We start from the raw sequence: 57,260 nt of genomic DNA, 5'->3' as shown, positions 1-57,260 counted from the left end.
AACCCGCCAGTACGGCGCGGTGCAGGAGCCGGTGCACATCCTGATGAAAGTCGAGACTCACAACCACCCGACCGCGATTGCTCCGTTCCCGGGCGCAGCCACCGGTTCCGGCGGCGAGATTCGCGACGAAGGTGCAACCGGTCGTGGCGCCAAGCCAAAGGCCGGCCTCACTGGCTTCACCGTATCCAACCTGCAGATCCCGGGCTTCGAACAGCCGTGGGAAGTGCCGTACGGCAAGCCTGAGCGCATCGTCACCGCGCTGGACATCATGATCGAAGGCCCGCTGGGCGGCGCTGCGTTCAACAACGAATTCGGGCGTCCGGCCCTGACCGGTTACTTCCGTACCTTCGAACAATCCATCACCACCCCGCGTGGCGATGAAGTGCGCGGTTACCACAAGCCGATCATGTTGGCCGGCGGCATGGGCAACATCCGCGCCGAACACGTACAGAAAGGCGAGATTCTGGTCGGCTCCAAGCTGATCGTCCTCGGCGGCCCGGCCATGTTGATCGGCCTGGGCGGCGGCGCCGCTTCCTCCATGGCCACCGGCACCAGCTCCGCAGACCTGGACTTCGCGTCCGTACAGCGTGAAAACCCTGAAATGGAACGCCGTTGCCAGGAAGTCATCGACCGTTGCTGGCAGTTGGGTGACAAGAACCCGATCAGCTTCATCCACGACGTGGGCGCGGGCGGTTTGTCCAACGCCTTCCCGGAACTGGTCAACGATGGCGACCGTGGCGGCCGCTTCGAACTGCGCGACATTCCAAACGACGAGCCGGGCATGGCCCCGCACGAAATCTGGAGCAACGAATCCCAGGAACGCTATGTGTTGGCGGTGGGTCCTGCGGACTTCGAACGCTTCCAGGCGATCTGCGAACGCGAGCGCTGCCCGTTTGCCGTGGTCGGCGAAGCCACTGCCGAGCCGCAACTGACGGTCACCGACAGCCACTTCGGCAACAGCCCGGTAGACATGCCGCTGGAAGTGCTGCTGGGCAAGGCCCCACGCATGCACCGTTCGGCCGTGCGTGAAAACGAACTGGGCGACGATTTCGATCCGTCCACCCTGGCCATCGCCGACTGCGTGGAGCGCGTCCTGCACCACCCGGCCGTTGCCAGCAAAAGCTTCCTGATCACCATTGGCGACCGCACCATTACCGGTCTGGTTGCCCGTGATCAAATGGTCGGCCCGTGGCAGGTTCCGGTGGCAGACGTTGCCGTCACCGCCACCAGCTTCGACGTCTACACCGGTGAAGCCATGGCCATGGGCGAGCGCACTCCGCTGGCGCTGCTGGACGCTCCGGCGTCGGGCCGCATGGCTATTGGCGAAACCCTGACCAACATCGCCGCGTCGCGCATCGCCAAGATCTCCGACATCAAGCTGTCTGCCAACTGGATGTCCGCTGCCGGCCACCCGGGTGAAGATGCGCGCCTGTACGACACCGTGAAAGCAGTCGGCATGGAGCTGTGCCCTGAGCTGGGCATCACCATTCCGGTGGGCAAGGACTCCATGTCCATGGCCACCCGCTGGAACGATGAAGGCGTGGACAAGAGCGTTACCTCGCCGCTGTCGCTGATCGTTACCGGCTTTGCGCCAGTGACCGACATTCGCCAGACCCTGACCCCGCAACTGCGCATGGACAAGGGCACCACCGACCTGATCCTGATCGACCTCGGTCGCGGCCAGAACCGCATGGGCGCCTCGATCCTCGCCCAGGTGCACGGCAAGCTCGGCAAGCAGGCTCCGGACGTCGACGACGCCGAAGACCTGAAAGCCTTCTTCGCGGTGATCCAGGGCCTGAACGCCGACGGTCACCTGTTGGCGTACCACGACCGTTCCGACGGTGGTTTGCTGACCAGCGCCGTGGAAATGGCCTTCGCCGGTCACTGCGGCCTGAGCCTGAACCTCGATGGCCTGGCGGAAACCTCTGCCGACATCACCGCGATCCTGTTCAACGAAGAACTGGGCGCCGTGATCCAGGTTCGCCAGGACGCAACGCCAGACGTACTCGCACAATTCAGCGCCGCTGGCCTGGGCGACTGCGTGGCCGTAGTGGGCCAGCCGATCAACAACGGTGAAATCAACATCGTCTTCAACGGCGAAACCGTGTTTGAAGGCCAGCGCCGCCTGCTGCAACGCCAGTGGGCCGAGACCAGCTACCAGATCCAGCGCCTGCGTGACAACGCCGACTGCGCCGAGCAGGAATTCGACGTGATCCTGGAAGAAGACAACCCGGGCCTGAGCACCAAGCTCAGCTTCGACGTCAACCAGGACATCGCCGCGCCTTACATCAAGAAAGGCATCCGCCCACAAGTGGCCGTATTGCGTGAGCAGGGCGTCAACGGTCAGGTGGAAATGGCGGCAGCGTTCGATCGTGCCGGCTTCAATGCGATCGACGTGCACATGAGCGACATCCTCGCCGGTCGCGTTGACCTCAATGAGTTCAAAGGCCTGGTTGCCTGCGGCGGTTTCTCCTACGGCGACGTATTGGGTGCCGGTGAAGGCTGGGCCAAATCGGCCCTGTTCAACAGCCGTGCCCGCGACGCGTTCCAGGGCTTCTTCGAGCGTAACGACAGCTTCACCCTGGGTGTGTGCAACGGTTGCCAGATGATGTCCAACCTCAGCGAACTGATCCCGGGCAGCGAGTTCTGGCCGCACTTCGTGCGTAACCGTTCCGAGCAGTTCGAAGCCCGTGTGGCGATGGTGCAGGTGCAGGAATCCAACTCGATCTTCCTGCAGGGCATGGCCGGTTCGCGTATGCCGATCGCCATTGCCCATGGTGAAGGCCATGCCGAGTTCTCCAGCGAAGAAGCACTGCTGGAAGCCGACCTGTCCGGTACCGTGGCCCTGCGTTTCGTCGACAACCACGGCAAGGTCACCGAAGGCTACCCGGCCAACCCGAACGGCTCGCCGCGCGGGATCACCGGCCTCACCAGCCGCGACGGTCGCGTCACCATCATGATGCCGCACCCGGAGCGTGTGTTCCGCGCCGTGCAGAACTCGTGGCGCCCGGAAGAGTGGAACGAAGACGGCGCGTGGATGCGCATGTTCCGTAACGCTCGTGTGTGGGTGAACTAAGACGGTGTACAAGCTCGCCTTCTTTGTGCCCGACAGCCATGTGGAGACGGTGAAAACCGCCGTCTTCGCAGCCGGCGGCGGGCGCATCGGCCACTACGACAACTGCGCCTGGCAGGTACTGGGGCAGGGCCAATTCCGCGCGATGGACGGCAGCCAGCCGTTTATCGGGCAGGTGGGCCAGGTTGAAGTGGTTGAGGAATGGAAGGTTGAGCTGGTGGTGGCGGATGAGTTGATCGTGGCTGTGGTGGCTGCGTTGAAACTGAGCCATCCGTACGAGACACCGGCGTATGAAGTGTGGCAGTTGGCGGATTTTTGATTCGTCGGCTGCAAAACAAGAAACCCGCTGGGCCAGTTTGGTCAGCGGGTTTTTTGTTGGCTGTGAGGGCCTCATCGCGGGCAAGCCCGGCTCCCATATTTGACTGCATTGCTGGCCAACGCCTCTCAGGATCTGGCCTCCGTGCAAGCGCTGACAGTTCATCTGGCGTTTGAAGTCGACGGTTCCCACCGTGATGTGGCGCTGGGGATTTGTCGGGTGCAGGAGGGGATTCAAATGATGGTGGATCGGATGCTGGACTTGTATGAGTTGCCTGAACAGGCGGACCCAGCTTAGAAACGTTTCTTCCCTATAGGCAATCACCCTGTGGTGAGCGGGCTTGCCCCGCGCTGGGCTGCGCAGCGGCCCTAAAACCTGCCACAGGGTTCTATCTGAAAAAATGCGGCGTTCTTATTGGGGCTGCTGCGCAGCCCAGCGCGGGGCAAGCCCGCTCACCACAAGCAAGCTCGCTCACCACAAGCAAGCCCGCTCACCACAAGCAAGCTCGCTCACCACAATTTTGCTAGGCGCCGGTTACGGCTTCGCGGCCGCTGACCAGCCGTTCCAGTGCCTCACCCAACCCCGACGCCTTGTCACCAATCAGCAAGTGCCACACACCGCTCTCAAGCTGGCTCACGCCCTGGCAACCCAGTGCCGTCAGTTGGGACTCGGACAGCACCGAACCATCCCCCAATTCCACCCGCAACCGCGTCATCGCCACCGCGTCCAGTTGCAGCACATTGGCCCGACCGCCCAGCGCGCTCAGCCATTTCTCGGCCTCGTGCACATTCACCGGTACGCTCCTCTCAACAGGCGCAACCACCGCCGCAGGCGCCGCCACATACGAAGGCATCGCCAACCGAATCTCATCGGCAATGCTGTCCGCCATCGGCCCGACCACCACCTGCAGGCTCCCGCCATTACCCGGCCGAACCACAGCCATGGCGCCCAGCGCTTTCAAATCGGCATCCACCGCCTTGTTGCGATCCACCATGTCCAACCGCAGGCGCGTCGTGCAGGCACCCACGCTCAGCAGATTCTCCGCACCACCCAGCGCCCGAATGTAAGCCCCGGCCCGCTGGTTATCGGTCATGGCCTCGGCCTGTGCGACCTGAATATCCTCACGCCCCGGCGTCTTCAAGTTGAACCGGCGAATGCAGTAATTGAACACGCTGTAGTAGATCACCGCGTACGCCAGCCCAACCGGGAATACCAGCCAGCCGTTGGTTGACTTGCCCCAACCCAGCACCATGTCGATAAACCCGCCGGAGAAGGTAAAACCCAGGTGGATGTTGAGCATGTTGGTGATCGCCATCGACAACCCGGTCAACAGCGCATGCACCAGGTACAGGAACGGCGCGAGGAACATGAACGCGAACTCGATCGGTTCGGTCACGCCGGTGAGGAACGAGGTCAGTGCCATCGACAGGAAAATCCCGCCCATGATCTTGCGCCGTTCCGGCAGTGCATTGCGGTACATCGCCAGGCACGCCGCCGGCAGGCCGAACAGCATGACCGGGAACATGCCGGTCATGAACTGGCCGCCTTTGGGGTCGCCTGCGAAGTAGCGGGTCAGGTCGCCGGTCACCACCGCGCCTGTCGTCGGGTCGGTAAAGGTACCGAACACAAACCACGCCATGTTGTTGAGGATGTGGTGCAAGCCGGTGACGATCAGCAGACGGTTGAACACGCCGAACACGAACGCACCGAAGCTGCCGCTTTCCATCAGCAGCACGCCGAAGCTGTTGATGCCTTGCTGCACCGGTGGCCAGATCAAACCAAAGATCACCCCCAGCGCCACTGCCGAAAACCCGGTGACGATCGGCACAAACCGTCGCCCCCCAAAGAACGCCAGGTACTCCGGCAGCTTGATGTCCTTGAAGCGGTTATACAGCGCGCCGGCCATCAAGCCGCTGGCGATGCCCGCGAGCATGCCCATGTTGATGCTGGCGTCCATCACCTTGAGGGTGGAGACCATCACCAGGTAACCAATGGCCCCCGCCAGGCCCGCCGTGCCGTTGTTGTCGCGGGCAAAACCCACGGCAATCCCGATGGCGAAGATCAGCGCCAGGTTGGCGAAGATCGCCTGCCCGGCGTCGTGCATCACCGCGATGTTCAGCAAGTCGGTGTCGCCCAGTCGCAGCAGGAGGCCGGCGATCGGCAAAATCGCGATCGGCAGCATCAGCGCACGGCCCAGGCGTTGCAGCCCTTCGATAAAATATTGGTACACGGCGTGTCTCCCTATTCTTGTTGTTTTCAGCTCAGCGGCCAGTGGTGTTGACAGGCTTGGCGAACGGCTTTGGCGCTGCTCAGGTTAAGCAGGCTTTGGCTCAGTTGCCGGCATTGGGCTGCGTCCAGGTGGCGGACACGGTCCTTGATTTCTCCGATTTGCGGCGGGCTGACGGACAGCTCGCTGATGCCCAGGCCGATCAGCACCGGCGTGGCCAGCGGGTCGGACGCAAGCGCACCGCACACACCCACCCAGCGGCCATGTTTGGCGGCGCCGGTGCAGGTCTGGGCGATCAGCCGCAGCAGCGCCGGGTGCAGGGCGTCGACCCGGGCGGCGAGGCCGGCGTGGTCGCGGTCCATGGCCAGGGTGTACTGGGACAGGTCGTTGGTGCCAATGGACAAGAAGTCCGCGTGCTCGGCCAGTTGTTCGGCCATCAGCGCGGCGGCGGGCACTTCGATCATCACCCCCAGCTCCGGGCGTTGGGTCAGTTCCAGCTCGGCGCACAGCTCATCGAGGCGCTGGCGGATCTGTAGCAGTTCGTCGACTTCGCTGACCATCGGCAGCAGGATCCGGCAACGCTCCAACGGGCTTACCTGGAGGAGGGCGCGCAGTTGCTGGTCCAGCAGTTCCGGGCGCACCTGGGCCATGCGAATGCCCCGCAGGCCCAGCACCGGATTGGTCTCGAACGGCAGCGGCAGGTAGTCGAGCTGCTTGTCGCCGCCCACATCGATGGTGCGGATGATTACGGACTTGTCGCCCATGGCATCCAGCACGGCTTGATAGGCCTGACGTTGCTCTTGCTCGTCGGGCGCAGTGCGGCGGTCGACGAAGAGGAATTCAGTGCGCAGCAGGCCGACGCCATCGGCGCCGTTCTCAAAGGCCAGTTGGGCTTCGGCGCTGGAGGCAACGTTCGCGGCCACTTCAATCCGCACGCCATCTTGAGTGCTGGCGGTGCCTTGAGCGTTGGCCTGTTGCTGCTGGCGCCGCAGTTTTTGTGCGTCGCGCAACTGGTGAACCTGGGCATGGCGCGCGTCATCCGGCGTCAGTTCCAGCCGGCCATTGGCGGCATCCAGCACCACACGCTGGCCTTGAGGGACATCAAGCAATTCAGTGCCCAGCGCAACCACACACGGCAAGCCTTTACCCCGCGCCAGAATCGCCACGTGAGAGGTTGCACCGCCTTCAGCCATGCAGATACCCGCCGCGTGTTGTTGGCTCAGTTGCAGCAGATCCGAGGGGGTCAATTCATGGGCCGAGACGATCGCGTCGGCCGGTAATTCGAAATGCCAGGCCTCGCCCAACAGCGCCCGCAGCACGCGTTGTTGCAAGTCCCGCAGGTCGTTGGCACGTTCGGCGAACAGCGGTTTGCCGAGGGCCAGCAGCACCGCGCACTGGGCCTGGATCGCGTCGCGCCAGGCGTGAGTGGCAGCGCTGCCATGTTCGATGGCGGCGGTGGCGGCCTCCAGCAGCGTCGGGTCTTCGAGCAGCGCCAGGTGGGCAGCGAAGATTTCTTCTTCCTCCACATCCTTGCGCTGGCGGGCCTGGTCCAGGGTGTGGCGGATTTCACCGCGCACGTGTTCCAGGGCGGTGTCCAGGTGCTGCAGTTGCTCATCCGGGACGTTATTGCCCAAGTCTGCCGGCAGCTCGATTCCGTTCAGACGGAACAGCGGGCCGCAGACCAGGCCGGGCGCGGCGCAGACGCCTTGCAGTACACCGGCTTCGGTATTTGCACGGCGCGGGGCAATGACCACTGGCGCGTGATGTTCTTCGCCAACTGCCACCGACAGCGCGGCGACCAGTGCTTGCAGCGCCGCTTCACAATCCTTGCCCCGGCAGGTGACCTGCACCTCGTCCTGCTCGCCAATCCCGAGGCCCATCAAGCCGATCAGGCTGTCGCACGAGGCCGACTTGCCGGCGAAATGCAGCTGCGACTGGCTGCTGAATGCCTGCGCCGTCTTGCGCACCAAGGCAGCAGGGCGCGCATGCAGGCCGCCACGGTGGGTGATGCGAATCGTCGCGCTGGCTTCAGTGACCGACTCATCAATCACTTTCGCCGCCCCGGCCAACCGCGCAACCACGTGCAGCAGCGGCTCGCCGACCTTTACCGTCTTCAAGGTGATCGGCCGCAGCTCAAACAACTCGCTGTTGGTCAGGATGATCAGGCTGACCAGGCTTTTGCACTGGCGCGCGATCAGGTCCAGGTCAAACTGCACCAGCGCCTGGCCCTTGCTGACCCGCGCGCCTGGCTTGACCAGCAGCGCAAACCCTTCGCCATTCAGTTCCACCGTGTCGATGCCCAGGTGCATCAGCAACTCAGCGCCGTTATCCGCGCGAATGGTCAGCGCATGCCCGGTGCGGGCGACATGGATGATCACCCCATCGCACGGCGCATGCAGGCAATCGTTGAGCGGGTCGATGGCAATGCCGTCGCCCATGGCGCCACTGGCGAACACTTCGTCGGGAACGTTGCCCAGGATCAGCACCGGCCCGCTGAGGGGGGCGCTGAGGGTGAGGTCTTTATTGTTGTTGGACATGGGCACGGTACTCATCAGGAAAACGCTGCAATCAACTCAGTGGGTACGGGTCACTTTGCTCAAGTGACGCGGTTGGTCCGGGTCCATGCCTCGGGCCTCTGCCAAACCGGCGGCCATCACATAGAAGCTCTGGATCGCCAGGATCGGGTCCAATGCCGGGTGTTCGGCGCGGCTCAGGGTCAGGTCGCGTTCGGCGATGTCGTCGGGGGCGGCCAGCAGCACGCGGGCACCGCGCTGGCGCATGTCGGCGGCCAGGCTCAGCAGGCCGGCTTGTTCAGCACCGCGCGGGGCAAAGACCAGCAGCGGGTAGTTGTCATCGATCAGGGCCATCGGCCCGTGGCGCACTTCGGCGCTGCTGAAGGCTTCGGCCTGGATCGCCGAGGTTTCCTTGAGCTTGAGCGCGGCTTCCTGGGCGATGGCAAAGCCGGCACCACGGCCGATCACCATCAGTTGCTGGCAGTCGCGCAGGGCGTTGATGGCCACGCTCCAGTCTTGTTTGGCGGCTTCACGCAAACCGTCGGGCAAGGCCTTGCAGGCCTGGAGCAACTCGTCTTCCTGGTTCCAGTGGCCGATCAATTGGGCGCTGGCACTCAGGGTGGCAATAAAGCTTTTGGTGGCGGCAACGCTGCGTTCCGGCCCGGCGCACAGCGGCACGTGGAATTCGCAGGCGGCTTCCAGCGGTGAGTCTTCGGCGTTGACCATCGAGATGCTCAAGGCGCCACGTTTGCGCAACAGGCGCAGGCTGTTGACCAGGTCCGGGCTTTGCCCCGACTGGGAGAAGCCGAACGCCACTTGCCCGCTGACCTTGAGCGGCGATTGCAGCATGGTCACCACCGACATCGGCAACGACGCCACCGGAATCCCCAGGTGCTGCATGGTCAGGTAGGCGAAGTAGCTGGCGGCGTGGTCCGAGCTGCCGCGGGCGATGGTCATCGCCACTTGCGGCGGCTGGCGTCGCAGACGGCCGGCGACTTCCACCAGCAGCGGGTCCAGGCGTTGCAGTTGAGCCTCGACGGCCTCACAGGAGGCCAGGGCCTCTTCAAGCATTTTTGAAGTCAATGGTTTCTCCTTCGACCATTACGTCGGTGAGGTTCAGGGAGCGGTCCAGGCGCACGCAGTCGGCAAAGCTGCCGGGTTGCAGGCGACCGCGTTCTTCGAGGCCCAGGTAGTCCGCAGGAAATTGCGACAGGCGTTGTGAGGCTTCGCTGATCGGCAGGCCGATCTTCACCAGGTTGCGCAGCGCCTGGTCCATGGTCAGGGTGCTGCCGGCCAGCGTTCCATCGGCCAGGCGTACGCCGCCCAGGCACTTGGTCACGGTGTGGCTGCCCAGCTTGTATTCACCGTCAGGCATGCCGGCGGCGGCGGTGGAGTCGGTGACGCAGTACAGGCACGGGATCGAACGCAGGGCCACGCGCATGGCGCCGGGGTGCACGTGCAACAGGTCGGGAATCAGTTCGGCGTATTGGGCGTGGGCCAGCGCCGCGCCGACGATGCCGGGCTCGCGGTGATGCAGCGGGCTCATGGCGTTGTACAAGTGGGTGAAGCTGGTGGCGCCGGCGGCGAGGGCGGCGACGCCTTCCTCGTAGCTGCCCAGGGTGTGACCGATCTGCATGCGCACGCCGCGTTCGCTGAGGGCGCGGATCAGGCCGTCGTGGCCGGCGATTTCCGGGGCAATCGTGATCACCCGGATCGGCGCCAGGCGCAGGTATTCTTCGACTTCAGCCATCAAGGCGGTGTGGGCGAAGTTCGGTTGTGCGCCGAGTTTTCCCGGATTGATGTAGGGGCCTTCCAGATGCACGCCGAGCACACGGGCGGTGCCGGTCGGGCGGCTTTCGCAGTAAGTGCCGATTTCGCCGAGCACGCGGGAAATTTCGTCCACCGGCGCGGTCATGGTGGTGGCCAGCAGGGAGGTGGTACCAAATCGTACGTGGGTGCGGGTAATGGTCTGAAAGGCGTCGCTGCCTTCCATGATGTCTTTGCCGCCACCGCCGTGTACGTGCAGGTCGATAAAGCCTGGCAGCAGGTACGGCAGGTCGTTGTCAGCCGGGTCGCACGGGCTGCCTTCAATGGCAGTCACCTTGCCGTGCTGGTGCACCAGGCGGCCGCGAATCCAGCCGCTGGGCGTGAGGATGTTGTCTTCGGACATGGGCAGTTCTCTAAATTCGCAGTTCAGCGGAATAGTCGTGGCGGCGCAGTTCTGCGACGAAGTCGTAGTAGTCGTTGCGGCAGTAGGTGTCGGTGATTTCTATTGGCGTGTTGTCGGCGGTGTAGCCCACCCGGGTCATCAGCAGCATGGCGGTGCCGGGGGCGATGCCCACCAGGGCCGCGAACTCGTCCGAGGCGTTGATTGCCTGGATGTGTTGCAGGGCGCGCACGATGGGTTTGCCGATGCTTTCCAGGTATTCGTAGAGCGAATTGCCGATGGCCTGCGGGTGCGGGAGGACGGAGGCGGGCATGGCGGTCATTTCAATCGCCATCACCGTGTCGTCGGCCTTACGTAAACGCTTGAGGCGCGCGACCTTGTCGCTGGGCGACAGGCCCAGGCGGATCAATTCTTCATGGGTGGGCGGGGTGATCTCGCGCTCCAGCCACTGGGAAGTCGGCACAAACCCCTTGAGCCGGAGCATTTCGCTGAAGCCCGAGAGGCGCGACAGCGGCTGTTCCAGGCGTGGCGTGATAAAGGTTCCGGAGCCTTGGCTGCGACGGATCAGGCCTTGTTCGAACAGCACTTCCAGCGCCTTGCGGGCTGTGACTCGGGAAATGCTCAGTTGCTCGCTGAGGGCACGTTCCGAAGGCAATGCCTGCTCGGATTTCCATTGGCCGGCATGAATCGCGGCTTCCAGGTTGCGGGCCAGTTGCAGGTACAGCGGCGTCGATTGTTTGTCGTCGGGGCGCAGGGTCAGGATGGGGTTCATCGTGTCGGTTTCCGATGCGGTTATTGGAGTGTTGTCGCCCGGTAGTGATCGAAAGCTAATACCACTTAAATACCATGTCAATGCAGCGAAAACGGTGCAGACGAGTGTTTGCGGGCGCTTTAATAGTGCGCCAGATCAAGTGGTATTAGAGAGGTCTTTTTCATGGACGAAGGTTACAGCCCCCGGTGAGGGCGCCGTGACCGAAATGGTATTCACCCCGGAGGGGCTGACACGCGTTGAATTTTTTTTGAATAAATTTGGTATTACTACAAATTCTGCCTTTCAGAAGTCGATACGCGCGGGGCAACGGATGATGGACCGCGGCAAAAGCCACCCGGCACCGAAGGTGCGACGCCGGATGGTAGCTGGCTGAATAGTGCTCTCAGCGTGTTGTAGCAGGCTCAGTTGGGGAGTTTGATGGTAAGCACGTCCCTATCACGTTCTGATTGGGTATACAGCCAGCCACCGTCCGGACTTATTTCGAGAGTGCCTCGGCCGATATCGTTCGCGCCAATGTAGTGAATGTCGCCGCTGTTTATACGCAGGTCCAGAATAAAGCTGCCCAAAAGGTCATAGAGGTACAAACGCTCGGCGTTGGGGCTGATAGCGATCTCCTCCATTGAAAGATGCCCATGCTCTATTCTCTTTTCAACGGTGTTAGTTACCGTGGTGATCACTGCAACCCAGGACGTGAAGTCACCTACCCAAGGATTTTTTGCTCCGATAGCCGCGTACACTTTTTTTCCGTCAATACTGACGGCCATGCTGGTGGAGTAGCCTTCTAACGGAATGCTCTTTTCGATTTCATGGCGTGAGGTGTTAATCACCAAAACTACACTACCGTCCTCGTAAAGATCAGCGGAGTCGGCGACAGCATAGGCGTAACCATTTGCGTTAAAGGTAATAGCACGCACGAAACCGGGTGTGTCCAGGTTCTTGAGTACTTTGTTATGCTCGATATCAACGACGTTGATACCCGTGTCGGACGTGACATAGGCAATGTTTCCCGCAGGATTGATAGCGATCAGGAAAGGATGGGGGTGTGAGAGGGAGAGCGTCTTCTCAATAGTATTTGAGTGGGTATTGATCACGGCTACCGTAGAAATGTTGCCATTGCACACATACACGTGTTTACCATCCTGGCTGGCAGCTATGCCAAGAGGGCGCTCGAAGCCTTCAATTTCTTTAATGACCTCTTTTTTCTCAGTGTCGATTACAGATACATCTCCCTGGAAAGCGACTGCGTAGAAGTGCTTCCCGTCAGGACTGAATGTACCTGCGTAATAATCGCCGTCGATAGGGATGACTTGCTGTTGAACAACGATCTGAGCCCAGACTTTACTTCCCTGATACTCGGCAACCAGTGAGTGCGAGCCCACAGCAGCAGCGGTGTCGCATTGTGTGCCCTTTAACGTGAACCTGCCTTCACTATCGGCTTTAAAGCCATGTTGGCCGAACGTGCCGTCTGCATAGTGAAAACCTTTGGGTAAGGTGATGTTGATTGTGGCGTCTTTTGCGTGAGGGTGATGTATTTTTAACTTGATATCTTTCAGCGGTTTTCCGGGAGTGGCGTTATAGCGAACAACTTGATGAAAGTGCCCCTTCGGATCTTGGGGGTCTATAAAGCGCAGGTCGGTATTGGACATGGGATAACTCCTGTAATGGATGGTGAATGCCCCCGTATTAGGGACGTTCCATTCAGGTGTTTCTACTGTCAAACTTCACAGTTCTTGAGACGATATAGGAATAGAGTTATTAACTAAAACGTATAAACATCAAGGACGAATCTCGATCATCGTGCCGTCTTTCACCAGGTTCCAGACCTCGCGCATGTCGACATTGCGCATGCCGATGCAGCCGTCGGTCCAGTCCAGGGTGTGGAACAGCTCTTCGGGGTAGTCCTCGGCGTCGGGGGTGCCGTGGATCATGATCATGCTGCCGGGTTTTACCCCTTCGCGGCGGGCGCGGGCGGAGTCGCTGATGTTGGGGTAGGAAATGTGCATGGCCAGGTTGAAACGGTCGCTGGTCTTGCGCCAGTCGATCCAGTAGAAGCCTTCCGGGGTTCGACGGTCGCCTTCCATCAGCTTGGTGCCCTTGGGGTTTTTGCCCAGGGAAATTCGATAGGTCTTGAGGGGCTTGCCGTCGTTGATCAGTTGCAACTGATGGGCGGACTTGAGCACCAGGATTTTCTCGACGGGTTTGCCGCCCAGGATCAGTTGGGTGGAGGCTGGCGACAGCGTGGCAAACGACAGGCAGATCAGAGCAAGCAACCAACGCATTAAAACGGTATCCCCTGAGAAGACTACGTGCCGCCTGGAGTTGTTATTTGGCCAATTGGGTCAGTGGCGGCACCGACTCGCTGCGCACCGGATACGACTGTTGCCGGCGGTCAGCAAAAAAGCATTCTAAGGTACGCCCGACCGTGCGGAAAGCCAGCTCTGACCAAGGGATGTCGGCTTCATCGAATAATCGCACTTCGAGGCTTTCGGGGCCTGCGGCAAAGTCCAGGTCGATCAGCTCGGCGCGGTAGAAGATGTGCACCTGACTGATGTGCGGCACGTCGATCAGGGTATAGATGCTCAGGTTGCGCACCCGGGCGCAGGCTTCTTCCAGGGTTTCGCGCATGGCGGCCTGCTCGACGGTCTCGCCGTTCTCCATGAAGCCGGCGGGCAGGGTCCAGAAGCCCAGGCGCGGCTCGATGGCGCGGCGGCACAGCAACACTTGATCGCCCCATACCGGCACGGTGCCCGCGACGATATTGGGGTTCTGATAGTGAATGGTCTGACAGTGATCGCAGACATAACGCAGGCGTGCGTCGCCTTCGGGAATGCGCTGGGTGACCGGTTTACCGCACTGGCTGCAGAAGTTCATGCTGGGGTTCCTGGAGAGTGCGCCTATCTTGGCGTGACCGGGTATGGGCTGCAAGTTGTCGTTTAGCGACATGGCCAGGGTTTTGGGGTTGGGCGTGCGCAAGGTTTGGTGCATGATGCAAGGTAGCCAACAGACCGAGATGACTCATGCTGGACGAGCTACTTCGCCGGGTAAGCAATCATACGCCCCACACGCTGGAGACCGACGGTCGTTTCCCGGAAGCGGCGGTACTGGTGCCGATCACCCGCAGTGACGAACCCGAGCTGATCCTGACCTTGCGCGCCAGCGGGTTGTCCACCCATGGCGGCGAAGTGGCGTTCCCTGGCGGGCGCCGCGACCCCGACGATCCCGACCTGATATTCACCGCGCTACGTGAAGCCGAAGAAGAAATCGGCCTGCCGCCAGGGCTGGTGGAAGTCATCGGCCCGTTGAGCCCGCTGATTTCCCTGCACGGTATCCGTGTCACGCCTTATGTAGGCGTTATTCCTGATTACGTTGAATACTTGGCGAATGACGCCGAGATCGCGGCTGTTTTCAGCGTGCCCCTGGAGTTTTTTCGCCAGGACCCGCGCGAACATACCCACCGTATCGATTACCAGGGCCGCAGTTGGTACGTGCCCAGTTATCGGTTTGGCGAATACAAGATCTGGGGCCTGACGGCGATCATGATTGTCGAGTTGATCAATCTGCTCTATGACGATGCCGACATCAGCCTGCATCGACCGCCGAAAAGCTTCATCAATACCTAAGAGCCAGATGGCCATCGTTTCCGCCGTGAGGAACCACCTATGAAATACCGCCTGGGCGACGCCCGAGTCGAAACCCATCCCGACAGCTGGGTGGCCCCCAATGCCACGCTGGTGGGCAAGGTCAAGCTGGAGGAGGGCGCCAATGTCTGGTTCAACGCGGTGTTGCGCGGCGACAACGAGCTGATCCTGATCGGCAAGAACAGCAACGTGCAGGACGGCAGCGTGATGCACACCGACATGGGCTACCCGCTGACACTGGGCACCGGCGTGACCATTGGCCATAACGCCATGCTGCATGGCTGCACCGTCGACGATTACAGCCTGATCGGCATCAATGCGGTCATCCTCAACGGGGCGAAGATCGGCAAGCACTGCATCATCGGCGCCAATTCGCTGATTGGCGAAGGCAAGGAAATTCCCGACGGTTCGCTGGTGATGGGCTCGCCGGGCAAGGTGGTGCGGGAACTGACTGACGTGCAGAAGAAGATGCTTGAGGCCAGCGCTGCGCACTATGTGCATAACGCCCGGCGTTATGCGCGTGACCTGGTTGAGCAGGAAGAATGAACCCGGTGGAACGCCCCGTCGCCTCGCCCTGCGTGAGCATTTGTGCGCTGGATGACGACGATATTTGCACCGGTTGCCAGCGTACGGTGGATGAAATAACCCGCTGGAGCCGCATGGACAACGCCGAGCGCCGGGTGGTGCTGGGGTTGTGCCATGAGCGGGCGAAGGCGAGTGGGCTGGTGTGGATGATTCCGGGGAAGTCTAACGCTTGACCCTGTGGTGAGGGGGCTTGTCCCCCGTTGGGCTGCGAAGCGGCCCCAGTATAGCCACCGCATTTCTTCAGGCAGAACTTCATGGCAGGTTTTGGGGCTGCAACGCAGCCCAACGGGGGACAAGCCCCCTCGCCACAGGCTTTCATTGTGCAGTACCCTGTGCCCCTTGTTCACAGGTCCCTCGCCCCATGTTCTTCCTGATTGCCTACATCAGCAGTGTCGTGCTGATCAACTTTGCCTTTTCCACCGCCCCGCACCTGGACGTCATCTGGTCTGCCTGGGGCGGCTTGGTGTTTGTATTGCGGGACATGGTGCAAACCCGCTTCGGCCATGGCGCGATCATCGCCATGCTCGCGGCGCTCGTGCTGTCCTACATCACGTCCGATCCATCCATCGCCCTGGCCAGCGCCACGGCGTTTGCGGTGTCGGAGTGCATCGACTGGCTGGTGTTCAGCATCACCAAGCGTCCGCTCCACGATCGCCTGTGGATAAGTTCGGCGCTGAGCATTCCCCTCGATACCTTCATCTTCTTCGGTCTGATCGGCGCGCTGACGCCTGCGGTGGCGGGCACTGCGCTGGTCTCGAAATTCGCCGGCGTTACCGTGGTATGGCTGGCCATGGCCTGGCGTTTGCGCCGGCAGCGCGTCGCCAACTGAAGCCAATCTTTACAGTTCATGTAAAATGCCGGCCTTTCTCCACCATGATCCGCTCCCCTGAGGACCTGAGATGACCCGAATCGGAACTCCATTGTCGCCAACCGCGACCCGCGTAATGCTGTGTGGCTGCGGTGAGCTGGGCAAGGAAGTGGTAATCGAACTGCAACGCCTGGGCGTTGAAGTGATTGCCGTGGATCGCTACGCCAACGCGCCGGCCATGCAGGTTGCGCACCGTAGCCACGTGATCAATATGCTCGATGGCGCCGCCCTGCGTGCCGTGATCGAAGCCGAAAAGCCGCACTTCATCGTGCCGGAAATCGAAGCGATCGCCACCGCGACCCTGGTTGAGCTGGAAGCCGAAGGCTTCACCGTGATCCCGACCGCTCGCGCGACGCTGCTGACCATGAACCGTGAAGGCATCCGTCGCCTGGCCGCCGAAGAGCTGGACCTGCCGACCTCGCCGTACCACTTCGCCGACACCTTCGAGGACTACAGCAAGGCTGTCCAGGACCTGGGCTTCCCATGCGTGGTCAAGCCGGTGATGAGTTCGTCGGGCAAGGGTCAGAGCCTGCTGCGCAGCGCGGATGACGTGCAGAAAGCCTGGGATTACGCCCAGGAAGGCGGCCGTGCCGGCAAGGGCCGCGTGATCATCGAAGGCTTTATCGACTTCGATTACGAAATCACCCTGTTGACCGTGCGCCACATCGGCGGCACCACCTTCTGCGCACCCGTCGGCCACCGTCAGGAGAAGGGCGACTACCAGGAATCCTGGCAGCCACAGGCCATGAGCCCGATTGCCCTGGCCGAATCCGAGCGTGTTGCCAAAGCGGTGACCGAGGCCTTGGGTGGTCGTGGTCTGTTTGGCGTTGAGCTGTTTATCAAAGGCGATCAAGTGTGGTTCAGCGAAGTCTCGCCACGCCCGCATGACACCGGCCTGGTGACCCTGATTTCCCAGGACTTGTCGCAGTTTGCCCTGCATGCACGGGCAATTCTCGGCCTGCCGATCCCGTTGATCCGTCAGTTCGGACCGTCGGCCTCGGCGGTGATCCTGGTGGAAGGGCAATCGACCCAGACCGCGTTTGCCAACCTGGGTGCAGCCTTGAGCGAGCCGGATACGGCGTTGCGTCTGTTTGGCAAGCCGGAAGTGAACGGTCAGCGCCGCATGGGCGTGGCACTGGCACGGGATGAGTCGATTGAGGCTGCCCGGGCTAAAGCCACTCGTGCGTCGAAGGCAGTTGTTGTAGAGCTGTAACCGAGGCGCGCTCTTCGCGAGCATGCCCGGCTCCCACAGTTTGATTTGTGAATACAGTCAAATGTGGGAGGGGGCTTGCTCCCGAAAGCGGCCTATCAGGCGACCTTGTTCAAATCGTTATGGCGCGTCTCTTTCAGGCACAACACAGCAATCAAGCTGATGACCGCTGCCGCCGACACATACCCGCCGACATAACTCAAACCGCCCATCGCCACCAGCTTGGTCGCGAAGAACGGTGCCGCCGATGCACCCACGATCCCACCCAGGTTATACGCCGCCGAAGCGCCGGTATAACGCACGCGGGTCGGGAACAGTTCCGGCAACATCGCGCCCATCGGGGCAAACGTTACGCCCATCAAAAACAGCTCCAGCGCCAGGAACAGTGCCACGGCCCAGGTTGAACCGTGGGTCAGCAACGGTTCCATGGTGAAGCCGGAGAGGATGGTCAGGATCGCCCCCACAATCAGCACCGGCTTACGCCCGTAACGGTCGCTTGCCCACGCCGCCAGTGGCGTCGCCGCACCCATGAACAGCACCGCGAAGCACAGCAACCCGAGGAAGGTTTCACGGCTGTAGCCCAGCGTGGACACGCCGTAGCTCAGGGAAAACGCCGTGGTGATGTAGAACAGCGCATAACACACCACCATCGACGCGGCGCCCAGCAGCACCGGCAGCCAGTGCTGGCTGAACAGTTCCACCAGCGGCACCTTCACCGGCGCTTCTTTGGCCACGGCATTCGCGAACACCGGCGTTTCATGCAGTTTGAGCCGCGCATACAGGCCCACCATCACCAGTGCCGCGCTGAGGATGAACGGAATGCGCCAGCCCCAGCTACGGAACTGCTCGTCGCTCAGGCTCATGGCCAGGATCAGGAACAGCCCGTTGGCTGCCAGAAAGCCGATCGACGGACCCAGTTGCGGGAACATGCCGAACCAGGCGCGTTTGCCCTTCGGTGCGTTCTCGGTGGCCAGCAATGCTGCGCCGCCCCATTCGCCGCCTAGCCCGAGGCCTTGGCCAAAACGCAGCACGCAGAGCAGGATCGGCGCCCACGCCCCGATGCTGTCGTATCCGGGCAGCAAGCCGATCAGGGTGGTGCACACGCCCATCAGCAGCAGGGACGCAACCAGTGTGGACTTGCGGCCGATCCGGTCGCCAAAGTGGCCGAACAGCGCCGAACCCAGCGGCCGTGCGATAAACGCGATACCGAAGGTCAGGAACGAAGCCAGCATCTGCGCCGTGCCGGAAGTTTGCGGGAAGAACACCGGGCCGATCACCAGCGCCGCGGCGGTCGCGTAGATATAGAAGTCGTAGAACTCGATGGCGGTGCCGATGATGCTCGCGGTGGCGACCCGGGCCGTCGAATTGGTCGGGGCAGCGGTCGCCGCCTCGTTATAGGTGGTGCTCATGGAGGTATCCCTGACGGTCATTGCGCGTTTGGACGCGGATTATTATTGGTCGAACACCCATGGATCAGGGGTGTGCGCGGGGCGGCTCGGGATGGGAGCAAACACCGGTCAGACACGGTAAAGCGGTGCCTGGACACGCTCAGTGCGGGTAGCACGCGGTCGGGCGGGGCTTGGGTAAGCCGCCCCGATTATAGGAAGGGGTTTGCGGATCCAACAAGGGGCTTAAGCGGCGACCGGCACCGTGCTGGTGTGCCAGATCAGCACCTTGGCCACGCGGTTGTCCTCGGTTTCGAGGATTTCCAGGCGATAGCGGCCGATTTTCAGGCACACGGCGCAATCCGGGATGGTCTCCAGCGCTTCGGTCACCAGGCCGTTGAGGGTCTTGGGACCGTCGCTGGGCAGGTGCCAGCCGAGGGTTTTGTTCAAGTCACGGATCGAGGCGGCGCCGTCGATCACGTAGCGACCATCCAGTTGCGGCTGGATGTGGGGGTTATCGAGGTGGTGCTCGCTTTCGAACTCACCGACGATTTCTTCAAGAATGTCTTCCAGGGTCACGATGCCCAGCACTTCGCCGTACTCATCCACCACCATGCCCAGGCGGCGCTGTTGCTTGTGGAAGTTCAGCAGTTGCAACTGCAGCGGTGTGCTTTCCGGGACGAAGTAGGGCTCGTGGCAGGCGGCCAGCAGTGCTTCCTTGGTCAGGCTGGCGTCGGGCAGCAGGTGGCGAATCTGCCGCGTGTTGAGCACGGCTTCGACCTGGTTGATATCGCTGTGGAATACCGGCAACCGGGTGCGCGTGGAAACCCGCAGTTGCTCGATGATTTCCTCGACCGGATCATCCAGGTTGATGCCATCCACTTCGCTGCGGGGCACCAGGATGTCGTTGACGGTGATGTTGTCCAGCGCATGGATGCCTGGCATGCCGGGCGCGCGGTTATTGGGGGCTTCGGCTTCCGGCTCGTCGTCCTGGTCCGGCTGTGGCTCGTCGCTCTTCTTGACCACGCCGGCCTTTCGGGCGAATGGGCGCAGCAGCATCAGGCTGACGCCGTTGAGCAGCCAGGCCAGCGGGTAAAGGATTTTCAGCGGCACGCTCAGCAGGGTGTTGCCAAAGCCGAGGATGGTTTGCGGGTGGCGAGTGGCCAGGGCGCGGGGCAGATAATCGGCCAGCACCAACAGGACGGCACTGGAGATGATCCAGCCGAGCCAAGGGCCGTTTTCCGCCCAGGCGTAGATCGCCAGCAACGTGCAGAGAATCACCACCACCGCACGGCACAGGGTGTTGCACAGGATCAGGCTGTTACGCGGGAAGTTCAGGCGGGCGGCGGCTTTGTCACCCTGGCGGGTGCCGGGGCGCAGGGCCAGCAAATGTTGCTGGGCGGCTTCGATGGCGGTAAACAGCGCCGACCATAAAACCAGCAAGGCTACTACCGCAAGCATCGGCCCCAGGGGCAAGTTGTCCATGTCGGCTGCCCGTCAGATATGCAGGATGTATTCGCGAACCAGCTTGCTGCCGAAATAGGCCAGCATCAGCAGGCAGAAACCGGCCAGGGTCCAGCGGATCGCCTTGTGCCCGCGCCAGCCGAGGCGGTTGCGGCCCCACAGCAGCACGCTGAACACCACCCAGGCCAGGCACGCCAGCAGGGTTTTGTGCACCAGGTGCTGGGCGAACAGGTTTTCGACGAACAGCCAGCCGGAGATCAGTGACAGCGACAACAGCGTCCAGCCGGCCCAGAGGAAGCCAAACAACAGGCTTTCCATGGTTTGCAACGGCGGGAAGTTCTTGATCAGCCCGGACGGGTGCTTGTGCTTGAGCTGGTGGTCTTGCAACAGCAGCAGCAAGGCCTGGAACACCGCGATGGTGAACATGCCGTAGGCGAGGATCGACAGCAGGATGTGGGCGAGGATGCCCGGCTCTTCATCAATGACCTGTACGGTGCCGGTCGGGGTGAATTGCGCCAGCAGCACCGTCAGCATGCCGAGGGGGAACAACAGCACCAGCAGGTTCTCCACCGGGATCCGGTAGCAGGCCATCAGGGTCAGCGCGATCACGGCGGCGGCGATCAGGCTGGCGGCGCTGAAGAAATCCAGGCCCAGGCCCACCGGCGTCATCAAATGCGTGAACAGGCTGGCGGCGTGAGCCAGCAGGGCGAGAACGCCAAGGCCTACCAACAGGCGTTTGTCGGCCTTGGCGCCTTGGGCCAGACGAGTGCCCTGATAGAGGGTCGCAGCGGCATACAAGATGGCGGCGGCGAGGCTGGGTAGCAAACTGGGTGACAAGGGGAGCATAAATCCTGTTAAGCAGGCCCGAAAGGCGCTGAGTTTGGCATACACCTGCGTAACACGAAAGACTCTCAGGCCAGACAGCGGGTGTGCATGGCGGCAGTCTTCGCTATAATCCGCGACCTGCCCACGCCGCAGGCTCGCCGAGCGCTGTTTTTAATAGCGATTTACCACAGCCTGGGCCGCCATTACCTCGGTCTACCAATGCATTTCGATGAATAGGGCCTGAAAGGATCGCGCATGTTTGAAAATCTGACTGACCGTCTCTCGCAGACGCTGCGCCATGTCACCGGCAAGGCCAAGCTGACCGAGGACAATATTAAAGACACCCTGCGTGAAGTGCGCATGGCGTTGCTGGAAGCCGACGTCGCCCTGCCGGTGGTGAAGGACTTCGTCAACTCGGTCAAAGAGCGCGCGGTGGGCACCGAAGTGTCCCGCAGCCTGACCCCGGGCCAGGCGTTTGTGAAGATCGTCCAGGCCGAACTCGAAAGCCTGATGGGCGCGGCCAACGAAGACTTGAACCTCAGCGCCGTACCGCCGGCCGTGGTGCTGATGGCCGGCCTGCAAGGTGCGGGCAAGACCACCACCGCCGGCAAACTGGCGCGCTTCCTTAAAGAGCGCAAGAAGAAGTCGGTGATGGTGGTGTCTGCGGACGTTTACCGTCCGGCCGCGATTAAACAGCTGGAAATGCTGGCAGGCGAAGTGGGCGTGACCTTCTTCCCGTCCGACCTGAGCCAGAAGCCGGTCGACATTGCCCAGGCCGCTATTAAAGAAGCCAAGCTTAAATTCATCGACGTGGTCATCGTCGATACCGCCGGTCGCCTGCACATCGATGAAGAGATGATGGGCGAGATCAAGGCGCTGCATGCCGCGATCAACCCGGTAGAAACCCTGTTCGTGGTCGACGCCATGACCGGCCAGGATGCGGCCAACACCGCCAAGGCTTTTGGTGATGCGCTGCCGCTGACCGGTGTGATCCTGACCAAGGTCGACGGCGACGCCCGTGGCGGCGCCGCGTTGTCGGTCCGCGCTATCACTGGCAAGCCGATCAAGTTCATCGGTATGGGCGAGAAGAGCGAAGCGCTCGAGCCGTTCCATCCTGAGCGGATCGCCTCGCGTATCCTCGGCATGGGTGACGTACTCAGCCTGATCGAGCAAGCCGAAGCGACCCTCGACAAGGACAAGGCCGATAAACTGGCCAAGAAGCTGAAGAAGGGCAAGGGCTTCGACCTCGAAGACTTCCGCGACCAGCTGCAACAGATGAAGAACATGGGCGGCCTCGGCGGCTTGATGGACAAGCTGCCGAACATCGGTGGCGTGAACCTGGCGCAAATGGGCAACGCCCAGGGCGCGGCAGAGAAGCAATTCAAGCAGATGGAAGCCATCATCAATTCCATGACCCCGGCCGAGCGCCGCGACCCTGAGCTGATCAGCGGTTCGCGCAAGCGTCGGATCGCCATGGGTTCCGGCACTCAGGTGCAGGACATCGGTCGCTTGATCAAGCAGCACAAGCAGATGCAGAAGATGATGAAGAAATTCTCCGCAAAAGGCGGAATGGCCAAGATGATGCGCGGCATGGGCGGTATGTTGCCCGGCGGCGGCATGCCGAAGATGTAAAGAATTCGAGCAAAAGCCCGCTTTTGCTCCGACCCACAGGGATGTGGGATCTCCAGCAAACCCGCCGTTGGCGGGAGCTGACTTGCCGTTTTAACCGACGGCTCTATAGCAGATCTGAATGGCACGCTGATAGGCGCCAGAAAAAGACATTTGCAAAAGTCCGGATATTCCTTAGAATATGCGGCCTTTCGGGCACCTATGCCCGCTGTGCATTTAGATTTGCAGCACCGACTACAGGAACGATGTTCACATGCTAACAATCCGTCTTGCCCTTGGCGGCTCCAAAAAGCGCCCGTTTTACCACTTGACCGTAACTGACAGCCGCAACCCACGTGACGGCTCTCACAAGGAACAAGTTGGCTTCTTCAACCCGATCGCTCGTGGTCAAGAAGTCCGTCTGTCCGTGAACCAAGAGCGCGTAGCCTACTGGCTGAGCGTTGGTGCACAACCTTCTGAGCGCGTTGCTCAGTTGTTGAAGGATGCATCTAAGGCTGCGGCCTGAGCAATATGAACGCGACGCCAGCGGTTGCTGATGATTTGATCGTTATCGGCAAGATTTATTCTGTTCATGGCGTTCGCGGCGAAGTGAAGGTGTATTCCTTTACTGATCCGACTGAAAACCTGTTGCAGTACAAGACCTGGACGCTCAAGCGCGAAGGTAGTGTGAAACAGGTAGAGCTGGTCAGTGGACGCGGGAGCGACAAGTTCCTGGTCGCAAAGCTCAAGGGTCTTGATGATCGTGAAGAAGCTCGTCTTCTGGCCGGTTATGAGATCTGCGTGCCGCGCAACCTGTTCCCTGAATTGACCGACGGCGAGTACTACTGGTACCAGCTGGAAGGTCTGAAGGTTATTGATCAACTCGGGCAACTGCTCGGGAAAATCGATCATCTTCTGGAAACCGGCGCCAATGATGTAATGGTGGTCAAGCCTTGCGCTGGCAGCCTGGATGATCGCGAACGCCTGTTGCCCTATACCGAGCAATGCGTGTTGGCCGTCGACCTGGCCGCGGGCGAGATGAAGGTGGAATGGGACGCGGACTTCTAACGTGGCTAACCTGCGCGTTGAAGTGATCAGTTTGTTTCCCGAGATGTTTTCCGCCATCAGCGAGTACGGCATCACCAGTCGGGCGGTGAAACAGGGGCTCTTGCAGCTCACCTGTTGGAACCCGCGAGACTACACGACGGATCGACATCACACTGTGGACGATCGCCCATTTGGCGGTGGCCCGGGCATGGTGATGAAGATCAAGCCCCTGGAAGATGCGTTGGTTCAGGCCAAGGCAGCCGCCGGGGAGAAGGCGAAGGTAATTTACCTGTCCCCTCAAGGCCGTCAGCTGAATCAGTCGGCGGTACGCGAGTTGGCGAATCTGGAAGCATTAATCCTGATTGCCGGTCGCTATGAAGGCATTGACGAGCGTTTTATTGATGCTCATGTCGATGAAGAGTGGTCGATTGGGGACTATGTCCTGTCTGGCGGCGAGCTGCCGGCGATGGTCCTGATAGATGCGGTTACACGACTGCTGCCTGGAGCTTTAGGGCATGCGGACTCCGCGGAGGAAGATTCCTTCACGGATGGTTTGCTGGATTGCCCGCACTACACCCGACCGGAGGTGTATGCGGATCAGCGTGTTCCCGACGTATTGCTAAGTGGCAATCACGCACACATCCGGCGTTGGCGTTTACAGCAGTCCCTCGGGCGGACCTATGAACGACGCGCCGATCTTCTGGAAAGCCGCTCGCTTTCTGGAGAAGAGAAGAAGCTGCTCGAGGAATACATCCTCGCGCGGGACGATAGTTAACAACGTATCGATGGTAGGTCCGACGACTTACCTTAGGAGCACAGCATGACTAACAAAATCATCCTTGCACTCGAAGCAGAGCAGATGACCAAAGAGATCCCTACCTTTGCCCCGGGCGACACCATTGTCGTTCAGGTGAAAGTGAAGGAAGGCGACCGTTCGCGTCTGCAAGCGTTCGAAGGCGTGGTAATTGCCAAGCGTAACCGTGGTGTGAACAGTGCTTTCACTGTTCGTAAAATCTCCAACGGTGTTGGCGTAGAGCGTACTTTCCAGACCTACAGCCCGCAAATCGACAGCATGGCCGTTAAACGTCGCGGTGACGTACGTAAAGCCAAGCTGTACTACCTGCGTGACCTGTCCGGTAAAGCAGCTCGCATCAAGGAAAAACTGGCTTAAGTCCAGCTTCCCGATGCAGAAAAAAGCAGCCTACGGGCTGCTTTTTTGTGCCCGCGATTTGAGTGGTCGCGATAGGATCTATCGACACCACCGTTTTCAGCCTGAGTTCTCATGCCTGCCATTGATCACCCCCAGATAGACCGCTTCCTCGACGCCCTCTGGCTGGAAAAAGGCCTGTCGGACAACACCCGTCAGGCGTACCGCAGCGACCTGGCGTTGTTCAATGGCTGGCTGCAGGAGAAAAACCTGGAGCTGCTCAACGCCGGTCGCGAGTTGATCCTCGACCACCTGTCCTGGCGCCTGGAGCAAAACTACAAACCCCGCTCCACTGCGCGGTTTCTTTCCGGCGTACGTGGCTTTTATCGCTATCTGCTGCGGGAGAAGCTGATTGCTATCGACCCAACCCTGCAAATCGATATGCCGCAACTGGGCCGGCCATTGCCCAAATCCCTGTCGGAAGCCGACGTGGAGGCTCTACTCGCTGCCCCAGACCTGAGCGAAGCCATCGGCCAGCGCGACCGCGCCATGCTGGAAGTGCTGTATGCCTGCGGCCTGCGTGTCACCGAGCTGATCAGCCTGACCCTCGAACAGGTCAACCTGCGCCAGGGCGTGTTGCGGGTGATGGGCAAGGGCAGCAAGGAGCGCCTGGTACCCATGGGCGAAGAGGCAATCGTGTGGATAGAGCGCTACATGCGCGACGCCCGCAGCGAGCTGCTCAACGGCCGCCCCAGCGATGTGTTGTTCCCCAGCCAGCGCGGCGAGCAAATGACCCGCCAGACCTTCTGGCATCGCATCAAGCACCAGGCCAAGGTCGCGGGCATCGGCAAGTCGCTGTCGCCCCACACGCTGCGCCATGCCTTCGCTACGCATTTGCTCAACCACGGCGCGGATTTGCGCGTGGTCCAAATGCTCCTGGGGCACAGCGACTTATCCACCACCCAGATCTACACCCATGTCGCGCGGGCACGTTTGCAGGACATGCACGCCAAGCATCATCCCCGCGGATGAAAATCACGCCGGAAAAAGCCCAATTTCCCCGCGACTGGCTGCCCTGCGGCCCAACTGTGGTAGGCTTTGCCGGTTCGCAAAGGGGACGGCCCAAACCCGTGTTTGAAGATCGGTGTTCCTGCTCCCGTCCCTGCATCTGCCTTCAGGAGTTCCCATGCGCTTGACCCAGATTTTTGCCATCGCAGCCATTGCGTTGGTCTCAACCTTTGCCGTCGCCGACGACGCCGCCGAGAAGACTATCCGCAAGAGCCTGGAAGCCCTCCAGCTCGACACTCCGATTGAAAGCATCAACGCCAGCCCGATGGCCGGCCTGTATGAAGTCAAGCTCAAGGGCAGCCGCGTCCTGTACGCCAGCGCCGATGGCCAGTACATCGTCCAGGGCTACCTGTTCCAGCTGAAGGACGGCAAGCCGGTGAACCTCACCGAAAAAGCCGAACGGTTGGGCGTGTCCAAGCTGATCAACGGCATTCCAGTGGCTGAAACCGTGGTGTACCCAGCCATTGGCGAGACCAAGACCCACATCACTGTGTTCACCGACACCACTTGCCCGTACTGCCACAAGCTGCACGCCGAAGTGCCTGAGCTGAACAAGCTCGGCGTTGAAGTGCGCTACGTGGCGTTCCCGCGCCAGGGCCTGGGTTCGCCGGGTGACGAGCAGTTGCAAGCCGTCTGGTGCTCGGCCGACAAGAAAGCCGCCATGGACAAGATGGTCGATGGCAAGGAAATCAAGGCCGCCAAGTGCGCCAACCCGGTTTCCAAGCAGTTCGCCCTCGGCCAGTCGATTGGTGTGAACGGCACGCCGGCCATCGTTTTGGCTGACGGTCAGGTGATTCCGGGCTACCAGCCTGCGCCGCAAGTTGCCAAACTGGCACTGAACGCAAAGTAAGCATTATCGTCGAGCCTTTGACGATCATGACTGGCCGACCATTCGGCGGGTCATTAATAGAGAGCCGCAGTTGTGCGGCTGTTTTCACGGCCGACCTAGAGTCGGCCGTTTCATGGGGAGTTCTTCAGTGAAACCGGTCAAAGTAGGCATCTGTGGGTTAGGGACCGTCGGTGGCGGCACCTTCAACGTACTTCAGCGTAACGCTGAAGAAATTTCCCGCCGTGCAGGGCGTGGGATTGAAGTGGCACAAATTGCCACGCGTACGCCAAAGCCTCAGTTCCAGACGACCGGTATTGCGATTACCAACGATGTCTTCGAAGTTGCCACCAACCCTGAAATCGATATCGTCATCGAGCTGGTGGGCGGCTACACCGTGGCCCGCGAACTGGTGCTCAAGGCCATCGAAAACGGCAAGCACGTGGTCACCGCCAACAAGGCGCTGATCGCCGTGCACGGTAACGAAATCTTCGCCAAGGCCCGCGAGAAGGGCGTGATCGTGGCGTTCGAAGCGGCCGTGGCCGGTGGCATCCCGGTGATCAAGGCGATCCGTGAAGGCCTGTCCGCCAACCGTATCAACTGGGTCGCCGGCATCATCAACGGCACCGGTAACTTCATCCTCACCGAAATGCGCGAGAAGGGCCGTACCTTCGAAGACGTGCTGGCTGAAGCCCAGGCGCTGGGTTACGCCGAAGCCGATCCGACCTTCGACGTGGAAGGCATCGACGCGGCCCACAAGCTGACCATCCTGGCGTCCATCGCCTTTGGTATCCCGCTGCAGTTCGACAAGGCCTACACCGAAGGCATCACCCAGCTGACCACCGCCGACGTGAACTACGCCGAAGCCCTGGGCTACCGCATCAAGCACCTCGGTGTGGCGCGCAGCACCCCGGCCGGCATCGAGCTGCGTGTGCACCCGACGCTGATCCCGGCCGACCGTCTGATCGCCAACGTCAATGGCGTGATGAACGCCGTGATGGTCAACGGTGACGCTGCCGGTTCCACCCTGTTCTACGGCGCCGGTGCCGGCATGGAGCCTACAGCCTCCTCGGTGATCGCCGACCTGGTGGACGTGGTTCGCGCCATGACCAGCGACCCGGAAAACCGCGTACCGCACCTGGCCTTCCAGCCGGATTCGCTGTCGGCCCACCCGATCCTGCCGATCGAAGCCTGCGAAAGTGCCTACTACCTGCGCATCCAGGCCAAGGATCACCCGGGCGTGCTCGCGCAGGTGGCCAGCATCCTGTCGGAGCGCGGCATCAACATTGAATCGATCATGCAGAAGGAAGTCGAAGAACAAGACGGCCTGGTGCCCATGATCCTGCTGACCCACCGCGTGCTGGAACAGCACATCAACGATGCCATCGCCGCGCTTGAAGCGTTGCAGGGTGTGGTTGGGCCGGTGGTGCGGATTCGCGTCGAACACCTGAACTAATCGTTTTGCGCCAAGGGCCCCACGCGTTCGGCGGCCCTTGTTCAAGCATGCTCTAGAGGAGCCAGTCATGCGTTACATCAGCACCCGCGGCCAGGCACCGGCCCTGAATTTCGAAGACGTTTTGCTGGCCGGTCTGGCCACTGACGGCGGCCTGTATGTGCCGGAAAACCTGCCACGCTTCACCCAGGAAGAAATCGCTTCGTGGGCCGGCCTGCCGTACCACGAGTTGGCGTTCCGGGTCATGCGCCCGTTCGTCACCGGCAGCATCCCGGATGCGGATTTCAAGAAGATCCTGGAAGAAACCTACGGCGTGTTTTCCCACAGCGCCATCGCCCCGTTGCGCCAACTGAACGGCAACGAATGGGTCCTGGAGCTGTTCCACGGCCCGACCCTGGCGTTCAAGGATTTCGCCCTGCAACTGCTGGGTCGCCTGCTCGATTACGTGCTGGAAAAACGCGGCGAGCGCGTGGTGATCATCGGCGCCACCTCCGGTGATACCGGCTCGGCGGCGATCGAAGGTTGCAAGCACTGCGAAAACGTCGACATCTTCATCCTGCACCCGCACAAACGCGTGTCGGAAGTGCAGCGTCGCCAGATGACCACCATCTTCGGCGAGAACATCCACAACATCGCCATCGAAGGCAACTTCGATGACTGCCAGGAAATGGTCAAGGCGAGCTTCGCCGACCAGAGTTTCCTCAAGGGCACGCGCCTGGTGGCGGTGAACTCGATCAACTGGGCGCGGATCATGGCCCAGATCGTCTACTACTTCCATGCATCCCTGCAGTTGGGCGGCCCGGCGCGTTCGGTGTCGTTCTCGGTGCCAACCGGCAACTTCGGTGACATCTTCGCCGGTTACCTGGCGCGCAACATGGGCCTGCCGATCAACCAGTTGATCGTCGCCACCAACCGCAACGACATCCTGCACCGCTTCATGAGCGGCAACCAGTACGTCAAGGAAACCCTGCACGCCACGCTGTCGCCGTCGATGGACATCATGGTCTCGTCGAACTTCGAACGCCTGCTGTTCGACATGCACGGTCGCAACGGCGCGGCCCTGGCCGGCCTGATGGACAGCTTCAAGCAAGGTGGCGGCTTCAGCGTCGAGCAAGAGCGCTGGACCGAGACCCGCAAGCTGTTCGACTCCCTGGCCGTGGACGACGCCGAAACCTGCGAGACCATCGCCGAAGTCTACGCCCAGACCGGCGAGCTGCTGGACCCGCACACCGCCATTGGCGTCAAGGCCGCGCGCGAATGCCGCCGCAGCCTGGACATCCCGATGGTGATCCTCGGCACTGCGCACCCGGTCAAATTCCCGGAAGCGGTGGAGAAGGCGGGTGTTGGCAAGGCGCTGGAATTGCCACCGCACCTGGCTGACCTGTTTGAACGTGAAGAGCGTTGCACCGTATTGGCCAATGACCTGAAAGCTGTGCAGGCGTTTGTCAGCCAGCATGGCAATCGCGGCAAGCCACTCTGACCCAACGGCTTTACGTGGTAGCTCAAGCCCGTCCTCGTGACGGGCTTTTTCATTCTGGCGAGCCATACTTGCGCGGCGACCAACAAGAATAATCAAGGAAACCAACACGGTGTGTTTATCGACCCGAGGACGCGTGTGGCTGATGTGCGTGCTGTTGCTTGGCCATGGTTCGGCAAGCCTGGCTGCCGTCAGCCTGCCGTTCAAGCTGGTGCCGGCGTTCATTGCCCTGGAACCCATGCCCCTGACGTCCAGCGAGCAGCAATGGCTGGCGGCGCATCGGCCATTGAAGGTGGGCATCTCGATTGATGACTATCAGCCGATTGATATCACTCGCGACCGCAATCGCTACCAGGGCATCAGCGCCGATTACCTGAGCCTGATCGGCGCGCGCCTGAATGCGCCGATGCAGGTATTGGGTTTCGCCGAGCGGGCGCAGGCAGTGGAAGCCTTGCGTACCGGTGCCATTGATATTCTCACCAGCGCCAATGGTTATGAACGTGACGTGCCGGGCCTGCGTTTTACCGCAGACTACATGCCGGATCGTTCGGTGGTGGTTGTTCGCCGGGATGACACCACCCAGAACGAAGACCTCAAGGACAAGAAGGTGGTGCTGCTGGAGGGCTACGCCAACGTCAAGAATGTGCACCATGCCTATCCCGGCAGCCACATCATGCTGGCACCGAATCTCTACAGCGGCCTGGAAGCGCTGAAGCAAGGCGATGCCGATGCGTTTATCGGCAACGAAGTGATTGTGCGGGCCTACAAATCGCTGCGGCCCTACCTCGGCTTGCAGATCAAGGTGGAAAGCCGCCTGGCTCCCATCGGCTTTGCTTTCGCCACTCGCGAGGCCGACCCGCAGCTGGGCGCGATGATGGATCAGGCGCTGTCGAGTATCGATGACTCCGTGCGCCGGGAAATCCTCGCGCGCTGGACCACCGGACTCGGGGTGGGTATCGCCGCCGAGCGCATCGCCTTATCGGCCCCGGAGCGGGCCTGGGTGCTCCAGCATCCCCACGTGGTAGTGGCGTCCCAGCAACTGTCGCCTTACGTATTCAAGGACAAGGACGGTCAGTGGGTGGGGCTGAATGTGGACCTGCTCAACCGCATTTCACGCATGACCGGCTTGCAGTTCGTCATGGAGGAAGTGTCTTCCACGGCACACACCCTGGCGCTGCTGGAAACGGGCCGGGCAGATATGAATACCACCCTGGCCGAGAATCAGGAGCGCCGGGCCTTTCTCAATTTCAGCCATGGTTTCGGGGGTTCCGCCTGGGTGTTCATCCAACGCGCCGACGCGCCGCCAGTGGCCAGCCTCAGTGACCTGTCAGGCGAGGTGCTGGCGTTGCCGGCGCGCCATGTCCTGGAAGGGTATATCCGTCGCGAGCACCCCGGGATCACGCTGCAATCGGTGGAGAATTACGCCCAGGCCCGTGAACTGGTCACGCGAGGTGTGGCGGCGGCGACCATCCAGAGTGAAGTGGAAGTGCAGAGTTACCCGGCCGACGAGTTGCGCATCGGTCGCAGCGTCGAGGGCAAGTGGTCGGCCAACAGCCTCTCGGTGCGCAAGGACCAACCCGAACTGCTGAGCATCTTGAACAAGGCGTTGGAGGCGCTTCCGGTGGCGGAGCTGAGCGCCTTGCGCCTGCGTTGGCTGGGCGCCGTGCCGATCCCGGTGCCCGCCTGGCAGCGTGTGCCGCCATGGGCTTATTGGACGGTCGCCATGGCGCTGCTGTTTGTGCTGGTGTCCCTGGCCTGGAACAGCCGGCTCAAGCGCCAGATTCGCCAGCGACTGCAGGCCGAGCAGCGGCTCAACGACCAGTTGGCGTTCAAGCGCGCGCTGCTGGATGGCATGCCCAACCCGGTGTTCGTGCGCGATCTGGACGGCCGCCTGGTGACCTGCAACACCAGTTATGAACAACAGCTGAATACCCGGCGCGAGCAGATTCAGGGCCTGACGCTGATGGAAAGCCGGCTGATGCCCGACGCAACGGCCGCGCGCCTGCACGCCGGCCATATGGAACAGTTGGCGACGCAGCGGTCGTTGTTCGTCGACCGGCAGTTGGAGTTCAACGGCGGGTCTTTTCATGTCTATCAGTGGACGGTGCCGTTCTTTGATGCGAAGGGCCAACTGCAGGGTTTGCTCGGTGGCTGGATCGACATCCATGAGCGCAAGGTCCTGGAGAATCAGTTGATGGACGCCCGTCAGGCGGCTGACGAAGCGAACTACGCAAAAAGCGCTTTTCTCTCGACCCTGAGCCACGAGATTCGCACACCGATGACCGCCATCATCGGTCTGCTTGAGCTTGAACAGGAGCGTGCCCTGGCTGAAGGCAACCCCGTGTCCGAAGCATTGCGGGTGGCCCATCGCTCGGCACGGGAGCTGATTGAGTTGATGGGCGACAGCCTTGATCTGGCCAAGATCGAAGCCGGTCATCTGCAACTGGCACCGCAGCCCACTGAGTTGAAAGGTTTCTTCGAGGGCATACAGCGCCTGTTTGAAACCATGGCGCAGAAAAAGGGCCTTCACTTGACCCTGGCATTCGACCCGGCCGCCCAGGGGTATTACTGGTTCGACCCGCTGCGTTTGCGTCAGGTCATCCATAACCTGTTGGGCAACGCGCTCAAATTCACCCCGCACGGTGAGGTTCGGGTCAGTGTCGCCCGCAAGCTTGACCGCGCGGGCGTCGAATACTTGCACCTGTGCGTGGAAGACAGCGGCCCCGGCATCGGTATCGAACAACAGGCGCGGGTGTTCAAGCCGTTTATCCAGGTCAGCGCGCTGACCGCTGCCGAGCATGGCGGGACCGGCCTGGGCTTGAGTATCTGCCAGCAACTGGTGGAGTTGATGGGTGGCAGCATCAGCCTGAGCAGTGTGGTGGGAGAGGGCACGGTGGTGTGCATCGACCTGTACCTGGACCGGGTCGGCAGTGACGACGTGCCGGCGCAACCGGGTACGGCGCCGCTGGCCGCCAGCCGCAGCCTGTCGGTGTTGGTGGTGGATGACCTGCCGGCGAACCGGATGGTGCTGGTGCAACAGTTACAGTTCCTCGGCCATCAGGTCGTGGCCGTCGACTCGGCGGAGGCGGCCCTGCAGCGTTGGCGCAACGAGGTGTTTGACGTGCTGGTCACCGATTGCAACATGCCGGGCATGTCCGGCTATGCCTTGAGCGAGGCCATACGCCGGATCGAAGCCCAGGAGCAAAGGCCGCGCAGTGCGCTGGTGGGGTGCACGGCCAATGCCTTTGAGGATGAACAGCAGCGCTGCCGGGAGGCTGGAATGGATGAGCTGCTGGTCAAGCCCGTGACCCTGGAGCACTGGACGCGGGTGCTCACCCGCGTGGCGCCTTCGCGCTCGTTCAGTATCCAGACGCTGCGCACCATGACCCAGGCCGACGGGCCGGTTTTGCAGCGGATGTTGGAGGAACTGGCGAGGAGCCTTGAGCAGGAGCAACAACTGCTGGCCGCTGCCAAGGCAGATCACGACCAGGCCCGGCTGGGGGCCTCGCTGCATCGCCTGAAGGGCATTTGCTGCCTGGTGGATGCGTTGCCGTTGGCCAAGGCTTGCGTGGCGCTTGAAGGCTGTATTCGCGAGCAGCGCAACGCTGAGATTGACGTGCACTGGTTGGCGCTGTGCGATGCATTGATCGAGTTCCGGTGCGAGCTTGAGGGCCATCTGAATCAGCACAAATAGGACATGTCCTATGGGGCAAGCGCGGGGTTTTGGCTAGTCTTCGCGCCCTCGTTTCTCCCCGGTAACGTTTTCCATGCGCTCCCTCAATGTCCTGATCCTCGAAGACAACCCGTTCCAGCTGATGGCCCTGCATCAGATGCTCAATGCCAACGGCGTATTCAATGTACGCACGGCTGAAAGTGTCGACGCCGCTCGCCAGTCCCTGGAGAGCAAGGGCGCGGTGGACATTGCGATTTGCGATCTGTACCTGGAGCAGGGGGATGCTCTGGAACTGATCCGCGAATTGGCTGAGCGTCGTCTGGCGCAAGTATTGATCCTGCTGAGCAACGCCGAGCCGGATGTGCTGGACGGTGTGGCGAACATGGCACGCCAGCTGGGGCTTAATGTGCTCGGCTGTTTGCCCAAACCGGCGTCGGCAAAGCTGATCGGGCAAGTCTTGACGGCGTGCCGGGAGCGCTTGCGGCCTGGGCCGCCGGTGATGTCCTGGGGGCGGGTGCGCCAGTTGCTGGGCTTGAGCGACATCGAGCAATTGCCGCCTTCGGCGGATGTGAGCCAAGCGGCTATCGCCCGTTGCGGCACTGTCTGGTATCAGCCCATCGTCAGCCAGGCGGGCGCGTTGCAAGGTGTCGAAGCGCTGGCACGTTGGCAACTGCCTGAAGGCGAACTGCTGTTGCCTGACGCGTTTCTGCCGGTGCTGGAGTTTGCCGGAATGGAAGAGGCATTTACCTGGCATGTGTTGGAGCAGGCGCTGGGCATGGCCGCACACGTCGTGCGCGAGAGCGGCCAGGTGCTGCCGGTGGCAGTGAACATCCCCGGACGTATGCTGGAACGCCCGCACTTTTCCCAGGTGCTGCAAGGCCTGCTGCAACTTCATGGGGTGCCCGCCCATGGCTTGACCCTGGAGTTGGTGGAAACCTCGCGCTTCAAGACGGACAGCGCCCACGTCACCGGCTTGCTGCGTGTGCGGATGATGGGGTGCAAGCTGTCCATTGGGGATTTCGGCGTGGGCGGCACCAGCCTGCAACGCTTGCTGGAGTTGCCCTTCAGCGAGCTGAAAATACCCCCGATGTTTGCCAGCGGGATGGCCAATGATGATCGCAAGGCGGCAGTGGTTGCCGGGGCCATGAGCATGGCCGGGCGCTTGGGTGTCGGAGTGGTGGTGACCGGGGTTGAAAGCGCTGCCGATTATCACGCGGTGAGTGAGTTGGGCGCGGCATGGTTGCAAGGCTGCTATATCGCCCGGCCCATGGACGGTGAGGCGCTGAAACAGTGGATCGCGTTTCAGGCTAGGCCAGTCCGTGTTCCTGCACATAGATAAACAGCGCGGCGTCGTTGCTCAGACCCAGCTTGCGCATGGCGCTGACTTTCTGTGCGCTGACGGTCTGCTTGCTGCGGTGCAGATTTGCGGCAATCTCGCCTACCGTCAAACCGCCGGCCAGCAGGCGGATGACTTCCAGCTCACGGGGTGACAGCTGATCCTGAGAGTGCACGCGCTCGACGCCTGCCAGGTTCAGTGACTGAGTGATGGTCTGGGCCACATAACGTCGCTGCTGGCGCACCTGACGGATCGCCTCAGGCAATTCGTCCGCCAGACTGGCCTTGCTCAGCAAACCCATGACGCCCAACTCCAGGATGGCGTGAAACAACCCGGCGTTATTGAGCATGGTCACCACCACGATGGGCAGCGCCGGGTGATGCCGGCGCAGTTGTTCAATCAGGCGCAAGCCGTCGGCCTGGGGCTCGGCGGGCATCATGAAGTCGGTGACCACTACGTCACAGGCACAGTGTTGCAGCAGCTCGCCGAGGGCCTGGGGAGAATTGGCCTCACCGACGATGGTTAGCCGTTCGTCACGCTCCAGGACCGCCCGCAGGCCGATGAGGAAAATCGGATGGTCGTCGGCGAGGACGATGCGCAATGGTTTTTCAGACGCTTCTTTCAATACAGGCTCCCAGGGTAATTCGGGGATTCTAGCCTGTTAATGGGAGGGATGACCGGAGGGGCGTTTTAACGATCTGCAAAAAACGCCGCTTTCCCTTCCTTGGGTTAGCGGCGTTTACGTTTTTGGCAGCCCAGGTCGTAGGGATCGTTTACGCGAGTAGTTTTTGCGCGATTGCCATGACGGTCCCCACAGCAGTGAAGAAGCCTATGGCGATACCAACGGGATACCAGAAATTCTCACGGGTTATCTTGTGGGATTCTGCGTTGAGCTTGCGTTGTTCGGCATAAATTCGTGATATGTCAGCGTGAATTTTCTCTAATACAGCCTGCTCTTTGTTGTGTTCCAGCATGGTCTTCATCCTTCGCATTTGGGGCTTTTGATAGGCCTGTGTGGCAGCGTGACCAGCACCCACCGAGTATAGGATTCACCCTCGGCATCAGCGCCAAAACAGCGGCCCATTGAGTAAGCAGTTATGTGCCGCCGTTTTTTGCTTGTCATGTTGCAAGCGCATGCTGGACACGTCATCCCCGGCAACCCTTGAAAGACGAAAAAGCGAACTTTCCTACGAGACAAATAGTCACTTAGGATAGATGCAGCTCCCGTTTACACGATTGTTCCCGAACTATTGAGTGGTGATCGAGATGGAAAGTATCAGCCTATTGCTCGGTGAAGCACTGAGCCCTTACCAGGTCACGCTGACCACCTCGGGTGTGCAGGGCGAATGCCTTGTGACCGTAAAGAATCCAGCCGGTGCGATTGTGGTCGAACGCGAAGTCGACCAGGCCCAATTGACCGATAAGCGTGCGTTGGTGGATGTGGTGGACTGTTTGCACCGCGACCTGATGATTGCCGAGGGACGCCTGGAACCCTCGGTCATAGCGGCCTTGCGCAATGCGGCCCTGACCCGGCCCATTGTCTGCGCATGAAGATTTATTTTTGTTGGGAACCTTCCTACGGCAAGGTGAGTCAGATTTTGTAACAGCGAGATCAAGCATTGTGCTCCGGTGCTTGTCGCTCGTTGTTACTGGTCTTTGTAGGCCCTTATTAACCCCGAGTTGTCTCCCCACTGCTCGGGGTTTCTTTTTGCCTGCGATTTGTCATGGGCCGGCGACATCCTGGAAAAACGTCGGGTTGTCGTTGAGGTATTGCGCACGCATGACCGGGTCGAGCCATGAGGCGTAAGACTGTCGCAGTTGCTCCTGCGGGATCTCGCGCAGCACCTGGTTGATCCGCTCGATGGCCTCGCGACCCGCCGGGGTGTCAGTGCAGGCAGTCCGGGTCAGTTGATAGGGTGGGGTGCCTTTGATGGGGTAGAAGACCAGGTCCTGTGGATCGATGCCCTGTTGCAACGCTTGATAGCGAACTTCGGTCCAGTAACCCAGTACCGCCTCCAGCCGACCCTTTCGTTGCATTTGCAGCAGGCTGCCGAGGGCATCATTGCCGTAGTGCGGTGCCAGCTTGTGGGCACTGGCGTGCTTCAGCGCTTCATCGATGATGGCGCCATAGCTGCGTTCGGCGATGACGCCAAGGCGCGCATCCCTGGCACTCAAAAACGCCTCCAGGTCAAACAGGCCATCCTCCACAAACGGCGCCAGCGCCGCCCGCTGACTCTGGCGGATCGTCACGCCATTGCTCACAGTCGCAAAGGCCTGGGCGGAAAACACAATGGTTTTCGCGCGTTCTGCGGTCCACAGCAGGGACGGGTCGCAGGTCAGCGTGCTCGGGTCGCGGAGCATTTGCATGCCGCGCGCACGGTTCACGTGGAGGATCTGGTGCCGATACTCCGGCATGTGCTCGGCGAGTATCGGCAGCAGTTGGTCGAGGGCACCCTGGCCTTTTTGTGGGCCCTCGAAAATCGTCACCGGCGGCAGGTCACGCAACAGCCAGATCAAGGTGTCGTCGGCGTGGCTCGACAGCGGCCACCCCCCGAGCAGTGAACCGAGGAGGCAGAGTCGAATGATGAAGCGCCGGGCCATCAGATCGCGCCAACCTCGCGCAGTCGGGTAATGGCGGCCGTGTCGTAGCCCAGTTCGTTGAGCAGCACGCTGTTGTGCTCACCCAACTGCGGGCCGACCCACTCACAACTGCCGGGCGTGTCCGACAGTTTGGGCACGATGCCCGGCATCTTGAAGTCCTTGCCGCCGGGGAGCTGCGCCTTGAGGAACATCTCGCGGGCGAGAAACTGCGGGTCTCCCAGCATGTCTTCGGCGCTGTAGATGCGGCTGGCGGGCACTTCGGCCTTGTTCAATTGTTCGACCACCTGCTCCAGCGGCAGCGAATTGACCCAGCGATCAATCACCCCATACAGCTCATCGCGGCGGCTGTCGCGGCCATCGTTGCTGGCCAGGGCCGGGTCGTTGGCCAGGTCGTCCCGACCAATGGCCGACATGAAGCGCTTGAAGATCGCATCGCCATTGGCGCCGATCTGCACATGTTTGCCGTCGGCGCTGGTGTGGATCGAGGAGGGCGTGATGCCGGGCATGATGTTACCGGTGCGCTCGCGGATAAAGCCGAAAACGTCGAACTCCGGGATCATGCTCTCCATCATCGCGAAGATCGCCTCATACAGCGCCACATCCACGACCTGGCCGAGCCCGCCATTCACTTCGCGATGACGCAAGGCCATCAGCGCCCCAATTACCGCCCACAACGCCGCGATCGAGTCGCCAATGGAAATCCCGGTGCGCACCGGAGGGCGGTCCTCGAAACCGGTGATGTAGCGCAGGCCGCCCATCGACTCGCCCACCGCGCCAAACCCGGGCTGATCCTTCATCGGCCCGGTCTGGCCAAAACCCGAGAGGCGCACCATCACCAGTTTCGGGTTCAGGGCATGCAAGGTTTCCCAGCCCAGGCCGAGCTTTTCCAGCACGCCAGGGCGAAAATTCTCGATCAGGATGTCTGCATCCGCCAACAGCTGCTTGAGGATCGCCAGGCCGTCCGGGTGTTTCAGGTTCAGGGTCAGGGATTTTTTGTTGCGCGCCTGCACAAACCACCACAGCGAGGTGCCCTCATACAGCTTGCGCCACTTGCGCAACGGGTCGCCGCCGTCCGGGGATTCGACCTTGACCACCTCGGCGCCGAACTCGGCGCAGATGCGGGACGCGAACGGGCCGGCAATCAGGGTGCCGAGTTCGATGACTTTCAGGCCGGCAAGCGGTTTGGCGGTAAACGACATGAGGATCCTTTCAGGCGCGGTACGGGGATGTGATGCCTTTTAACATAGGCGAGTGGCGCAGTGATAAGGATGATGCAGCGCAGGATTCGTTGAATCACCTCGCCATCGGTTAGACTTGCCGCCTTTCCCTGTCTCTAGAAGTCCGTTCATGGCCCAGCCGTCCACGACCTACAAGTTTGAACTCAACCTCACCGACCTTGACCGTTCGGTGTACGAGAGCGTCAAGCAGACCATCGCCCGCCATCCTTCGGAAACCGAAGAGCGCATGACCGTGCGTTTGCTGGCCTACGCCCTTTTCTACAACGAGCAGTTGTCTTTTGGTCGTGGCCTGTCAGATGTAGACGAGCCGGCGTTGTGGGAAAAAAGCCTGGATGATCGCGTCCTGCACTGGATCGAAGTCGGCCAGCCGGACGCAGATCGCCTGACCTGGTGTTCGCGCCGCACCGAACGCACCACCTTGCTGGCCTACGGCAGCTTGCGCGTCTGGGAAGGCAAAGTGGTGCCGGTGGCGAAAAACCTGAAAAACGTGAGCATCGCCGCCGTACCCCAGGAAATCCTGGAAGTCCTGGCCAAGGACATGCCACGGGTGATCAAGTGGGACGTAATGATCAGCGAAGGCACGATCTTTGTGACCGATGACCGTGGCCAGCACGAAGTCCAGCTGGAGTGGCTGGCTGGCGAGCGCGGCTGAAACGTCGATAACTGATTGGACGCTGGTCGAGTGTGGGAGCTGTCGAGCTTTAGCGAGGCTGCGATGCAGGCGCTGCGGTCTGACAGGTACACCGAGGTGACCCTATCGCAGCCTCGCCGGGGCGCGACAGCTCCCACAAGGGATCACCGCTGTTTTCAGCATTAATTTTCAACGCTGTATTAAAGAGAAGCTTCCGTCACCCCATGCGTATCGATCCTCGCCCGTTGCCTGCCGTCCTGCCATTCCTCGGTGAATTGCCACCGTTGTTGACCCGTCTCTACGCCGCACGCGGGGTGCAATCGGAAGCCGAGCTGGATAAAAGCCTGGCGCGGCTGATCCCATATCAGCAGCTCAAGGGTATCGATGCCGCCGTGGACCTGCTGGTGACGGCCCTGGAACAGCGCCAGCGGATCCTGATCGTGGGGGACTTCGACGCCGACGGCGCCACCGCCAGCACCGTGGGCACCCTGGGCCTGCGCCTGCTGGGAGCTGCACACGTCGACTACCTGGTGCCCAACCGTTTCGAATACGGCTACGGCCTGACCCCGGAAATCGTTGCGGTGGCCCTGCAGCGCCAGCCCCAGCTGCTGATCACCGTGGACAATGGCATCTCCAGCGTCGAAGGCGTGGCAGCGGCGAAAGCGGCGGGGCTCAAGGTGCTGGTCACCGACCACCACTTGCCGGGCGACGAACTGCCGGCGGCCGACGCGATCGTCAACCCGAACCAGCCGGGCTGTGAATTCCCCAGCAAGGCCTTGGCCGGTGTTGGCGTGATCTTCTACGTGCTGATGGCCCTGCGCGCGCGCTTGCGCAGTTTGGGTTGGTACGAGAACACGCCGCAGCCGAACATCGGCGAACTGCTGGACCTGGTAGCCCTGGGCAGCGTCGCCGACGTGGTCCCGCTGGACGCCAACAACCGCATCCTGGTCTACCAGGGCCTGGAACGCATTCGCGCCGGTCGCGCCCGGCCGGGGATCAAGGCGATCCTCGAAGTGGCCAAGCGCGATCACGCTCGCATTACCTCCACCGACCTCGGTTTTATCCTCGGCCCGCGCCTGAACGCCGCCGGTCGCCTGGATGACATGAGCCTGGGCATCGAATGCCTGCTCACCACGGATTTTGCCGCGGCCCGGGAAATGGCCGCGCAGCTGGACGGCATGAACCAGGACCGCAAATCCATCGAACAAGGCATGCAGCGCGAGGCCCTGGCCCAGCTCAAGGACTTGCCGGTGGAGTCGATGCCGTATGGCTTGTGCCTGTTCGACCCGGAATGGCACCAGGGCGTCATCGGCATCCTCGCCTCGCGGATGAAAGAGCGCTACTTCCGCCCGACCATCGCCTTTGCCGATGCCGGTGACGGCCTGCTCAAGGGCTCCGGGCGTTCCGTGCCGGGCTTTCATATCCGTGACGCACTGGCCGTGGTGGCCAGCCAGCATCCGACCCTGATCGCCAAGTACGGCGGCCACGCCATGGCCGCGGGTCTTACCTTGCCCGAGGCCAACTTCCCACTGTTCGCCGAGGCGTTTGACGCCGAAGTGCGTCGGCAACTGCGCGAAGAAGACCTGACGGGCCGACTGCTGTCCGATGGCACCCTGGCGGTTGAAGAGTTTCACCTGGAACTGGCCCGCGCCCTGCGCAATGCCGGGCCGTGGGGGCAGCACTTCCCCGAGCCGTTGTTTCACGGGGTGTTCCAGTTGGTCGAGCAGCGCGTTGTCGGCGAGCGGCACCTGAAAGTGGTGCTCAAGAGCGAGTGTGGTTCGGTGAAACTGGATGGCATCGCGTTTGGTATCGACCGTGAAATCTGGCCCAACCCCACCATTCGCTGGGTGGAACTGGCCTACAAGCTCGACGTGAACGAGTTCCGGGGCCAGGAAACCGTGCAATTGATGATTGCCCACATCGAGCCGCGCTGAACCCTGTGCAATCCTCTGTTGTCGACTAGTCTCTAAGCACTGTGTGATCGGTCTTGTGACCTTGTCTTATTTCAGCCCGCCGGGGACGGGTTTTTCGTCGACCTTTCAAACAGAACCCTGGAGCCTGCCCACTGCATAAAAGAGGTGCCCCATGAGTCTGCTGCTTGAACCCTATACCCTGCGCCAACTGACCCTGCTCAACCGCATTGCCGTGTCGCCGATGTGCCAGTATTCCAGTGTCGATGGCCTGGCCAATGACTGGCACCTGGTGCACCTCGGCAGCCGTGCCGTCGGCGGCGCCGGGCTGATTTTTACCGAAGCCACCGCCGTCACTGCCGATGGCCGCATCACCGCCCAGGACCTGGGCCTGTGGAACGACGAACAGATCGAACCCCTGCAACGCATCACGCGCTTTATCAACGCCCAGGGCGCGGTGGCGGGTATTCAACTGGCCCACGCCGGGCGCAAGGCCAGTACGCACCGGCCGTGGATTGGCAAGCACGGCAGCGTCAAGCCGGAAGACGGCGGCTGGGTGCCGGTGGGCCCATCGCCGATTGCCTTTGACCCGCAGCACACCTCGCCCAGGCAACTGGATGAAGGGCAGATTCAGCAAGTGATCGCTGACTTTGTCGCCGCCGCCAAGCGCGCGTTGACCGCCGGTTTCAAAGTGGTGGAAATCCACGCCGCCCATGGCTACCTGTTGCATCAATTTCTCTCGCCCCTGAGCAATCAGCGCCAGGACCAGTACGGCGGCTCGTTCGAAAACCGCATCCGCCTGGTGCTGCAAGTGACCAAGGCGGTGCGCGAAACCTGGCCGCAGGACCTGCCCCTGTTTGTGCGGGTGTCGGCCACCGATTGGGTCGAAGACGGCTGGAACCCGGATGAAACCGTCGAACTGGCCCGCCGCCTGAAAGACCTGGGCGTGGACCTGATCGACGTCTCTTCCGGTGGCACCGCCGCCAATGCGGAAATTCCGACCGGCCCCGGTTACCAGACCCGCTTCGCCGAGCGTGTGCGCAAGGAGTCGGGCATCGCCACCGGCACCGTGGGCATGATTACCGAGCCCGCCCAGGCCGAGCACATTCTGCGCACCTGCCAGGCTGATATCATTTTCCTCGCCCGGGAACTGCTGCGTGATCCGTACTGGCCGCTGCATGCCGACGATGACCTGGGTGGTCGCAAGGCGACCTGGCCGGCGCAGTACCAGCGCGCAACCCATCGGGACCAGCCGATTCATGAGTCGGATCTGCGGGATTGATCGGTACAGGAATCGTGGTAAACATGAAAACCCGCCCTTGAACCGGCGGGTTTTTTTATTGGCTTCAACCCTGGAGAAACCCATGTTGCACCTGATCTGCGGCAAAATCGCGTCCGGCAAGTCGACCCTGACCCAGCAGTTGTCGCAGGCCCCCCAGGCGGTATTGATCAGCGAAGATGAGTGGCTGTCACGCCTTTATCCCGGGCAGATCAACGCCCTTGGCGACTATGTACGCTGCACCGGCCAACTGCGCGATGCGTTGACGGCGCATATCATTTCGTTGCTCAAGGCCGGTATCTCGGTGGTGCTGGATTTTCCCGCCAACACCTTGGCCAGTCGCCGCTGGATGCGTTCGTTGTTCGAGGGCGCGGGCGCTGACCACCAATTGCATTACCTGGACGTGCCGGACGAGGTCTGCAAGGCACGCCTGCGTGCGCGTAACGCCGCCGGCACCCACGCGTTCGAAACCAGCGACGCCCAGTTCGACCTGATCACGGGCTATTTCGAAGCGCCAACGCCTGCTGAAGGCTTCAATCTTGTTCACTATCAGCCATCGGAAACACAGCATGTTGATCAAGCGTGATCTCGCCGAAAAGGACCTGCCGCTGCTGGCGCTGATTGACCGCACCGAACGGGTCGAGGCGTGCTATCGGGTGGAACACGGCGAGTTGCTGCTGTACCCCGAATTCCACGACATGCGCGGCTGGCCCGAGGGCGAGGCCGAGCAGGACGCTGTGGCCCTGCATGCATGCCTCAAGCGCGGTGGTTGGCTGCACGGGGTGTTCGACGGTGAAAGGCTGCTGGCCGCCGTGGTGGTGGACAACCGGGTTATCCACACTCAGGGCCTGCAGATGCGCCAGCTCAAATTCCTGCATGTGAGCCACGGCGCCCGTGGCCTGGGCCTGGGTGGCCAGCTGTTTGCGCTGGCTTGTGGGCACGCCCGCGCAGCCGGCGCCGAGGCGTTATATGTATCGGCCACGGAGTCACGTAACACGGTGGAGTTCTATCTCAGGCACGGTTGCCGCCTGCTCAAACAGCCGGACCCCGAGCTGTATCAACAGGAACCGCACGACATCCATTTGTATCGCCCGCTTGTGGGATAGCGCTGTAGGTCATTGCCCTGTAAACGTTTTTTTCAAGTGATTACTCTAAAAAGTCTCACGCCCGGCAAGATAGTTTCTACGCTTACGGTAAGTCTGATCTCTGGCCCAGGAAGTCAGTCGGTTGATCCTCGCAGGCATTGCGTGTCGAGGGATGAGGTGATGGGCAATCAGGAGCAGTCGATTGATACGAGGAGACAGTCCATGGCCAAGTCTTGTGGTGTTGCGGGTGTTGTGTCGTCTTTTCTGGCCCGCAGGATGTCGTTGCGTGGCAAACGCTTGAGTTCGGACGAGGAGCAATTGCTGGAACAGTACCGCGCCCTCACCGAGAGTGATCAGGTGGCGATGCGGTACTTGATCGGGGCGATGAAGAGTATTTCGCGGTTCTGAAAGCGCCGAAGGGACGTTCCCACGCACGCGTGGGAACGTTCGCTATCAGGTGTACTTGCGCTTGTCTGGCGCAGGTGGGAAGTACTGGTACAGCCAGGTTTCACTCAAGGTACGGTCCTGGGTGCGGATGAACAGTCGCAGCTCAACCGGCTCCACACTGTCGCTGGTCGGGTACCAATCAAACAGGATCCGATAACCCTTGATGGCATCCAGCACCAATACGCTGAAGTCCTTGACCTCACCGTGGGAGCAGGTCACCACCGGTTCGATCCCGGTGCCTTCAGGCAACCGATCCAGCCCACCACCGTTGAAGTCCACGGCAAAGCGTCGCGCCCACACCTGTGGGTAATGCTCGCCCGGTGCCCAGCCTTCGGTGAAGCCGCCCATGCCCGAACGGGTAGCGTTAACCTGCGCCAGCGGCGTGCTGACCGGCGGCAGGGCGCTCCAGTAGAGCTTGTAGCCGTAGTTCAGGGATTCACCGGCCGCCACGGGCTTTTTCGGGGTCCAGAAGGCCACGATGTTGTCCAGGGTCTCGCCGGTTGTAGGAATTTCCAGCAGGTCGATCGAGCCTTCGCCCCACGCAGTTGTAGGTTCTACCCACAGGCTCGGGCGCTTGCTGTACCAGTCGACCGTGTCCTGGTAGCTGGCGAACTCATGGTCGGTCTGCACCAGGCCGAAGCCTTTCGGGTCGGTGTCGGCAAAGGCGTTGAATTGCAGGGTGGCCGGGTTGTTCAGCGGGCGGCAGATCCACTCGCCATTGCCGCGCCACATGGCCAGGCGGTCCGAGTCGTGGATTTGCGGGTGGATGGTGTCGCACATCCGCCGTTCATGGGTGCCGCAGCTGAACATGCTGGTCATCGGTGCAATGCCCAGCTGTTCGATGGCGGTACGCGCGTTGATATGGGCGTCGATCGCCATCACCACCTGGTTGGCCTGGCAGTCGATGTCGAAGCGGTAGGCACCGGTGGCGCTCGGCGAGTCCAGCAGGGCGTAGACCACGAAGCGGGTGCTGTCCTTGTCCGGGGTTTCGAACCAGAACTTGGTGAAGTCCGGGAACTCCTCGCGCTTTTTCGCGTAGGTGTCGATGGCCAGGCCGCGTGCGGAAAGGCCGTACTGGCCAGTGGAATCCACCGCCCGGAAGTAGCTGGCGCCGAGGAAGGACAGCACGTCATGGCGGTCCAGTTCCGGGGCCTTGAACAGCTTGAAACCGGAGAAACCCAGGTCGCCGGTCAGCTGTTTGGTGTCCACCGTGGTTTTTTCATAGTTGAACAGCGAAGGGCGGAAGTGCACTTCGCGGGCCTGGCGGGTTTTCGGATCGACGCTGTACATGCGCACCGGCGTCTTGAAACCCATGCCGACGTGGAAGAATTGCACGTCCAACTGGCCGTTCAGCTCCTTCCACAGGGAATGCTTGCCGTCGTAGCCGATGGCATTGAAATTCTGCGGGGTCATGGTCGCCAGGGTCGGCGGCAATACCTGCTTGGTGTCCTGGTAGCGATTGCTGGCCAGTTGCTTGGCCTGGATCTTCAGCGCCTCGAAATCGAAGGCCTGGGCCTCGCCATCGGCGGCGCGATTGCCCGCCCAGGCTTGAGCGGCCAGCAGGCCACTGGCCGACAGACCGGTGTAAGCCGCAATGGCCATGGACGCTTTGAGCAAATTCCTGCGGTGCATAAATACAACCTGTCGTGAACAATCCCGCGCCGTTCCTGGCACGTGCTGGATCAAGAAAAACGGTTCGGACATGCCTTCGGCCAAACGCAACGGACATTAAACAGATGCCAAATAGCTTAAGCGGTTCGGTGCGGAAGGAAAAATGATTGATGGCGGGTTGATGGCGTTGCATATGAAACAAGACGTTTCCATACAACGCTGGTGTCTGTGAAGATGGGATTTTCTGTGGCGAGGGGGCTTGTCCCCCGTTGGGCTGCGCAGCGGCCCCATTAAGGCCACCGCCCTTTCCAGGCAGGAATTCAAGTCAGCTTTTGGGGCTGCTACGCAGCCCAACGGGGGACAAGCCCCCTCGCCACAAAAGCCCTTCTGCTTGAAGAGCAGGGGTCAACCCACTTCACCTACCGCCCGATACGCCTCATCAATCGCCGCATGGGCATATGCACTCCACGCCGCGTCCGAGTTGGCGATGCTCACATGCCCCAGCGGTTTGCGCGCCAGGTCCTTCAGTTTTTCGCTTTCATCGGCATCGTCAAACAAGCTGTTGGAGAAGGTCGCATAGCCGTGTGACCAACGGTTTACAGTGATCGCCAGAATGTCGGTCTGGTGGTTGAAGCCGCCCGGGCCGAGCATGCGTTGCAGCTGATCCCGCAGTTGCGCTTCCAGTTGTTCAAACGTCTGCCCATACAGCTTGCCCCGCCCGGCGCGGGCCTGGTCGCGGCCGTTCATGCCGCTGTTGGGGCTGGTGGGCACGTACACCATGTGTAAACCGATCGGCTGCGTCGGGTCACGCGGGTGCTCGTAGCCGCCCATGCTCACCGGGTAGTCGAGCTTGATCCGGCTGTAGGGCTGGGTCGCCGCGTAGATCTCATGCACCCCCAGCTTCTGGAATGATGTCCAGTTGCGCACCACGACTTTGGTGTACACCAGCGGGTACTTCACGTTCTGGCTCAAGGCCTGGGCCTGCTGCTCCGGCAGGTCCCGCAGCAGGTACGGGATCATCATGTTGTAGCACGCCAGGATGCAGCGCTTGCCACGCACCTGTGCGAGTTGGCCACCACGGCTGTAGCCGATGTGCACGCCGTCACTGACGTTACGCACACTCACCGCCGTGCTGTTCAAGCGCACCCGCACCGGCGTCTTGGGTTGATCGAGTTTGGCGTAATCAAACGGCGCCAGCACGATGTCTTCCATGGTGTGCCCGGGCGCCACGGCCGGAATCAGGCTGCGCACCAGCAGCCGCGCCAGCGAGGCGTTGCCGTCGGGGAAGTGGTAGATGTAGGGCTCTTCCATTTCTGCCGCGGCTTCTTCGCTGATGGGCGCGAGGTTCATTCCGGCGAAGCCCGGGAAACCCACGCTGTAGGCATCGGCCGAAGCCACGGCGTCGATGCTCAAGGCCATGAAGTCGTTGGTGCGGCTCTGGAAGTACTTCACCGCGCCTTCCGACAATCCCACGTCCTTGAGCAGGAAATCGCGGTAGCTGGTGGCGGCCAGGTAGTCCGCCTTTTCCTCGGCGGTCTTGCCCGGCAAGTAATCCCTGGGGGCGACATGCAGGGCAATCAAAGCCTCGCGATCAGCTTGCGGCAGCGGGAAGTCATTGATGAAGTCGCTGATGGAGCGCGCATGCAATTGGTCCGGGGCGATGTCGTCGGCGACCATCGGCGTCGGGTCGCCGGTGACCAGTTTGTCTTCGCCGAAGTTTTCCTTGTCGAAGAACACCCCGCGTGACAGGCCAAGGCCCGGGTAGAACTCACGGTCAAACGCGGTCTCGAAGCGCTTGATGTTCACCCCGAGTTTCTTCAACAGTCCGTTTACTTCTTTGCTGTAAAGATGATTCGGCGACTGGAACGCTTCGCTGCCGCCGTAGCCGATGATCATCCGGCCACCGGCCTGGAATTCGTTGCGCTTGGCGTGGCCGCCGAAGTCGTCGTGGTTTTCCAGGATCAGGATCTTCGCCTTCGGGTGCTTCTCACGGTAGAACCACGCCGCCGACAAACCGCTCAGGCCACCGCCGACCACCACCAGGTCATAGTCCTCGGTGATCGGCAATTTGTCGGTGTCGAACACCTTCTTTTCCCAGCCCATCTGGTGGGCGATTTCGAACGAGCCGACATGGCTGCCACGCAAGCCGGTGAGGGCGGGCGGGTAGTAACGGCCATCGGGAGCGGCCTGGAGGATTTGCAACGGCGTCATGCCGGCGGCAATAGTGATGGCGACGCCGTTGAGGAAGTCGCGGCGGGTGATGTCCATGGGAACCTGCGAATTATTTATTGTTATGAGGAGATCCCCTGTGGGAGCGGGCCGTTGTGGCGAGGGAGCTTGCTCCCGCTGGGCTGCGTAGCGGCCCCAAAAATCCTGGGAGCGCTTCGCACTCCAGCGGGAGCAAGCTCCCTCGCCACAGTGAGCTCGCTTCGACAGGGGTTATGGGTCAGTGCTTGAACATCACATGGCGAACGGTGGTGTAGTCCTCCAGGCCATACATGGACATGTCCTTGCCATAGCCGGACAGTTTCTGACCGCCATGAGGCATTTCGCTGACCAGCATGAAGTGGGTATTCACCCAGGTGCAGCCGTACTGCAAACGCGCAGCCAGGCGGTGGGCGCGGCCGACATCGGCGGTCCATACCGACGACGCCAGGCCGTAGTCCGAATCATTGGCCCAGCCCAATACCTGGGCTTCGTCATTAAACTTGGTCACCGACACCACTGGCCCGAACACCTCGCGGCGCACGATCTCGTCGTCCTGCTGCGCGTCGGCCAACACCGTCGGCTCAAAGAAGAACCCGTTGCCTTCCACGGCCTTGCCGCCGGTGATCAGGCGGATGTGGGATTGCGCCACGGCACGCTCCACAAACCCGGCCACACGGTCGCGATGCTGTGCGGTAATCAGCGGGCCCAACTCGGTGGCAGGGTCATCCTGCAAACCGTATTTGATGCTGGCGACCGCCGCGCCGAGCTTCTCGACGAACGCGTCGTAGATATCGGCCTGTGCATAAATCCGGCACGCCGCCGTGCAGTCCTGGCCCGCGTTGTAGAAGCCGAAGGTGCGAATGCCTTCCACGGCCGCGTCGATATCGGCGTCGTTGAAGATGATCACCGGTGCCTTGCCGCCCAGTTCCATGTGCATGCGTTTGACGCTGTCGGCGGTGCTGGAAATGATATTGGCGCCGGTGGCAATCGAACCCGTCAGCGAGACCATGCGCACTTTCGGGTGATTCACCAGCGGGCTGCCCACGGACGGCCCACGGCCAAACACCAGGTTGAGCACACCAGCCGGGAAAATTTCAGCGGCCAGCTCCACCAAACGCAAGGCGGTCAGCGGGGTTTGTTCCGACGGCTTGAGCACCACGGTATTACCGGCGGCCAGCGCCGGGGCGATTTTCCAGGCGACCATCATCAGCGGGTAGTTCCACGGCGCGATGGAAGCAATCACGCCCACCGGGTCGCGGCGGATCATCGAGGTGTGGCCCGGCAGGTATTCACCGCCGGCCGAACCGCTCATGCAGCGGCTGGCACCGGCGAAGAAACGGAACACGTCGGCCACCGCCGGGATCTCGTCGTTCAGCGCGGCGCTGTAGGGCTTGCCGCAGTTGTCCGACTCCAGCTTGGCCAGCTCTTCCCCGTGGGCTTCGATGGCGTCGGCGAGTTTGAGCAGCAGCAGCGAGCGGTCTTTGGGCGGGGTCTGGGACCAGCCTTCAAACGCGCTGTCGGCGGCGCGCACGGCGGCGTCGACCTGGGCTTCGCTGGCTTCCTTGATCTCTACCAGTACCCGGCCCAGTGCCGGGTTGAACACCGGCTGCGCCGGGCCTTCGCCTTCGACCAGTTGGCCGTTGATCAGCAGTTTGGTTTGCATGTTCGTGTCCTCTTCAAACAATTATTTACCGCCACTACCGGCCACGCTTTCGCCGCCGCGGGTCAGGTAATAGGCACCCAGAATCGGGAACATCGTCACGATCATCACCAGCATCGCCACCACGTTGGTCACCGGCACATCCCGTGGCCGGCTCAACTGGTTGAGCAGCCACAGCGGCAAGGTGCGCTCGTGGCCGGCGGTGAAGGTGGTGACGATGATTTCGTCGAACGACAGCGCAAACGCCAGCATGCCGCCGGCCAGCAACGCCGAGCCGAGGTTGGGCATGATGATGTAGCGGAAGGTCTGCCAGCCGTCGGCTCCGAGGTCCATCGAGGCTTCGATCAGGCTGTGGGAAGTGCGGCGCAAACGGGCGATCACGTTGTTGTAGACGATCACCACGCAGAAGGTCGCGTGGCCGACGATGATGGTGAACATCCCTGGCTCGATGCCCAACGTCTTGAAGGTCGCCAGCAACGCGATACCGGTGATGATCCCCGGCAGCGCAATCGGCAGGATCAGCATCAGCGAGATGCCCTGCTTGCCGAAGAACTCCCGGCGATACAACGCTGCCGAGGCCAGGGTGCCGAGCACCATCGCAATCAGCGTGGCGATGGCCGCGATTTGCAGCGACAGCTTGATCGCTTCCAGCACGTCCGGCCGCGAGAAGGCCACGCTGAACCACTTCAGGGTGAAGCCCTGGGGTGGAAAGCTGAACGCCGCCTCTTCGGTGTTGAAGGCGTAGAGGAAGATGATCAGGATCGGGAAGTGCAGGAAAACCAACCCACCCCAGGCCGCGATTTTTAAGCTCAGTGAGGCTTTTTCAGAGTGCATCGAAGGCCCCCAGACGTTTGACGATGGACAGGTAAACCGCGATCAGCACGATCGGCACCAGGGTGAACGCTGCGGCCATGGGCATGTTGCCGATGGCGCCTTGTTGCGCGTACACCATGCCGCCGACGAAGTAACCCGGCGGGCCCACCAGTTGCGGCACGATGAAGTCGCCCAGGGTCAGCGAGAACGTGAAGATCGAACCTGCTGCAATCCCCGGCACCGACAGCGGCAGAATCACTTGCATGAAGGTCTGGCGCGGCTTGGCGCCGAGGTCTGCCGAGGCTTGCAGCAACGACGGCGGCAAACGCTCCAGCGAGGCCTGGATCGGCAAAATCATGAACGGCAGCCAGATGTACACAAACACCATGAACCGCCCCAAATGCGAGGTGCTCAAGGTGCTGCCGCCCACGCCGGGAATGCCCATGATGAATTGCAACGCCGGCTCCAGGCCCAGGTGCTGCACGAACCACTGCGCTACGCCGCCCTTGGCCAGCAGCAAGGTCCAGGCGTAGGCCTTGACGATGTAGCTGGCCCACATCGGCATCATCACGGCGATGTAGAAAAACGCCTTGGTCTTGCCCGTGGTGTAGCGCGCCATGTAGTAGGCGATGGGGAACGCGACGATGGCGCTGGCGATGGACACCACGACCGCCATGCTCAAGGTGCGCACGATGATGTCGAAGTTCGACGGCTGGAACAGTGCGGCGAAGTTGGCCAGGGTCAGGTCCGGCGTGACCGCCATGGTGAAGTCGTCAAAGGTATAGAACCCTTGCCACAGCAGGGTCAGCAACGAACCCAGGTAGATCGCGCCGAACCAGATCAGCGGCGGCACCAGCAGCAGCGACAGGTACAGGTTGGGCTTCTTGTACAGCAGGTTGGAAAACCTGCGCATTGGGGGTTGGGACAGGGCCAGGCTCATGTCACACCTCGCCTGCGATGTCGGTCAACGGCGTCATGGCTTCCCGCGCCCAGCGCGCGGTGATGGACTGGCCGACCTGATGCCCGGCGGTGGTGTCCAGCCATTGGTTGTTGGCCTGGCTGATGTTCAGGGCCTGGCCGTTTTCCAGTTTCAGTTCATAGCGGGTGGCGCTGCCCTGGTACTGGATATCGTGCAGCAAGCCGCTGACTTCCACTTCACCGCTGCCCAGCGGGCCTTCGGCGAAACGCACGTGTTCCGGGCGGATCGAGAATGGCTGCGGGTTACCGCTCAAGCGTTGCGCCAGTTCGCCGCGAATCACGTTGGAGGTGCCGACGAATTCCGCGACGAAGGTGGTGGCGGGCTTCATGTACAGGTTGCGCGGGGTGTCGACCTGTTCGATGCGGCCCTTGTTGAACACGGCCACGCGGTCGGACATCGACAGCGCTTCGGTCTGGTCGTGGGTCACGAAAATGAAGGTGATGCCGAGCTGGCGTTGCAACTTCTTCAGCTCGCTTTGCATCTGTTCGCGCAGCTTCAGGTCGAGGGCGCCCAAGGGCTCATCGAGCAGCAGCACACGCGGGCGATTGACCAGTGCGCGAGCCAGGGCCACGCGTTGACGCTGGCCGCCGGAGAGTTGCACCGGCTTGCGGTCGCCGTAGCCGCCGAGGGCCACCATGCCCAGGGCTTCTTCGGCGCGGTTGAGGCGTTCGGTCTTGGCCACGCCTTTGACTTTCAGGCCGTAGGCCACGTTGTCCCGCACGTTCATGTGGGGGAACAGCGCGTAATCCTGGAACACCGTGTTCACGTCGCGCTGATACGGTGGCAGGCCGGCGGCTTCTTCGCCGTGAATACGGATGGAGCCGGCACTCGGTTGTTCGAAACCGGCGATCAGGCGCAGGCACGTGGTTTTGCCCGAGCCGGAAGGGCCGAGCATGGAAAAGAACTCGCCGTCCTGGATATCGATGGAAACCCGGTCAACGGCTTTCACTTCGCCGAACTGACGGGAAACGTGGGTGAATTGGACTGCAAGCGTCATGGTGCGGTGCTCCAAAAAGGTACGGGTCGTCGCAGCGGCCCGGCCTGGACTTCTGAAAAATCTATCAATAGCGGTGAGAACCCTTGTAGGAGCCGGCTTGCCGGCGATGGCGGCCTTGAATACTGCAAAGAACTCAAGGGCCTCATCGCCGGCAAGCCGGCTCCTACAGGAAGGCGGTGTCAGCGCCCGCCCATGATCGCGATGTAATCCTGGGTCCAGCGGCTGTACGGCACGAACTTGCCGCCTTCAGCCTGCGGGGTTTTCCAGAAGGCGATCTTTTCGAACTGGTCGAAGCCGTTGGTCTTGCAACCCTCTGCGCCCAGCAGCTCGCTTTCCTTGCACGCAGCAGGCACCGCCGGCAGCGAACCGAACCACGAGGCCACATCACCCTGGACCTTCGGCTGCAGCGACCAATCCATCCACTTGTAGGCACAGTTCGGGTGCTTGGCATCGGTGTGCAGCATGGTGGTATCCGCCCAGCCGGTGGCGCCTTCCTTTGGAATGGTCGAGGCAATCGGCTGCTTCTCGTTCACCAGGCCGTTGACCTGATACGGCCAGGCGCTGGAGGCCACCACGCCTTCGTTCTTGAAGTCACTCATTTGCACGGTGGTGTCGTGCCAGTAGCGGTGGATCAACGGTTGCTGGGCGCGCAACAGGTCGAGCACGGCCTTGTACTGGGTTTCGGTCAGCTCGTACGGGCTCTGGATGCCCAGTTCCGGCTTGGTGGCCTTGAGGTACAGCGCCGCGTCGGCGATGTAGATCGGGCCGTCATACGCCTGCACACGGCCTTTGTTCGGCTTGCCGTCCGGCAGGTTCTGCGCATCGAACACCACGTTCCAGCTGGTAGGCGCGGTCTTGAACACGTTGGTGTTGTACATCAACACGTTCGGGCCCCACTGGTACGGCGTGCCGTACGTCTGCTGGCCGACCACGTACCACGGCGCATCCTTGAGGCGCGGGTCGATGTTCTTCCAGTTGGGAATCAGCGACGTGTTGATCGGCTGCACACGCTTGCCGCCGATCAGCCGCAACGAGGCATCGCCCGACGCGGTGACCAGGTCGTAGCCGCCCTTGGCCATCAAGCTCACCATCTCGTCGGAGGTGGCGGCGGTCTTGACGTTGACCTTGCAGCCGGTATCTTTCTCGAAACCGGTGACCCAGTCGTAGTTCTTGTCGCTTTCGCCACGTTCGATATAGCCGGGCCAGGCGACGATATCCAGTTGGCCTTCACCGGCACCCACCGCCTTGAGCGGTTCGGCGGCCTGGATGCTGACACTGGCCAGCAGCGCGGTGGTCAGGGCACTGAGCAGTGCGGTCTTGTGCGCAGACATGGGGGTTCCCTCTTCTTTAATTATGGTCGGGGCAGTTTTTGCAGCAGGTGGTGCATGAGCGTAGTTGTTGTTTTAAAGATGCTGGCCGTGGCGCGCCATGATGTGTCGCACCACGCTGTAGTCCTGTAGCGAATCGCTGGACAGATCTTTCCCATACCCCGAGCGCTTCAAGCCGCCGTGGGGCATTTCGCTGACCAGCATGAAATGGCTGTTGATCCAGGTGCAGCCGTACTGCAGGCGCGACGCCACTTGCATCGCCTTGTCCAGGTTCTGGGTCCACACGGAAGAGGCCAGGCCGTATTCCGAGTCGTTGGCCCAGTCCACAGCCTGTTCCAGCTCGTCGAAGCGGGTCACGGTGACCACCGGGCCGAACACTTCGCGCTGCACGATTTCATCATTCTGTTTACAACCGGCCAGCAACGTTGGCTGGTAGAAGAACCCGGCACCGGAGTGCACGGCGGCACCGGTGATGCGTTCGATATGCGGCTGGCCGAGGGCGCGCTCGACAAAACTGGCCACGCGGTCGCGCTGGCGGGTGCTGATCAGCGGGCCGAGTTCGTTGTCGGCATCGCGCTTGCCGGCAAACCGCAGGCTGCTGACGGCGGCGCCGAGGTCGGCGACCAATTTGTCGTGGATGCCGGCCTGGGCGTAGATGCGGCACGCGGCGGTGCAGTCCTGGCCGGCGTTGTAATAACCGTAGGCGCGCACGCCTTCGACCACCGCTTGCAGGTCGGCGTCGTTGCACACGATCACCGGGGCTTTGCCGCCCAATTCAAGGTGAGTGCGCTTAAGCGTCTTGGAGGCGGCCTGGAGGATTTTCTGCCCGGTGACGATATCGCCGGTCAACGACACCATGCGCACTTTCGGGTGGCTGATCAAATGGCTGCCGACGCCTTCGCCACCGCCACACAGAATGTTGATCACCCCGCGCGGCAACAGTTGGCTCAGTGCGGGCGCCAGGGCCAGGATCGACAGCGGCGTATGTTCCGACGGCTTGAACACCAGGGTATTACCGGCGGCCAGGGCCGGGGCGATTTTCCAGGCGGCCATCATCAGCGGGTAGTTCCATGGCGCGATCGAGGCGACCACACCAATCGGATCGCGGCGCACCATGCTGGTGTAGCCCGGCAGGTATTCGCCGCTCAGTTGCCCGGTCTGGCAGCGCACGGCGCCGGCGAAGAAGCGGAACACATCGACGGTGGCGCTCAAGTCATCCTGGCGCGCGAGGTGCAACGGTTTGCCGCAGTTCAGCGATTCCAGGCGCGCGAGGTAGTCGGCTTGTTTTTCGATGGCATCGGCGATGCCCAGGAGAATGTTCGAACGCTGCTGGGGCGTGGTCCGCGACCAGCCGGCAAAAGCGCGGTGGGCGGCGAGGATCGCGGCTTCAACCTGCTCGGTGCTGGCTTCGGCGATGTGGGTGAGGATTTCACCGGTGGCCGGGTTGATGATCGGCTCGACAAACCCCTGGCCCGGGACCAGTTCGCCGTCGATCAGCAACGCAGTGAGCAGCGGTGTGGGCGCGCCAGACATTTTTCGCGATCTCTTTTCTTGTGTGGTCATGGCTGTTCTCGTGCGAGGCGCCTGACCTTCTCTTAGGGGATGAGCAGAGACTAGAGGTCAGGCGCGAGGTCAACAAATACTAAATACTGAAAGCAGCATTCGATTAAATAGATGGCTTGCGCGGGTGCGGCTGTTCGCGGGCTACCGTCAGGAACGGGTCCACCAGCGCCGGGCGCGCCGTGCCCCGGCGCCAGGCCAGGCCCACGTCGAGGGTTTGGCTGAGGTCGGCAATCGGCCGGGCCTCGATGATGTCGCCTTCCAGGGACCAGGGGCGGTAGGTCATGTCTGGCTGAATCGACACGCCCAGGCCGGCGGCGACCAGGCTTCGCACGGCTTCCGTCGACGCGGTACGCAGCGTGACCCGGGGTTGTAGCCCGGCGCTGGTCCACATGCGCTGGGCGTTGTGGCCCATTTCATCGACGTTCAACTGAATCAGCGGCTCGCGCGCCACGTCGGCGAGGTTGATGCTGTCGTGTTCCAGCAGCGGGTGCTGGGCCGGCAGCCACAGGCGGTGGGGTGAGTGGGTCAGCACTTCGGTTTGCAGGGCGTGGCGGTCTTCGAGGTTGGAGAGGATCAACACGCCGACGTCGATTTCACCGCTGACCAGCAAGTGCTCGATGTAGGGGCGCTCGTCTTCCATCACGCGGATTTCCACATTGGGGTAGGCGCGCTGGAAGCGGGTGAGCAAATCCGCCAGGTAATAGCCGGCCACCAGGCTGGTTACGCCGATGATCAGTTGCCCGGCCACCTGGTCGGTGCTCTGTTGCAGGCTGCGTTTGGCGTTGTCGACGGTGGCGAGGATCAGGTGGGCCTGGCGCAGGAACTGGTGGCCCTGGTGAGTCAGGGTCATGCCCTTGGCGTGGCGGTTGAACAGGTTGACGCCGATTTCCTGTTCCAGTTGCTGGATTGCCAGGGTCAGGGTGGACTGGGAGATGAAGGCGGTCTGGGCGGCGGCGGAGATCGAGCCGGTCTCGGCCACGGCGATGAAGTGACGGATCTGACGCAAGGTCATCATGCTGGAATTACCAGTGGGGTGTTTTTATAGATTTGTTCGAGTGTATATCGTTTTAATTGAGGGGTAAGCGCGTTACATCTGGAAGCACTCTAGATCGGGGGTTTTTGGCACTTAGTTTTACGCTGGGGGCCTATTGGTCCTGTGACCCTGAGTTTCTGGAGGCTGTGAATGAATACCCGTGGATTGCTTGATCAACTGCTCAAATCCGGCCAGGACATGCTGCAGAACAAGGCTGGCGGGCAGCGTAAAGGTGAGGACAAAGGTGCCCTCGGTGGCTTGCTCGGCAGCGGCGGGCTGGGCAGTTTGCTCGGTGGTGCGGGTGGGGGCGCCCTGGCAGCCGGTGCTATGGGGCTTTTGTTGGGGAACAAGAAAGCTCGCCAGTTTGGTGGCAAGGCGCTGACCTACGGCGGGTTGGCTGCGTTGGGCGTGATTGCCTACAAGGCCTATGGCAATTGGCAGGCGCAGCAGGCCAGTGCGCCCCGGGGTGAGCCGCAGACTATTGATCGCTTGCCGGCCGCTCAGGTTGAGCTGCATAGCCAGGCGATTCTCAAGGCGCTGGTGGCGGCGGCCAAGGCGGATGGGCATGTGGATGAACGCGAGCGTGAGTTGATCGAAGGGGAGTTTGTGAAGCTGGACAACGACCGCGAGTTGCAGCAATGGCTGCATGCCGAGCTGAACAAGCCTCTGGATCCGGCAGATGTGGCTCGGGCGGCCAGTACGCCGGAGATGGCGGCTGAGATGTATATCGCCAGTGTGATGTTGGTGGATGAGGAGAACTTCATGGAGAAGTCTTATCTCGATGAGTTGGCGCGGCAGCTTAAGTTGGAGCCGGGGTTGAAGGCTGAGCTTGAGAAACAGGTGCGGCAGGTGGTGGCTGGTTGATTGTGTACATATCCGTTTCTTTGGTAACGGCTGCTTAGGGTTCCGCTCTTACAGCGGGTCACTTTGGAAAAGCCCCAAAGTAACCAAAGGGCTCTGCCCCGCCTGTCGGCACCTCGCTCAGGCTCGGTGTTCCCTCACTCCGGGATTGCTCCGCGGGCCGCCGCGACGGGGCGTCCCTGCCCCGTCGCGGCTAAACCGGCGTCCTGCCGGTTTACCCGCTCCTCAATCCCTGCGTTCGGCCTCGGGCTTATTGGGGCAGTCAGAGCCAGATCAAGATCAAAAGCAAGAGCACAGCGGCCTACAGGCCGGCTTGAGTGGTAGAAGCCAGAGCAAAA

Annotated in this window: 51 protein-coding genes and 1 pseudogene (1 of these 52 running past the window's edge); 28 read left to right on the top strand and 24 right to left on the bottom strand. The window is 61.5% G+C overall.

The window, feature by feature from the left end:
- From purL to MUM_RS01000000132780, 3 genes and pseudogenes are all read left to right on the top strand, one after another.
- On the top strand, positions 1 to 3,076 hold the 3' portion of the coding sequence (purL, locus tag MUM_RS0130895) for a phosphoribosylformylglycinamidine synthase (protein ID WP_010176844.1). Its footprint begins 821 nt before the window's first position; 3,076 of the gene's 3,897 nt are visible here — the last part of the coding sequence; its start codon lies off the left edge, out of view; its stop codon occupies positions 3,074 to 3,076.
- A gap of 4 nt (positions 3,077 to 3,080) precedes the next feature.
- The gene (locus MUM_RS0130890) at positions 3,081 to 3,392 is read left to right on the top strand and encodes an NIF3 1 (protein ID WP_010176843.1); all 312 of its coding nucleotides are present in this window, start codon (positions 3,081 to 3,083) and stop codon (positions 3,390 to 3,392) included.
- A gap of 108 nt (positions 3,393 to 3,500) precedes the next feature.
- Positions 3,501 to 3,686, top strand: a pseudogene (locus MUM_RS01000000132780) (DUF6124 family protein); the annotation flags it as partial.
- Between the two features lie 226 nt (positions 3,687 to 3,912).
- Here MUM_RS01000000132780 and nagE read toward each other — a convergent pair.
- Genes nagE through MUM_RS0130860 form a run of 5 tightly spaced genes read right to left on the bottom strand, consistent with a single transcriptional unit; the run spans position 3,913 to position 11,068 of the window.
- Positions 3,913 to 5,619, bottom strand: a complete 1,707-nt coding sequence (nagE, locus tag MUM_RS0130880; protein WP_010176841.1) for an N-acetylglucosamine-specific PTS transporter subunit IIBC — start codon at positions 5,617 to 5,619, stop codon at positions 3,913 to 3,915.
- Positions 5,620 to 5,645: 26 nt separating this feature from the next.
- Positions 5,646 to 8,153, bottom strand: a complete 2,508-nt coding sequence (gene ptsP, locus MUM_RS0130875; RefSeq protein ID WP_010176840.1) for a phosphoenolpyruvate--protein phosphotransferase — start codon at positions 8,151 to 8,153, stop codon at positions 5,646 to 5,648.
- Between the two features lie 36 nt (positions 8,154 to 8,189).
- Positions 8,190 to 9,212: an SIS domain-containing protein gene (locus MUM_RS0130870; protein ID WP_029616167.1), complete on the bottom strand. Its 1,023-nt coding sequence runs from the start codon at positions 9,210 to 9,212 to the stop codon at positions 8,190 to 8,192.
- The gene (nagA, locus tag MUM_RS0130865) at positions 9,193 to 10,299 is read right to left on the bottom strand and encodes an N-acetylglucosamine-6-phosphate deacetylase (protein ID WP_010176838.1); all 1,107 of its coding nucleotides are present in this window, start codon (positions 10,297 to 10,299) and stop codon (positions 9,193 to 9,195) included. The genes MUM_RS0130870 and nagA overlap by 20 nt, the downstream gene beginning before the upstream one ends.
- Positions 10,300 to 10,309: 10 nt before the next feature.
- Entirely contained in the window at positions 10,310 to 11,068 is a 759-nt protein-coding gene (locus MUM_RS0130860) for a GntR family transcriptional regulator (RefSeq protein WP_010176837.1), read from the bottom strand.
- Position 11,069: 1 nt separating this feature from the next.
- On the opposite strand from MUM_RS0130860, the gene MUM_RS1000000134455 reads away from it, so the two are divergent.
- On the top strand, positions 11,070 to 11,441 hold the full coding sequence (locus MUM_RS1000000134455) for a hypothetical protein (RefSeq protein ID WP_141629577.1): 372 nt from the start codon (positions 11,070 to 11,072) through the stop codon (positions 11,439 to 11,441).
- Positions 11,442 to 11,469: 28 nt separating this feature from the next.
- Here MUM_RS1000000134455 and MUM_RS0130855 read toward each other — a convergent pair whose 3' ends face one another.
- From MUM_RS0130855 to MUM_RS0130845, 3 genes are all read right to left on the bottom strand, one after another.
- The gene (locus MUM_RS0130855; protein ID WP_010176836.1) at positions 11,470 to 12,714 is read right to left on the bottom strand and encodes a YncE family protein; all 1,245 of its coding nucleotides are present in this window, start codon (positions 12,712 to 12,714) and stop codon (positions 11,470 to 11,472) included.
- Between the two features lie 129 nt (positions 12,715 to 12,843).
- Positions 12,844 to 13,347, bottom strand: a complete 504-nt coding sequence (locus MUM_RS0130850) for a L,D-transpeptidase family protein (RefSeq protein ID WP_010176835.1) — start codon at positions 13,345 to 13,347, stop codon at positions 12,844 to 12,846.
- 43 nt (positions 13,348 to 13,390) lie between these two features.
- Positions 13,391 to 13,939 carry an NUDIX hydrolase gene (locus tag MUM_RS0130845; RefSeq protein WP_003209606.1) on the bottom strand — a complete coding sequence of 183 codons (549 nt, stop codon included), beginning with the start codon at positions 13,937 to 13,939 and terminating at the stop codon, positions 13,391 to 13,393.
- 146 nt (positions 13,940 to 14,085) lie between these two features.
- Between MUM_RS0130845 and MUM_RS0130840 the strand changes: the two genes are divergently transcribed.
- The 5 genes from MUM_RS0130840 to purT all read left to right on the top strand — a co-directional run bounded on the left by MUM_RS0130840 (position 14,086) and on the right by purT (position 17,372).
- Positions 14,086 to 14,688 (top strand): CoA pyrophosphatase, encoded by a 603-nt coding sequence (locus MUM_RS0130840; RefSeq protein WP_010176834.1) that lies wholly within the window; start codon positions 14,086 to 14,088, stop codon positions 14,686 to 14,688.
- A 39-nt stretch (positions 14,689 to 14,727) separates the two neighbouring features.
- Positions 14,728 to 15,252, top strand: a complete 525-nt coding sequence (locus MUM_RS0130835; RefSeq protein ID WP_010176833.1) for a gamma carbonic anhydrase family protein — start codon at positions 14,728 to 14,730, stop codon at positions 15,250 to 15,252.
- A complete protein-coding gene (locus tag MUM_RS0130830) occupies positions 15,249 to 15,464 on the top strand; it encodes a DUF1289 domain-containing protein (protein ID WP_010176832.1) in 216 nt (71 codons plus the stop codon). Before MUM_RS0130835 ends, MUM_RS0130830 begins: the two co-directional genes overlap by 4 nt.
- A 188-nt stretch (positions 15,465 to 15,652) precedes the next feature.
- Complete coding sequence (locus MUM_RS0130825; protein WP_003209599.1) at positions 15,653 to 16,120, top strand: hypothetical protein; 468 nt, start codon at positions 15,653 to 15,655, stop codon at positions 16,118 to 16,120.
- A 70-nt stretch (positions 16,121 to 16,190) separates the two neighbouring features.
- The gene (purT, locus tag MUM_RS0130820; RefSeq protein WP_010176831.1) at positions 16,191 to 17,372 is read left to right on the top strand and encodes a formate-dependent phosphoribosylglycinamide formyltransferase; all 1,182 of its coding nucleotides are present in this window, start codon (positions 16,191 to 16,193) and stop codon (positions 17,370 to 17,372) included.
- A gap of 95 nt (positions 17,373 to 17,467) precedes the next feature.
- On the opposite strand, the gene MUM_RS0130815 is transcribed toward purT, so the two are convergent.
- The 3 genes from MUM_RS0130815 to MUM_RS0130805 form a co-directional block, all read right to left on the bottom strand.
- On the bottom strand, positions 17,468 to 18,778 hold the full coding sequence (locus MUM_RS0130815; RefSeq protein WP_010176830.1) for an MFS transporter: 1,311 nt from the start codon (positions 18,776 to 18,778) through the stop codon (positions 17,468 to 17,470).
- A gap of 222 nt (positions 18,779 to 19,000) precedes the next feature.
- Positions 19,001 to 20,239: a transporter associated domain-containing protein gene (locus tag MUM_RS0130810; protein ID WP_010176829.1), complete on the bottom strand. Its 1,239-nt coding sequence runs from the start codon at positions 20,237 to 20,239 to the stop codon at positions 19,001 to 19,003.
- Between the two features lie 12 nt (positions 20,240 to 20,251).
- Positions 20,252 to 21,064, bottom strand: a complete 813-nt coding sequence (locus tag MUM_RS0130805) for a cytochrome C assembly family protein (protein WP_010176828.1) — start codon at positions 21,062 to 21,064, stop codon at positions 20,252 to 20,254.
- Between the two features lie 234 nt (positions 21,065 to 21,298).
- On the opposite strand from MUM_RS0130805, the gene ffh reads away from it, so the two are divergent.
- From ffh to MUM_RS0130750, 11 genes are all read left to right on the top strand, one after another.
- Positions 21,299 to 22,675 (top strand): signal recognition particle protein, encoded by a 1,377-nt coding sequence (gene ffh, locus MUM_RS0130800; protein ID WP_003209589.1) that lies wholly within the window; start codon positions 21,299 to 21,301, stop codon positions 22,673 to 22,675.
- A gap of 250 nt (positions 22,676 to 22,925) precedes the next feature.
- On the top strand, positions 22,926 to 23,177 hold the full coding sequence (rpsP, locus tag MUM_RS0130795) for a 30S ribosomal protein S16 (RefSeq protein WP_003209587.1): 252 nt from the start codon (positions 22,926 to 22,928) through the stop codon (positions 23,175 to 23,177).
- A 5-nt stretch (positions 23,178 to 23,182) separates the two neighbouring features.
- Positions 23,183 to 23,719, top strand: coding sequence for a ribosome maturation factor RimM (gene rimM, locus MUM_RS0130790; protein ID WP_003175898.1), 537 nt, complete (start codon positions 23,183 to 23,185; stop codon positions 23,717 to 23,719).
- A 43-nt stretch (positions 23,720 to 23,762) separates the two neighbouring features.
- On the top strand, positions 23,763 to 24,473 hold the full coding sequence (trmD, locus tag MUM_RS0130785) for a tRNA (guanosine(37)-N1)-methyltransferase TrmD (protein WP_237151084.1): 711 nt from the start codon (positions 23,763 to 23,765) through the stop codon (positions 24,471 to 24,473).
- Between the two features lie 45 nt (positions 24,474 to 24,518).
- On the top strand, positions 24,519 to 24,869 hold the full coding sequence (rplS, locus tag MUM_RS0130780; RefSeq protein ID WP_003175895.1) for a 50S ribosomal protein L19: 351 nt from the start codon (positions 24,519 to 24,521) through the stop codon (positions 24,867 to 24,869).
- Positions 24,870 to 24,980: 111 nt separating this feature from the next.
- Entirely contained in the window at positions 24,981 to 25,877 is an 897-nt protein-coding gene (gene xerD / locus MUM_RS0130775; protein ID WP_010176826.1) for a site-specific tyrosine recombinase XerD, read from the top strand.
- A gap of 154 nt (positions 25,878 to 26,031) precedes the next feature.
- A complete protein-coding gene (dsbC, locus tag MUM_RS0130770) occupies positions 26,032 to 26,763 on the top strand; it encodes a bifunctional protein-disulfide isomerase/oxidoreductase DsbC (RefSeq protein ID WP_003209582.1) in 732 nt (243 codons plus the stop codon).
- Between the two features lie 127 nt (positions 26,764 to 26,890).
- Complete coding sequence (locus tag MUM_RS0130765) at positions 26,891 to 28,195, top strand: homoserine dehydrogenase (RefSeq protein ID WP_010176825.1); 1,305 nt, start codon at positions 26,891 to 26,893, stop codon at positions 28,193 to 28,195.
- A gap of 67 nt (positions 28,196 to 28,262) precedes the next feature.
- A complete protein-coding gene (thrC, locus tag MUM_RS0130760; protein ID WP_010176824.1) occupies positions 28,263 to 29,672 on the top strand; it encodes a threonine synthase in 1,410 nt (469 codons plus the stop codon).
- A gap of 142 nt (positions 29,673 to 29,814) precedes the next feature.
- Complete coding sequence (locus MUM_RS0130755; RefSeq protein ID WP_010176823.1) at positions 29,815 to 33,363, top strand: transporter substrate-binding domain-containing protein; 3,549 nt, start codon at positions 29,815 to 29,817, stop codon at positions 33,361 to 33,363.
- A gap of 73 nt (positions 33,364 to 33,436) precedes the next feature.
- Positions 33,437 to 34,681, top strand: coding sequence for an EAL domain-containing response regulator (locus MUM_RS0130750; RefSeq protein WP_010176822.1), 1,245 nt, complete (start codon positions 33,437 to 33,439; stop codon positions 34,679 to 34,681).
- Here MUM_RS0130750 and MUM_RS0130745 read toward each other — a convergent pair.
- Positions 34,650 to 35,303: a response regulator transcription factor gene (locus MUM_RS0130745; RefSeq protein ID WP_010176821.1), complete on the bottom strand. Its 654-nt coding sequence runs from the start codon at positions 35,301 to 35,303 to the stop codon at positions 34,650 to 34,652. The two genes, MUM_RS0130750 and MUM_RS0130745, sit on opposite strands and share 32 nt — an antisense overlap.
- A 148-nt stretch (positions 35,304 to 35,451) precedes the next feature.
- Positions 35,452 to 35,652, bottom strand: a complete 201-nt coding sequence (locus MUM_RS0130740; protein WP_010176820.1) for a hypothetical protein — start codon at positions 35,650 to 35,652, stop codon at positions 35,452 to 35,454.
- Positions 35,653 to 35,944: 292 nt separating this feature from the next.
- Here MUM_RS0130740 and MUM_RS0130735 point away from each other — a divergent pair, with 292 nt between their 5' ends.
- Positions 35,945 to 36,229, top strand: a complete 285-nt coding sequence (locus tag MUM_RS0130735; RefSeq protein ID WP_010176819.1) for a DUF3509 domain-containing protein — start codon at positions 35,945 to 35,947, stop codon at positions 36,227 to 36,229.
- Between the two features lie 171 nt (positions 36,230 to 36,400).
- Here MUM_RS0130735 and MUM_RS0130730 read toward each other — a convergent pair whose 3' ends face one another.
- Together MUM_RS0130730 and MUM_RS0130725 are read right to left on the bottom strand one after the other, a co-directional pair.
- Entirely contained in the window at positions 36,401 to 37,279 is an 879-nt protein-coding gene (locus tag MUM_RS0130730) for a TIGR02285 family protein (RefSeq protein ID WP_010176818.1), read from the bottom strand.
- On the bottom strand, positions 37,279 to 38,478 hold the full coding sequence (locus MUM_RS0130725) for a CaiB/BaiF CoA transferase family protein (protein ID WP_010176817.1): 1,200 nt from the start codon (positions 38,476 to 38,478) through the stop codon (positions 37,279 to 37,281). The genes MUM_RS0130730 and MUM_RS0130725 overlap by 1 nt, the downstream gene beginning before the upstream one ends.
- Positions 38,479 to 38,626: 148 nt before the next feature.
- Between MUM_RS0130725 and MUM_RS0130720 the strand changes: the two genes are divergently transcribed.
- From MUM_RS0130720 to MUM_RS0130695, 6 genes are all read left to right on the top strand, one after another.
- Positions 38,627 to 39,169, top strand: a complete 543-nt coding sequence (locus tag MUM_RS0130720) for a YaeQ family protein (RefSeq protein WP_003209567.1) — start codon at positions 38,627 to 38,629, stop codon at positions 39,167 to 39,169.
- A gap of 203 nt (positions 39,170 to 39,372) precedes the next feature.
- On the top strand, positions 39,373 to 41,082 hold the full coding sequence (gene recJ / locus MUM_RS0130715; protein ID WP_010176816.1) for a single-stranded-DNA-specific exonuclease RecJ: 1,710 nt from the start codon (positions 39,373 to 39,375) through the stop codon (positions 41,080 to 41,082).
- Between the two features lie 151 nt (positions 41,083 to 41,233).
- Entirely contained in the window at positions 41,234 to 42,340 is a 1,107-nt protein-coding gene (locus tag MUM_RS0130710) for an NADH:flavin oxidoreductase/NADH oxidase (RefSeq protein ID WP_010176815.1), read from the top strand.
- An 82-nt stretch (positions 42,341 to 42,422) separates the two neighbouring features.
- Positions 42,423 to 42,923, top strand: coding sequence for an AAA family ATPase (locus MUM_RS0130705; protein WP_010176814.1), 501 nt, complete (start codon positions 42,423 to 42,425; stop codon positions 42,921 to 42,923).
- Entirely contained in the window at positions 42,907 to 43,443 is a 537-nt protein-coding gene (locus tag MUM_RS0130700) for a GNAT family N-acetyltransferase (RefSeq protein WP_010176813.1), read from the top strand. Before MUM_RS0130705 ends, MUM_RS0130700 begins: the two co-directional genes overlap by 17 nt.
- Before the next feature lie 201 nt (positions 43,444 to 43,644).
- Entirely contained in the window at positions 43,645 to 43,830 is a 186-nt protein-coding gene (locus tag MUM_RS0130695) for a hypothetical protein (protein WP_029616165.1), read from the top strand.
- A gap of 45 nt (positions 43,831 to 43,875) precedes the next feature.
- Here MUM_RS0130695 and MUM_RS0130690 read toward each other — a convergent pair whose 3' ends face one another.
- The 9 genes from MUM_RS0130690 to MUM_RS0130650 form a co-directional block, all read right to left on the bottom strand.
- Entirely contained in the window at positions 43,876 to 45,501 is a 1,626-nt protein-coding gene (locus MUM_RS0130690; RefSeq protein WP_010176811.1) for a glucan biosynthesis protein D, read from the bottom strand.
- Positions 45,502 to 45,885: 384 nt separating this feature from the next.
- Positions 45,886 to 47,748: an NAD(P)-binding protein gene (locus tag MUM_RS0130685; protein WP_010176810.1), complete on the bottom strand. Its 1,863-nt coding sequence runs from the start codon at positions 47,746 to 47,748 to the stop codon at positions 45,886 to 45,888.
- 178 nt (positions 47,749 to 47,926) lie between these two features.
- Positions 47,927 to 49,351 carry a gamma-aminobutyraldehyde dehydrogenase gene (locus tag MUM_RS0130680; RefSeq protein WP_010176809.1) on the bottom strand — a complete coding sequence of 475 codons (1,425 nt, stop codon included), beginning with the start codon at positions 49,349 to 49,351 and terminating at the stop codon, positions 47,927 to 47,929.
- 21 nt (positions 49,352 to 49,372) lie between these two features.
- A complete protein-coding gene (locus MUM_RS0130675) occupies positions 49,373 to 50,182 on the bottom strand; it encodes an ABC transporter permease (protein WP_003209553.1) in 810 nt (269 codons plus the stop codon).
- Positions 50,172 to 51,101: an ABC transporter permease gene (locus tag MUM_RS0130670; protein ID WP_003209552.1), complete on the bottom strand. Its 930-nt coding sequence runs from the start codon at positions 51,099 to 51,101 to the stop codon at positions 50,172 to 50,174. The genes MUM_RS0130675 and MUM_RS0130670 overlap by 11 nt, the downstream gene beginning before the upstream one ends.
- Before the next feature lies 1 nt (position 51,102).
- Positions 51,103 to 52,137, bottom strand: coding sequence for an ABC transporter ATP-binding protein (locus MUM_RS0130665; RefSeq protein WP_010176808.1), 1,035 nt, complete (start codon positions 52,135 to 52,137; stop codon positions 51,103 to 51,105).
- 179 nt (positions 52,138 to 52,316) lie between these two features.
- On the bottom strand, positions 52,317 to 53,468 hold the full coding sequence (gene ydcS, locus MUM_RS0130660; RefSeq protein WP_010176807.1) for a putative ABC transporter substrate-binding protein YdcS: 1,152 nt from the start codon (positions 53,466 to 53,468) through the stop codon (positions 52,317 to 52,319).
- Between the two features lie 72 nt (positions 53,469 to 53,540).
- Positions 53,541 to 54,998 carry a gamma-aminobutyraldehyde dehydrogenase gene (locus tag MUM_RS0130655; RefSeq protein WP_010176806.1) on the bottom strand — a complete coding sequence of 486 codons (1,458 nt, stop codon included), beginning with the start codon at positions 54,996 to 54,998 and terminating at the stop codon, positions 53,541 to 53,543.
- A 133-nt stretch (positions 54,999 to 55,131) separates the two neighbouring features.
- A complete protein-coding gene (locus tag MUM_RS0130650) occupies positions 55,132 to 56,043 on the bottom strand; it encodes a LysR family transcriptional regulator (protein ID WP_010176805.1) in 912 nt (303 codons plus the stop codon).
- 168 nt (positions 56,044 to 56,211) lie between these two features.
- Between MUM_RS0130650 and MUM_RS0130645 the strand changes: the two genes are divergently transcribed.
- Entirely contained in the window at positions 56,212 to 56,925 is a 714-nt protein-coding gene (locus tag MUM_RS0130645) for a tellurite resistance TerB family protein (protein WP_010176804.1), read from the top strand.
- The last annotated feature ends 335 nt before the right edge of the window (positions 56,926 to 57,260 follow it).

The sequence above is a fragment of the Pseudomonas sp. PAMC 25886 genome, from assembly GCF_000242655.1.
In the GTDB taxonomy this organism is placed as follows: Bacteria; Pseudomonadota; Gammaproteobacteria; order Pseudomonadales; family Pseudomonadaceae; genus Aquipseudomonas.
Note: the sequence above shows the minus strand (reverse complement) of the source record. Positions and strands in the feature narration are given on the sequence as shown.

Bases quoted from the DNA above. Each gene is read 5' to 3' on its own strand.
- dsbC (WP_003209582.1), top strand. From the start codon at position 26,032: ATGCGCTTGACCCAGATTTTTGCCATCGCAGCCATTGCGTTGGTCTCA.
- MUM_RS0130665 (WP_010176808.1), bottom strand. From the start codon at position 52,137: ATGACGCTTGCAGTCCAATTCACCCACGTTTCCCGTCAGTTCGGCGAA.
- ffh (WP_003209589.1), top strand. From the start codon at position 21,299: ATGTTTGAAAATCTGACTGACCGTCTCTCGCAGACGCTGCGCCATGTC.
- MUM_RS0130645 (WP_010176804.1), top strand. From the start codon at position 56,212: ATGAATACCCGTGGATTGCTTGATCAACTGCTCAAATCCGGCCAGGAC.
- MUM_RS0130805 (WP_010176828.1), bottom strand. From the start codon at position 21,064: ATGCTCCCCTTGTCACCCAGTTTGCTACCCAGCCTCGCCGCCGCCATC.
- ydcS (WP_010176807.1), bottom strand. From the start codon at position 53,468: ATGTCTGCGCACAAGACCGCACTGCTCAGTGCCCTGACCACCGCGCTG.
- rimM (WP_003175898.1), top strand. From the start codon at position 23,183: ATGAACGCGACGCCAGCGGTTGCTGATGATTTGATCGTTATCGGCAAG.
- MUM_RS0130655 (WP_010176806.1), bottom strand. From the start codon at position 54,998: ATGTCTGGCGCGCCCACACCGCTGCTCACTGCGTTGCTGATCGACGGC.
- MUM_RS0130735 (WP_010176819.1), top strand. From the start codon at position 35,945: ATGGAAAGTATCAGCCTATTGCTCGGTGAAGCACTGAGCCCTTACCAG.
- MUM_RS0130830 (WP_010176832.1), top strand. From the start codon at position 15,249: ATGAACCCGGTGGAACGCCCCGTCGCCTCGCCCTGCGTGAGCATTTGT.
- MUM_RS0130845 (WP_003209606.1), bottom strand. From the start codon at position 13,939: ATGAACTTCTGCAGCCAGTGCGGTAAACCGGTCACCCAGCGCATTCCC.
- MUM_RS0130720 (WP_003209567.1), top strand. From the start codon at position 38,627: ATGGCCCAGCCGTCCACGACCTACAAGTTTGAACTCAACCTCACCGAC.
- trmD (WP_237151084.1), top strand. From the start codon at position 23,763: ATGTTTTCCGCCATCAGCGAGTACGGCATCACCAGTCGGGCGGTGAAA.
- MUM_RS0130730 (WP_010176818.1), bottom strand. From the start codon at position 37,279: ATGGCCCGGCGCTTCATCATTCGACTCTGCCTCCTCGGTTCACTGCTC.
- rplS (WP_003175895.1), top strand. From the start codon at position 24,519: ATGACTAACAAAATCATCCTTGCACTCGAAGCAGAGCAGATGACCAAA.
- MUM_RS0130835 (WP_010176833.1), top strand. From the start codon at position 14,728: ATGAAATACCGCCTGGGCGACGCCCGAGTCGAAACCCATCCCGACAGC.
- MUM_RS0130685 (WP_010176810.1), bottom strand. From the start codon at position 47,748: ATGGACATCACCCGCCGCGACTTCCTCAACGGCGTCGCCATCACTATT.
- purT (WP_010176831.1), top strand. From the start codon at position 16,191: ATGACCCGAATCGGAACTCCATTGTCGCCAACCGCGACCCGCGTAATG.
- recJ (WP_010176816.1), top strand. From the start codon at position 39,373: ATGCGTATCGATCCTCGCCCGTTGCCTGCCGTCCTGCCATTCCTCGGT.
- MUM_RS0130740 (WP_010176820.1), bottom strand. From the start codon at position 35,652: ATGCTGGAACACAACAAAGAGCAGGCTGTATTAGAGAAAATTCACGCT.
- MUM_RS0130815 (WP_010176830.1), bottom strand. From the start codon at position 18,778: ATGAGCACCACCTATAACGAGGCGGCGACCGCTGCCCCGACCAATTCG.
- MUM_RS0130680 (WP_010176809.1), bottom strand. From the start codon at position 49,351: ATGCAAACCAAACTGCTGATCAACGGCCAACTGGTCGAAGGCGAAGGC.
- ptsP (WP_010176840.1), bottom strand. From the start codon at position 8,153: ATGTCCAACAACAATAAAGACCTCACCCTCAGCGCCCCCCTCAGCGGG.
- MUM_RS0130755 (WP_010176823.1), top strand. From the start codon at position 29,815: ATGTGCGTGCTGTTGCTTGGCCATGGTTCGGCAAGCCTGGCTGCCGTC.
- MUM_RS0130675 (WP_003209553.1), bottom strand. From the start codon at position 50,182: ATGCACTCTGAAAAAGCCTCACTGAGCTTAAAAATCGCGGCCTGGGGT.
- MUM_RS0130840 (WP_010176834.1), top strand. From the start codon at position 14,086: ATGCTGGACGAGCTACTTCGCCGGGTAAGCAATCATACGCCCCACACG.
- MUM_RS0130690 (WP_010176811.1), bottom strand. From the start codon at position 45,501: ATGCACCGCAGGAATTTGCTCAAAGCGTCCATGGCCATTGCGGCTTAC.
- MUM_RS0130695 (WP_029616165.1), top strand. From the start codon at position 43,645: ATGGCCAAGTCTTGTGGTGTTGCGGGTGTTGTGTCGTCTTTTCTGGCC.
- MUM_RS0130750 (WP_010176822.1), top strand. From the start codon at position 33,437: ATGCGCTCCCTCAATGTCCTGATCCTCGAAGACAACCCGTTCCAGCTG.
- MUM_RS0130705 (WP_010176814.1), top strand. From the start codon at position 42,423: ATGTTGCACCTGATCTGCGGCAAAATCGCGTCCGGCAAGTCGACCCTG.
- MUM_RS0130860 (WP_010176837.1), bottom strand. From the start codon at position 11,068: ATGAACCCCATCCTGACCCTGCGCCCCGACGACAAACAATCGACGCCG.
- MUM_RS0130710 (WP_010176815.1), top strand. From the start codon at position 41,234: ATGAGTCTGCTGCTTGAACCCTATACCCTGCGCCAACTGACCCTGCTC.
- MUM_RS0130855 (WP_010176836.1), bottom strand. From the start codon at position 12,714: ATGTCCAATACCGACCTGCGCTTTATAGACCCCCAAGATCCGAAGGGG.
- xerD (WP_010176826.1), top strand. From the start codon at position 24,981: ATGCCTGCCATTGATCACCCCCAGATAGACCGCTTCCTCGACGCCCTC.
- MUM_RS0130700 (WP_010176813.1), top strand. From the start codon at position 42,907: ATGTTGATCAAGCGTGATCTCGCCGAAAAGGACCTGCCGCTGCTGGCG.
- nagA (WP_010176838.1), bottom strand. From the start codon at position 10,299: ATGTCCGAAGACAACATCCTCACGCCCAGCGGCTGGATTCGCGGCCGC.
- MUM_RS0130670 (WP_003209552.1), bottom strand. From the start codon at position 51,101: ATGAGCCTGGCCCTGTCCCAACCCCCAATGCGCAGGTTTTCCAACCTG.
- thrC (WP_010176824.1), top strand. From the start codon at position 28,263: ATGCGTTACATCAGCACCCGCGGCCAGGCACCGGCCCTGAATTTCGAA.
- rpsP (WP_003209587.1), top strand. From the start codon at position 22,926: ATGCTAACAATCCGTCTTGCCCTTGGCGGCTCCAAAAAGCGCCCGTTT.
- MUM_RS0130850 (WP_010176835.1), bottom strand. From the start codon at position 13,347: ATGCGTTGGTTGCTTGCTCTGATCTGCCTGTCGTTTGCCACGCTGTCG.
- MUM_RS0130650 (WP_010176805.1), bottom strand. From the start codon at position 56,043: ATGATGACCTTGCGTCAGATCCGTCACTTCATCGCCGTGGCCGAGACC.
- MUM_RS0130825 (WP_003209599.1), top strand. From the start codon at position 15,653: ATGTTCTTCCTGATTGCCTACATCAGCAGTGTCGTGCTGATCAACTTT.
- MUM_RS0130810 (WP_010176829.1), bottom strand. From the start codon at position 20,239: ATGGACAACTTGCCCCTGGGGCCGATGCTTGCGGTAGTAGCCTTGCTG.
- MUM_RS0130725 (WP_010176817.1), bottom strand. From the start codon at position 38,478: ATGTCGTTTACCGCCAAACCGCTTGCCGGCCTGAAAGTCATCGAACTC.